Source organism: Nocardia sp. NPDC004151 (assembly GCF_042874235.1).
In the GTDB taxonomy this organism is placed as follows: domain Bacteria; phylum Actinomycetota; class Actinomycetes; order Mycobacteriales; family Mycobacteriaceae; genus Nocardia.
Genome location: NZ_JBIAMR010000023.1, coordinates 1 through 57,373 on the forward strand (window position 1 = coordinate 1; position 57,373 = coordinate 57,373).

A 57,373-nucleotide genomic window follows, 5' to 3' on the forward strand; every position below is an offset into this window, starting at 1 on the left:
CACCTCCACCGGCAGCATCACCGCTCACCGGCCGAGGATCAACCCGCCACCCCGGACAACGGTTCCAGCATCAACCTTCCCGGACACGGCACTAGCCGCCGACCGCCAACGCGGTGCGCTTGCGGCAAAAGACACCGCGATCACCTCCGGCACGTCGTGGCAGGCTGCCTGCCTGCCTCAATGTCGGGCGGCTTGAAGTTCGCGGTTCTGTAGCAGGTGGATCGCCTTGACGAGTCGTCCGGCTTATCGGGGCAGCACCGGAGTTTCCGCAGTACTCGCCAGGTTTTGAGCTGGGCGTTCGCTCGTTCGCCGCGGCCACGCAGCTTCGCATGAGCACGGTCGGCGACCTTCTGCGATTTCGTCGAGGCGGATAACCATCTTCGGGTCGACGTGCAGCATCGGGCAGCGGATACAGGCCTCTCTCATGCTGTTCCCCGGAAACTTGCTGTGTCGCCCGTAGTCGTGTTGCGCGACGTTGAAGGCCCAGTTGTCCTGGGCATCGCCAGGAGACCCGGGTCAGTCGCACGGTTGCGGCGTAGGCGGAGCTGTGTCAAGCAACTGGGAACCAATCTCCGATGCCCCCGGCAAGTAGATCGAAGGCGCGTTCTGCCTCGGCGACTGCCACTGGATGCCACTGGGCTGCGCTCTGGCCGTTGACCAGTGCGGTCGCCGACCGGGCAGACGCTGTTCACCGCCGACGATGTCAAACACGGCCAGAAGATTTTCCTGGCGCGGGTCTCATGCAGTAGAGGTCGATACTCGGGCACGGTGCATGGCTGGGACCGGATTCCCGGCGAGGTGGCGCTTACTCCCGGGCAACGATCCACCCGATGGTATTTCGCGATCATGGTGATCCTGTTCGGCGCGCAGAGCCTGATCGGCGCCGCTACCGAAGAGGTGGCCACTGCCCTCGGCAAGACCCTGCGCTGCATCGCCGGCCGACTGACCTGCCCGAGAGGTACCCAGGCAGGTCTATCGGCCGTGAAATCCAGCTGCATTACAACATATTTCGACACCAGCGCCGGATTCCGAGCGGTTGCGCCACCCCCCGGGTAGGGCCAAAGTCGGTTCGACCCCTCCGCCGGCACGGTCGCTGGAAAGCACGCGTCAACCTCCACGAGCGGACGCTCTACCCGGCGGTCGGCCGGATCACCGAGCGCCCGGTCCTGGCCGAGAGCCGGGACCGGGTCGCCGATTACTAGCCGGTGTAGGCGTGTTCTGGTGTCTGCCGAGTGGATTGGTCGTACCACTCGGCATCGTCGGGCTCGTCACCGTCCGGGCGGCCGGTGCGGCCCGGCCACCAGGCGCGGCGGCCCAACAGGGCGGTCAGGGCTGGAGTGAAGAACATGGCCATGACGAACGCCGCGATGGCGATGCCCACCGAGATGGCGAATCCCATCTGGGACAGGACGGTGCTGCCCGCGAGCATCATCGAGGCGAAGGTGCCCGCGAGGATGACACCGGCGGCGGCAATGGTGGGGCCGGTGTGGCGGACGCTGAGCGCTGCCGCGGTGCGGGGGTCGTGGCCCTGCTGGGATTCCTCGCGCAGGCGGGCGACCATGAGGATGTTGTAGTCCGTGCCCAGGGCCACGACGAACATGTACATGATCACCGGTAGCGAGAAGATCAGGCCCGAATTGCCCTGGGCCCGCTGGAATACGAGCACCGCTGCGCCGAGGGTGGCGGCGAAGCCGAGGCCGACCGACGCCATCAGATACCAGGGTGCGACCAAGCTGCGCAGCAGCAGCGCGAGCACCACTGCGATGAGGATGGCGGCTACCGGGAAGACCACCTTGTAGTCGTGCTCCATGGCGGCCTTGAAATCGACGAAGACCGAAGTCAAACCGCCGACATACGCGACGGTACCGGGCGGGGCGGCGCTGTGCGCGGTGGCGCGGAGCGGACCCCGGACCGTGGCGAGGGCCGCGTCGGATTCGGGCTGATCGGTGAGCGTCACCTGGAATTCGGCCACTTCGCCGCCGGTGGTCAGGCGTGGTTCCCCGACCTGGCCCACACCGGGGGTAGCGGCCAGCGCGGTGCGGTAAGCGCCCAGTTGCGCCTCGCTCAGCCGGGCGTCCGAGCGCAGGTAGACCAGCGACGGCTGGGTCGCACCGGCGGGCATGCCTTTGAGCAATTCCTTGCTGTAGAACGAGGATTCGGCCGTATCGGAGGTTGAGCCGGAGCTCAGGTCGAAGGTCGGATTGAATCCGAGAGCAGCGACGCTCAGCGCCACCAGGACGGCGCCCGAGGCGAGGGCGACGAGGCCGGGCCGACGGCCGAGCCCGCGGCCCAGCGCGGCGAACAGCACGCCCTTGGGTTCGCGCTGCCAGGACTTGGACGGCCAGAACACCTTGGTGCCCAGCTTGGAAACAATGGCGGGGACCAGGGTCAGCCCCGCCAGCATGGCGACCGCGACGGCGATGGCCAGCGCCGGGCCCAGGGCGCGGAACATGCCGAGGGTGGACAGGGTCAGCGCCATGAACGCGATGATCACCGCGCCGGCGGCGGAGGTGATGGCCTCGCCGACCCGGGTGACCGCGCTGATCATGGCCGTCTTGGGATCCTCACCGGCGCGCAGACGCTCCCGGTAGCGGAACATCAGGAACAGGATGTAATCGGTTCCGACGCCGAACAATACGACGGTCAGCAGCGAGTTGACCGAGCTGTCCACCTTCAGGTCGAACGCTTTGGCGACCATGGCGATCAGGCCGCCGACGGTGCCGGAGACGGCGCCGATGGTGATGATGGGCAGCAGCGCGATCACCGGGCTGCGGAAGATGATCAGCAGCAGCACCAGAATCAGCAGGACCGTGGCCACACCGATGATGGCCATGCCCTTGTCGGCCGATTCGGTCTGATCCAGGGTCTGGGCCGCGATGCCGGTGACACCGGCCTTCAGTTCGGTGCCCTCGACCCGCTTCTCCAGTTCGTCCCGCAGCTTCTTCACCGCGTCGGACTGGGTCTTGTCATTGGGGTCGGTCACCTTGGTCATCTGCACCGAGATGACCTGGATCAGGCGGTTCTCCGACGGGGGAGTGACCTGAATTCCGGTGACGCCATTGACGCCGAGGCCGGTCAGGTCACCCGCGACGGCGACGGTCGCGGCCGTGTCGGTCGCGGTGAGCGGGGCGCCGTCGCTGCGCTCCACCACGATCAGCGCGGCCGGTGTCGAATCGTTGGGGAAGGCCTGCTGCTGCAGGTTCATTGCCTGAACGGATTCGTAATGCGAAGGCAGGAAGGCGGATTGATCAGTGGTCGGGGTGAGTTTCGGTGCGAGTCCCACCACCGCGACGGCGGCGAATAGCCACAGGGCTATCACCTTCCACGGGTGGTTGACCGCAATGCGCCCGAGTAGAGCGAACATCGAGAGAGTTCCCTTTCGTAATCAGTACGTGTTGCCTGCGGGGACGGGGATCTGCTCGGCCGGGGCATCGGCCGTGTCCGCTGCGGGCTCGGGCGCCGGACCGCGGCCGCGCAGCGCTATGAGCGCGAGGATCGCCGCCGCCAGCACGCCCAGCGCGCTCACCCCGAAGCTGACCGACATACCTCCGGCGAAGGCCTCGCGAGCGGTGCGCACCAGGCCGTTGTCGCCGGTCCGTGCCGCCTCGGCGAGCGCGTCACCGATCGACTTGTGAGCCGTGGCCGACGTCGAATCCGGCATCTTGTGCGCGTAGACGGTGGTGAGCACGCTGCCCAGCGCCGCGACGCCGAGCGCCACGCCTGCCTGCTGAATGGTGTCGTTGAGCGCCGAGCCGACACCGGCCTGCTCCGGCGGCACCGAGCCCAGAATGGCGGTGACGGCCGCGGGAGTGGCCAGCCCACCGCCGAGGCCGAGTGCCACCAGTCCGACGGAGATCATTCCGATGCCGCTGTCCGCCGTCAGACTGGACAGCATCAGCGCGCCGACCGCCATGACGAGCATGCCGACGACCGCCAGCGTGCGGCAGCCGAGCTTGGGGCACAGGCCGGCGCCCGCGCCATTGCCCACCAGGGCCGAGATGGCCATGGGCAGGAACGCGACTCCGGCCTTCAGCGGCGAGTAGCCGAGCCCGAACTGCAGGTACTGGCTGAGCACCAGCAGCAGGCCGCCATTGCCGATCTGCACCAGGGTGAGGGCGACGCTGCCGCCGGCGAAGTCGCGGTCCCGGAACAACCGCAGCGGAACCATCGGGTGTTCGATCCGCGACTCCCACACTAGGAACGCGATCAGGCTGGCGACCGTGATGATCAGCCCGGCCACCGTGCCGCCGTGATGCAGTCCACCCTTGGGTAGCTCGATGATCGTCCAGACCAGGGCGACCATGCCGATCACCGACAGGATCGCGCCGACCGGGTCGGGCCGCAGCCACGGCCCCCGGGATTCGGGCACCATCACCAGCGTGGCGACCAACGCGATGGCCACGATCGGGATATTGATGAGAAAGACCGCGCCCCACCAGAACTGATCGATGAGCAGGCCGCCGATCACCGGGCTGCCGACGAGTCCGAGCATGGCTACGGCACCGCCCGCGGACATGGCCTTGTGGCGCTCCTCGTCGTCGAAGAGGTTGAGCATGATCGACAGCGCGGCGGGCATGATCAGCGCGCCGCCGATGCCCATCACCACGCGGGCCGCGATGAGTTCGCCCGGATTGGCGGCAACGGTCGCGACCACCGAGGCCGCGCCGAACAGGGTCAGGCCGATGACCATGATTCGCTTGCGCCCGAACCGATCCGAGAGGCTGCCGGAGGTGAGCAGCAGACCGGCGAATACCAGCATGTAGGAGTCCAGGATCCACTGGATCTGCTGAGCGCTGGCGTGCAGGTCTTCGGCGAGGGCGGGCACGGCCACCGAAAGCGCCAAATTGTCGATGACGAGGATGAGGGTGGTCAGGCACAGCACCACCAGAATCCACCACCGTGTGGGATTGCGTGCCGGAGTGGCCACATCGTGTACTTGCATCGAATTCTCTTCTCCAAAAATGGGTTTCAATTAGGCACCGGAGGGTGGGGTCCACTGGGTGAGCTGGATTTCGACCCCGTTCGGGTCCCGCATGGTCAGCAGCCACAGCCCGCCGGGCGCGCGATGCGGGTGCTCGGTGAGCGGTGCGCCCTCTTCCAGCAGCCGTTGATGTTCGACGGCGATGTCAGCGACCGTGAGTGACAGTGTCACTCCCGCGGGTGCGGGGATCAGTGGTGGCGGCGACTCCGGATCCCGCTGCAGCAGTACGATTTCCAGGTCGGTGTCGTCGCGTTCGAGGCAGAGGAAGTCCTCGCCCGTCACCGTTTCGCGGAAGCCGAGATGGGTGCAGAAGATCTTGCTGGAGGCGGCGGGGTCTCTGACGGTCAGCACTATCGCCGTGCCGAGGATTCTCATGCCATCGTGCCCTCCTGTGTGGACTGTGGGTGGGAACAACTGCCGCGAGTGAGTCCGGCGGCTTTCCAAGCATTTGCGTTTCCAGAGGTAGGAACAATGCGAAAGATCGCAACGCCGGTTAACCCAGAGGTTTACGAACGGATTTCGGTGTTCATCGCGCCTGCTCTGCACAGATGCGCACGCTGTGCGCTCCGGTGTATCGAGCGGTCTCCGAACGCCTCGCGGGAGGTGCGGGTATCGCCGCGACGTCGTCGCGGCACTTCCGAAGAGGAAGTGCTGGCCGAACTGTGCCCGGTGCTCGAGCGGGTCATCACCGCCCATCCGCGGATCGCGGAATCGATCATGGCTCCGGGGAAACCGAAATCCATGTGGCTCGTGACGCCGGGTTCCGGTATGCCCTCGATCGCATTCCGGAGGGCTTGGGCCAGCGGCCGCGTGCTGTCGGGTCGTCGGTCTAGTTCATGGCTGGCAACCATGTGATCGGGCTCTGTGGAGCCGGTCACACAGAAAGAACTGGACGGTCGTATAGATTGGCTGTCGTGTTGTACGGGCGTCAGACGGAACTCCGTTGGATCGATACCCTGCTCCGCAGTGCCGAAGATGGCCGGAGCGGCACTCTCGCGCTGATCGGAGAGCCGGGGGAGGGCAAGACCGCACTGCTCGACCACGCCGCCGACGCGGTCGGCGCCGGCTGGCAGATCATGCGGTGCGCCGGGGTGGAGACCGAATCGGAACTGCTGTTCGCGGGACTGCAATTCCTGCTCGGGTCGGTGCCGGGCGGCATTGCCGGGCTGCCGATCGGCGACTTGCCGGCAACTCAGGCCGCGGCCCTGCACGGTGCGATCGGCCTCTCGCCGGCGACCGCGCCGGTGGATCGATTTCAGGTCGGTCTCGCCCTGCTGTCCCTGCTCTCCGAGCTGTCCGCGGCCGGGCCCGTGCTATGCCTGATCGACGACGCGCAATGGCTGGACCAGGCCACGACCGACGCGCTGTGCTTCGCGGCCCGCAGGCTCGGCGCCGAGGGCGTCGCCATGATCTTTGCCGCGCGTTCCGGATTCACCGTGTCCGGAGTCCGCACCCTGCATCCCGCGCCACTGTCCGACGCCGCCGCGCGGTCGCTACTGCGGGACCACTGGCCGGAGCTGGAAACCGATGCGCTGGATCGCGTGCTCGGCGAGGCCCTGGGAAACCCCCTGGCGCTGCTCGAACTTCCGCGCATGGCCCCCGACGCCGTGCGGGTGGGCCCGATTCCGCTGCCGGACCGGCTGCGAGCCGGATACGAGCACCGCATTGCCGAGCTGCCCGACACCGTGCGGACCACCCTGCTCGTGGTCGCCGCGGAGGAGACCGGCGATCTCGGCCTGGTGCTGCGCACGCTCACCGAACTGGACCTCACCGAACAGGCGCTCGCGCAGGCGGAGTCCTCCGGCATGGTGGTCATCGATCACACGGGCGTCCGCTTCCGGCATCCGCTGCAGCGCGCGGCCACGTATTACAGCGCCGGCTTCACCCAACGGCGCGCGGTGCACACCGCACTCGGCGAGGCCCTGCGCTCCGAACCCGACCGCCGCGCCTGGCATCTCGCCGCCATCGCCACCGGACCCGATGAAACCACCGCTGCCGCATTGGAAACCGCGGCCGTGCACGCGCGCGATCGGGCCGGGTACTCTGCCGCCTCGGCGGCGATGGAGCGGGCGGCCCAGCTCACACCCGACCTGGAGGGACGCGGTTCACGGTTGGTCCTCGCCGTCGAATGGGCGGCCGAAGGTGGCCGGACCGAGCGGGCGCTGCGGCTGGCCCAGACCGCCGAACAGCTGCCCCTGGCATCTGTCTGCCGGGCCCGGCTCGACGGTACCCGGGCGCTGATCGCGTTCGATGACGGCGCGCTGGGCCGAGCCTACGACCTGTGGATGGAAGCCGCGGCCGGGGTCGGTGAACTCGAACCCGAGCGGGCGGCTCGAATGCTGATCGAGGCGGGGCGGGCGTCGTACACCAAGGGCGACCTACACGGAGTGCGGCGCGCGCGAGCACAACTGGGCGAGTTGCCACTTCCCGAGGACGTCCGGATACGGCTGTACGGCACCCTGGACGGCCCCCTGTCACTGCAGACGGGTAACCGCGACACCGGCATCGCGATGATCCGCGCGAACGTGGCGGTCAGCCACACGATGGGCGTGGACACGCCGTCGCTGCTGCTGACCCTGGCCGGTCAGGCGCTGCTCATCGGCGACTTGGCCGACGCCCGTGAGATCACTTTCCGGTTGGTGGAAGAGCTTCGGGCCCGCGGCATGATCGGCTGGTTCCCAGCCGCCACGGTGTTTCTCGGCACTGCCGAGCTCATGCTGGGGCGACTGCGGGAGGCCGAGGCAGCGCTGAAAGAGGCTTCGCGCATTGCCCGGGACATCGATCAGCAGAGCCAGATCGCCCACGCGGAGGCCCTGCTCGCCCTGGTCGCCGCCATTCGCGGCGATGAGCACAACTGCCGTGAACTCGTCGAACGCGGATTGCATTCCGCCCCTGGTGAATTCAACTTCGTCGATGCGACGCATTTCGAGTGGGCGCTGGGACTGCTGGATCTCGGGCTCGGGCGGTACGAGACCGCGCTGGACCGGCTCGAGGCGCTGCACCAAACCCCGGATCGGGCGCGCGGTCACTGGATCCACCTGCTGCGGGACCTGGTCGAGGCCGCCGCGCGCCTGCGCCGCCCCGAACGCGCCGCCGCCGCGATGGCCGAGATCGAAGAGTGGTCGCGGGACCTGGGCACGCCATTCGCCGAAGCCATCCTGCTGCGCGGCCGGGCCGCCCTGGACGGCGACAGTGACGCCTATGAGCGCGCATTGAAACTGCAAGCGGCCGAGGCATTGTGGTACGACTACGCGCGCACCGCCCTGCTCTACGGCGAATGGCTGCGGCGCGAGCGGCGGCGCGCCGATGCGCGCGTGCACCTGCGCCGCGCGGTCGAGGTCTTCGACCGGCTGGGCGCGACAGTGTGGGCCGACCGCGCCCGCACCGAACTCCGCGCCACCGGCGAGGGCGCGGCGCCCGCGGCCGACAGCGACCGGGCTGCCGCCCTGACCCCGCAGGAACTGCAGGTGGTCCGGTTGGCGGCGGGTGGCGCGACCAATAAGGAGATCGCCGCCCGCCTGTTTCTGAGCCCCAAAACCGTTGGGCACCACCTCTATCGCGCCTTTCCCAAACTCGGTGTCACCAGTCGTGTGGAACTGGCCCGTCTCGGCCTGGCGTGACGCCCCGGTGTGGGCGACCCGGCGGTGTTACCAGGTCGCCGGGCCGAGTTCGGTGATGACGTCGGCGAGGGCACGCAGCCGTTCGTCGTCGGAATCACTGCGCCACACCAGGACCCATGCGAGCGGTGCGACGTCGACGATAGGGATGTAAACGACATCCGGACGGGCGTGGTACCGCGCCGCGTAGGCGGCGACGCCGTGAATGGCCTCGTCCTGGCTGACAGCGGTGAAGATGTCATCAGCGGTCTGCACCGAGATCACCTTGTCGACCGGGCGGCCCTTGGGGGTGTGGAACGGGATGAATTCGTGCTCGGACGCCTCCGGCAGGGTTCCGTTCACGGTCAGGGCTGGGAAGTCGCCGAAGACCTCGAGCGAGACCGTTTTCTCCTCGGCCAGCCGATTTTTCGTCGAGACCGCGAGCATCTTCGGCTCGGTGTACACCACCGGTCCGACGGTGAGGTCCGGCTCATCGACCGGCAGGAACCACACCAGGGCATCGATGTCACCATTGCGCAGCGGTACGAACGGATCCACGAAGCCATTGGACTGAATGCGCAATCCCCACTGCGGATTCCGAGAGCGGAATGCCTCCCAGAACGGCCGTAGGTCATGTGCGTTCATTGCCATCATGCCGACCCTCAGCACGCTCGTCTTGCCCTGCGCTCTGAGCCGCGCCCGCGTTATGCTCTCGTGCAGGCCGCGAAAGACCGGTCGCAGATCGTCACGCAGCTGTTCGCCGACGAGTGTCAATCGCACACTGCGGCTGGTGCGGGTGAACAGGTCCGCGCCGACCGTGCGTTCCTGCTTCTTGATGGCCTGACTGATCCGGGCCGGTGAGACGTGCAGGCGTTCGGCGGTGCGGCCGAAATGCAGTTCGTCGGCGAGTGTCAGAAAGATCTCGATATCCCTGAATTCCATTGTGCTGGCCGCCCTCAGAGCTCGATCGGACCGACGTCGCGGATGACCTGGGCCAGCGCCTGGACGCGTTCGTCCTCGCCGTCGGAACGCCAGACCAAACCCCAGCGCAATATCGGCAGGTCGGTCAGGGGGACGTAGACCAGATCGGGTCGGTTCATGAAGCGGCGGCCGTGCATGGGCAGCGCGTGAATCATGTTCCCCTCGGCGATTTCGGCCATGATCTGCTCGGAGGTGGTCACGGTGACGACCTTGTCGAGCCGGTGTCCGCCCGGGGTGTAGAACGGGGTGATCTCGTTCTCCCAGTACTCGGGCACGAGTTCGCCCGCGGTGGCGGCCGGGTTGTCGGCTAGCATTTCGAAGGAGGCCGTACTCCCCTGCGCCAGTTCGTGTCCGACCGGAAGCACCAGGTTGCGTCCCTCGGTGAACAGTACGGGGCCGGCGGTGAGATCGGGCTCCTCGACGGGCAGCCAGGTCACCAGCCCGTCGACATCTCCGCTGCGCAACCCCGCGAACGGTTGCACGAATTCTGCATGCCGAAGCTGTAATCCCCACTGCGGATGACGTTTCCGGAACTCCTCCCAGATCGCTCGCAGCTCATAGTTATTGGCGTTGATCGTGCCGATCCGGAGCATGCTGGTCCTGCCCTGAGCCGACCGCCGCGCCATGGCGATGCTCTCATGCAGCCCCTGGAAAGCCGGGCGCAGGTTGTCATAGAGCTCGGTCCCGACCCGCGTCAACCGCACACTGCGACTGGTGCGTTCGAACAACTCCGTTCCAATGGCCCGCTCCTGCTTCTTGATCGCCTGACTGACCCGAGCAGCCGAGACGTGCAGCCGATCCGCGGTCCGGCCGAAATGCAGTTCTTCCGCGAGAATCAGGAAGATCTCGATATCCCGCAGCTCCACGTGATCCTTTACTCCACTTCGGTGAGGAACCGCTCCACGCGGTCCGCATTCTTTTCTGGAAACTCGCCGTTGATGACATTCAACGTGCGCGGCAACACTTCGCCCCGCCCGTCCCGCAGTACTTTTCGGGCCCGGCGCGTCCTGAATTCGACATCGGGCACGACGCTGTGCCCGACGAAGATCGCCGGCACCGGGGATGTCGATATCCGCCGGCTGTGGCTCCGAGGGCGTGCCGTCATCGGCAGCTCGGTATGAAGTTCGCTGCCGGCGAGGATCAGGAATATCCCGGCATCACACAGCTCCACCGGACCCTCTCTTCTCGGTCGACAACAGGCATGACGGGGCAATGGGTTTCGACGGTAGTCAGCCGGCGGGCTGAGCGATATCGGGTGAGTTCCTTACATCGCGGTGGGACGGCCCACGGGAATCGACTGCCCGGCAACCAGAGCAGCGAGGGTGACCATGAAGCCGACGAGGGCTGTGACCAGGGGAAGGTGAGCAGCCCCGACGAACTACGGGTGGACCTCGGCGTCATCTGGGGCCACCTCCACGGCCTGCTCTCCCCGGAGATCCGCGGCAGCCTGGGCGCCCGGACCGCCAAACCCGAAAAGCTCTACCGCAACGAGGTGAACGCCCTGATCTGCTCCTTCGGCCTCACCCCCGCGCTGACCTGTGTGTACGTGTTTCCGCACATGCGCGCGCTGTGCGCTACTCTCGTCCGCGTTCTGTACGGGTGAAGAGGAAGTCGACGGTGGAGTTACGGGATATCGAGATCTTCCTGACTCTGGCTGAGGAACTGCATTTCGGACGTGCCGCCGAACGCCTGCACGTATCCCCGGCGCGCATTTCTCAGGCGATCAAAAAGCAGGAGCGCCACGTCGGGGCGGATCTGTTCGAGCGCACCAGCCGGACAGTGAAATTGACCGCTGTCGGCGAGCAGTTGCGCGATGATCTGCGGCCCGCCTATAGCAGCCTGCACCAGGGCATCGCCCGTGCCCGTAGCGCGGCTCAGGGCAAGACGTCGGTGCTGCGGATCGGCATGGTGTCGTTGAACGCCTATGAGCTGCGCCCGTTCTGGACGGCCTTCAGGACTCGGAATCCACAGTGGAGCTTGCAAATTCGGCACAACAATTTCATCGATCCGTTCGGGCCACTGCGTCGCGGCGAAATCGACGCCCTGGTTGCCTGGTTCCCCATCGAGGAACCGGATCTGACCGCTGGTCCCGTGCTGTTCAGCGAACGCCGGGTCCTGCAGATGTCGGTCGATCACCCACTGGCCGAGGAGGATTGGGTCTCCGGCGAGGCCATCGGTGACTATCCGACGACCGTGGCTGTCGGCTTTGTTCCCGAATACTGGGAGCACGCATACCAACCCGACCGCACTCCATCCGGCCGACGGGTGGACAGGGCCGTCCCGATCGCCAATATGGACGATATCCTCACCGCCGTCGGCACCGGAGATGTCGTGCACCCCATCGGCATGCACGTCACACGCTTCGCCGTTCGCCCCGACATCGCCCGCGTCCCGATCGACGATGGTTCGCTCCTGCACTGGGGCCTGGTCTGGCGCTCGGAGTCCGAGGACGCACGGATCCGGGCCCTGGCGAGCACGATTCGCGAATTGGGCGCCATGCGGCTGTGAGCATCATCGATCCCCCGAAATCGGACGATTCCGTGCACGTCCTGGGAGCAGGAAATACCCGCCTACCGCGGCCTTCGCCGCATCGTCAATCTCGGTGAGGCCGTGACCCCCATCATCGTCAACGGGCAATTCGTTTACCGTGACGGGCAATTCGCCCCCGGCTCACTGCTTCAGTTCCCTGCGGAACTCACGACCGGCCGCGCTCTGATCCGTACCGGAATACCCGCTGAGTAGTTGACAGCTCCATCTGGTCGAGTAGCGCCTGACCGAACGCGAAGGCCCGCAGGAGATCCTGCGGGCCTTCGTCGTGTCGGCGAGCCGATAACCAGTGGTCACCACGGCCCGCCGTGAACCACGGCGGACTGTGATCCAGGACGGGGCCGTTGGTGGCGGTCAGGACACCGTGCGGGTGAGGAATTCCCGGATCAGCGCGGCGATCTCGGGGCCGTGGGTTTCCAGGGCGAAGTGGCCCGCGTCGAGCAGGTGCAGTTCGGCGTCGGGCAGGTCGCGCAGATAGGCGCGGGCGCCGTCGGCCCCGAAGATCTCGTCGTGTTCGCCCCAGGTGATCAGCACCGGCGGACGGTGCTCGGCGAAGTACTTCTGGAAGGCCGGGTAGCTGTCGAGGTTGAACTGGTAGTCCCAGAACAGCTGGAGCTGAATCTCCTTGTTGCCCGGGCGATCCAGATAGGCCTGATCGATGGTCCAGCTGTCGGGGCTGACCAGGTCCTGCCGATCGGCCGGGACACCGTGCAGGTACTGCCACCGTGTCGCATCGGCTTCGAGCAGTGTCCGCACGCCCGGCTCGTTGGCGGCGCGGTCCTTGGCGTGCGCGAAGAGGATGTCCCAGAACGGGGTGAAGCCCTCGAGGTAGGCATTGCCGCTCTGGGTGATGATCGCGGTGACGCGCTCGGGATGGGCGGAGGCGATGCGCAGGCCGATCGGCGCGCCGTAGTCGTGGATGTAGAGGGCGAATCGGTCGAGGCCGAGCGCGTCGAGCAGGCCCTCGGTGATCTCGGTGAGTTTGTCGAAGCTGTAGTCGAATTCGCGCGCCTGCGGCATGGCCGAGCGGCCGAAGCCGATGTGGTCGGGCGCGATCAGGTGGAAGTCGTCGCCCAGGTCGCGCATCAGGGTGCGGAACATGGCCGAGCTGCTGGGGAATCCGTGCAGCAGTACGAGGGTGGGCTTGGAGGAGTCGCCCGCCTCGCGGTAGAAGACGGGCAGGCCCTGGATCTCGATGGTGTGGTGGCGCACGGCGGTCATGTTCTCGGCCTTCCGGTTTCGTACCGATCAGTCTTTCTAACCGGGTATCGATAGATAGAAGGTTAGAGACTCGGGGTATGTTCCGCCGCGCGCCGAATTCGCTGCGTGATCGCCGTCACACTCCGGCGATTTACCCCCTGACCTGCGACCACAGCCGCAGATAGACCTCCGCGCCGTGGAAGACGTCGGTCATGATCTCCGGTCCGCCGAGCACCCGGACCGCCTCGAGCCAGTCCGCGTAGGTGCCGTAGGTCGCGGTGCCGTCGGTAGCGATGTCGAAAGTCCGCTCGCCCCAGCGTTCCCGGTCGAAGGTCACCGCGCCGTCGTGGGAGGTGAACGGGTACTGGATCACGCCCGCGCCCAGCGGCGCGCCCTGGCCGCCGAGTCCGTTCATGTCCGAGCCGAAGCCGAATCCGAAATCACCGGTGGGACGCCGCATCGCCCGGGCCTCCCTCCAGGCCTTGACGAATCCCGCGGGCCCGCCCGCGTACGGGGTGGCGAATCCGCCTACGGCGTAGACGCGTTGGGTGGTGCGCTCGGAATCCCAGCCGTGCGAGGACAGCACGCCGGGATAGTGCCGCGCCTCGATGATCGACATGACCTCGTCGGCGGTGGCCTCGCTCAGGTGATCGATCTCGATCAGGAAACCCTGGTCGATCATCTTGTTGATCAGGTATCGGCCCAGCTCGGTCAGTCCGCGTGCGTTGCAATGCGTTCCGGACGGGTACAGGGGCAGGGGAGCGCCGCCGAGCAGCGGGCCGGTGAGCTTGGCCAGCAGCTGATTGATATCACCGGCGATCGGCACCGAGGGTTGCGGACTGTCGTGGCCGGGGCCGGTGCAGGGCTGCACATTCCAGAAGGTGCCGGTCTGCAGGAAGTTGCCGGCGTTGACCAGCAGGCCGGTGGTATTGCTGTCCATCTTGGTGCCGCCGAAGGCGTTGTCGAACTTGTGGACCGGGAAGAAGCTGCTGACGCCGAGCCCGCGCAGTTCGCCCAGCCAGCGGTCGACATCGGCGGTGCCGCACTTGGGTTGGCCGAGGAAGACGCCGCAGCCCATCGGGTCGGACAGTTCCATGCCGAGGATCACCGCGAGCTTGCCCGACGCCGCCACCTGACGCGCCTGCGCGGGATCGGTGACGATGCGGAAGAAGCCCTGACCGGGGCCGCCCGCCTGGGCGTCGATGTAGTCCTGGAGGGCGCGCATGTCCGCGGCCTGGGTGCGCACGGAAGTCATGTCGTCGCACGGGTTCCGGCGGTCGGTCATGATCGTGCACAGCGATTCGTTGTCGACCAGGTCCACGGTCATCACCCGCAGGCCCGCCTTCCAGCTGCGCTGGATACTGGTCCAGTAGGTGCCCTCGGTGCTGAGTTTGGAGGGTTTGGGCCAGTCCCGGAAGGTGGGCCACCCGGCCGTGTCGGAGGCGCGGGGGCCGCCGTAATCGAGGAAATCGGCGACCAGGCCATTGGTTCCGGTGCGATCGGACGCGCAGTCGGGCAGCGCGTAGGTCACCCCGTAGGGATGCCACGGGCGGCCGCAATGGAAGTCGCCGCCCAGGAACTCGTAGGCCGAGACGTGCACGTGCGCGTCGATGGTGCCGATGATCGAACCGTCCGCGCCGACGCTCGGGCCGGGCGTGCCGGTGGCGTTGTCCTGGGCTTCGGGGAAGTCCGCGCAGCCGGTGTCGGGGACGAACGTGGCCGGCGTGCTGGTCTTGGTCGCGGCGTTCGAGAGCGTGAATCCGGTTGCGCCGGAACCGTCCACCTTCCAGACCGCGGTGACCGACGGATTCTTCGCGGCGTGGATCGAGCCCGCCGAGGCGTCGACGACCTCCTTGGTCCGTCCGTAGAGCAGGTACTCGCCGAGCGTGGTCGCGCGCATCCGGAACGGTCCCGCGGCCCGTGCCACGGGTCCGCTCGGGGTGTCGATGCGGTAGCAGCCGTTGACCAGGGAGTAGCGGGTCTGCGATGGATCGTTGGTGGGGTCAGCGGTCGCGAAACCGGTGCCGGTGCCGAGGGTTCCCGCGGCCAGCAGAACCGTGGCGAGGGCTGGTAGGTACTTCACGCGGACGAAAATACTATGCAGCATAGTTTTTCGCGGGTGAATCTCAGATCATGATCACGTAGGCGACCGCGGCGCTCAGGCCGATGGCGACGATCGACGCCGCGGGCGCCAGCAGGATCGTGCCGATGACCATGAGCAACGCCCGGCGGCGCCCGGCCGCACGGGATTCCGGTGGGGCGGACAGGCATCGCAGTCGCAGCTCCAGCGACGTGTCGACCAGGTCCAGCGCGGTCGTCGTGCGGGCGGCGACCGTCCGCAACGCGGCCGCGAGGGCCTGCGGGCCGGCCTCGGCCGCGGCCGCGCGATCGGCGGCGAGTTCGATCAGGGTGGTCATGGCCGCCGGTGCGGCGGCGAACAATGGGATCCACGGGAACGCGCGGGCGAAAACCTGGCAGACGCCGAGGATCCGGTGATGGAATCCGCGTAGATGCGCGTGCTCGTGGGCGAGCACCGCCCGCCACTGCGCCTCGGTCAGGCACTGCGCGAGACCGTCGGTGACCACGACATACCCGCCGCGGCCCGCGACACTGTAGGCCAGCGGCACCGGATGCTCGAGCCACACCAGGTCCGCCCGGGCGGCATCGGCGCGGCCCAGCACCTCGACCAGCTCATTGTGCTTGCGGCGCAGGGCCGCTCCGCGTTCCCGATGCCCGAGGGCGATCCGCGCCAGCCGGCCGGTCGGAGCGGTGAAGCCGATCGCGGTCACCGGCGCGATCAGCCCCGCAGTCCAGGTGACGACGATCGGCTCGAACGCACCCAGGCACGCCAGCGCACTGCCCGCGAAGGTCTCACCCGGCGGATAGCCCGGCCACGCCAGCGCGATCAACGCCAGTGCCACGTACCCGAGTGCGGCGGCGAACGCGCCCAGCCAAGCCGCCATCCCGATAGCGGGGGCGGCGCTGAAATCGATGCGGGACAGCGCCGCCGGTGCGGCCACCACGACCGCGACGGCTGCCACCAGCAGGGCCGCGATCAGGATCACCGGCGGTGCTCGTCGCCGGACAGGCCCCGCCGCAGCGCCTCGACCTCGCGAGCGCTGGCGGTGCGGGCCAGATGCAGGAGCACCGCGGGCGCGTCGGGGCTGGCGTCGAGGATTTCGCGCAGCAGATCGGTGGTCGCCTCGGCGCGCGTGCGGCTGGGGCGATAGCGGTAGGAGCGCCCGACCTTCTCGCGCAGCAGCCACTGCTTTTCCCACAGGTGGGTCAATACCGTCAATACCGTGGTGTACGCCGGAACTCGCTGGTCGTCGCTGAGCCGATCGACCACGTCGTGAACCGACAGCGCCTCGGAACTGTCCCACAGCACGGCCATCACCCGGCTCTCGAGTGCGCCCAGTCCTTTCATCACCCTCCTCGGTTCGCCCGCCAATCTACTATTCGCCATAGTTTCCCGAGGGGTGATACCGATCCTCTATCGGAAGGCCACGGAAACCGCTCTCCGACAGGTACTCTCGATGCGGTGGGACAACGTGTGCTGTTCTCGCTCGTCTGTATCGTTCTGGCGGCCTGGGGTGTGGTCGTCACGCCCGGAAAGGCCACCGCCGATTCGTGGTTACCACCGGTGGGCGGGAATTTCCTCTGGGGCGTGTCCAGTTCCGGATTCCAGAGCGAAGGCTTTGCGCCGGACAGCAATTGGAGCCGGTATGCCGGATCCGGCCGCGCCGAGGGATACGGGGACTCCGTCGACTTCCTGCATCGATACGGCGAGGATATTCGGAATGCGGCCGACCTGGGTGTCGGCGTCTATCGCGTGAGCGTGGAATGGGCGCGCGTGCAGCCCAGTCCGGGCGAATGGGATTTCTCCTTCTACGACAGCATGATTGCGCGGATTCGCGGCGCCGGAATGCGACCGATGATCACCCTCGACCATTGGGTGTTCCCGGGCTGGGCGGTCGATCGCGGAGGCTGGCGCAATCCGGGGATGGTCGAGGACTGGCTCACCAATGCTCGTGCGGTGGTGGACCGTTACGCGAGCGCCGACCCACTGTGGGTCACCTTCAACGAGCCGCTCGCCTATGTCGGCAAAGAGCAGGAGATCGGCGATATCGGCGCGGGCGACGTGGTGCCCATGATCGATCGGATGGTCGCGGCGCACCGCGCGATCTACGACCACATCCACGCCCGGCAGGGCGGCGCGATGGTCACCAGCAATATCGCCTTCACCTCGGTCGGCGCGGACCAGGCCGACGCCTCCTTCATCGACCGGATCGCGGACAAGATCGACTATGTCGGGGTCGACTACTACTACGGTGGATCGCTGAGCAACCCGCCGAATGTGCTCGCGCAGATCACCAATCAGCCCTCGCCCCTCATTCTGGAGCCCGACGGCATCTACTACGCGCTGCGCCGCTACGCCCACCGATTCCCGGGCCGCCCCCTCTACATCGTCGAGAACGGCATGCCCACCTACGGCGGATCGGCCACCACCGACGGCATGACCCGCGCCGACAATCTGCGCGACACCGTCTACTGGGTACAACGCGCGAAGGCCGACGGCATGAACGTCATCGGCTACAACTACTGGAGCATCACCGACAATTACGAGTGGGGCAGTTACGCACCGCGTTTCGGCCTGTACACCGTGGACGTGACCAGCGACCCCGGCCTGTCCCGCCGCCCCACGCCCGCGGTTCCGGCGTTCCGGGATATCGCCCTGTCGGGCGGCGTCCCCGCGGGCTATGTGCCCACCCGGGCCCCGGCCCTGTGCTCCCTCCAGGACCTGCCCTCCAGCTGCGTCAACCCCGTCACCGCGCCGGGTCGCTGACCCAGTCCCCGTCGTGGGCGTTCAACTCGTGCCGCATCGTTTGGCGGAGCCGATCCAGGGCCCGGAGGAAGGGCTCGTGGACCGCGTGCCACTCCGGTGAACCAGCGGGCCGTCGCCCGACGGTCATGCTGGTCTCGATCAGAGCCTCGCGGATATCGCGCAGCTTCCGATACGCCTCCGCGGCGTCCTCCCGGACCGCCCTGGCCGCCACCAGATCCAGCTCGTACCCCACCGCCACCAAAGCGAAGGACCGGAAGGCCGCGGTCACGGCCTCCCGGTCCAAGGGTGTCGGCTCGTGCAATCCCAACGCCTGCATGGCGGTATCGGTCTGCACGAGTGTGGTCAGGTACTTCACGTAGATCTCACGCTTGGTGTCACCGAACCGCTGGGACTTCTCCCGGCGTGCCCGCGTCGTATCGATCGCGAGCGTGGTGGCGGCCCCGACGACCGCCCCTCCCAGCGTCCCGACGACCGCCAACCATTCCAATGCCACAACTGCCCCCGGTCGCCTGGAATCGTGCCGGATCTCGGCCCGGCACCCTCTCCCGAAGGAGTCTAGGCCCTGGTGGGGGTACGGAGCAGATCGTCGAGATTCAGTGCGGCCGTTGCGTAGTCCATGCGTCGGTGCAGATGGCGTTCGGAGATCCGTTCCACCAGCAGGGGAATGAACTCGCGGACACGGTGGCCCTCGAAATCGCGATGGACCCCGTGCACGACCTCACCGATGAACCGCACCGTCAAATCCGGAAAACGAGTGGCCAACCGCGCGACGAGTTCACTGATCTGCTGCTCTTCGATCTGCTGCTCTTCGTCGGAATGCGTCATGCCTCCAGCCCTCCTGCATCGCGGTGTTCGAGCCGGCACCCGTACCGCCCTGCGGGTGACCGGCGAAGTGGACAACGGCCCGGAGCCCTGCAGCTCCGGACCGTGCCCCTCGATTGTTACGGCACCCAAACGAGCATTTCCTCCGCAAATCACTATTTGGCACTGGTTGTCAGCGACTAGGCACAGTGAAAGGAGCAAATGTAAGTACATCTGCAACAGTGACTTTCACGCACACTTCGCGTGGAATGTGGAATTTTCTCCGTAATGTCAGAAAAGGGCTGGTTAACGGCTGGTTCCTAGGACCGCCCGGGGTGGTTGGGGCCGATGGTGGGTGAGATTTTCCGCCATTCCTCGGCCCAGTCGGCGCTGTGCCGCCGTGCCAGGAACCGGTCGGCGCACCAGGCGAGAAGTGCCGCGCCACAGGCGGACGCGAGGACGAAGAGGACCCCCGTGCTGATGCCCTGGGCCACGGCGTCGGAGTCCGACCGGGGCGGGGTGGTGTCCTGCCCGGTGACGTCGATCCAATGCACGACCTTGTCGCCCCGCTCGGCGGTCCCCGGCACGTCGACGAGCGCGATATTGGTCTGGCCGTGGGCATTCCACTGCACCATGGCCTGCGGCGGACCGGGCGCCACACTCTGGCCCGCCGCGCGGGGGAGCCGGATCGGATCGGAGACGACGGTGGCCGTGACCGAGGTCTTGGTCGCGTTGGCGGCGTGGATGCGGGCGGCGGCGCTATCGGCGGTCCTGATCCCGGCGGTGATCGCGACCGGCAGGCTCGCCGCGATCAGCAGCGCGGCGAGCATGCGCCACGCCGCCTGGAATCGATCGGACCGTCGCATCAGCCGGTTCCGGCTCCAGGGAGCCGTCCGGCAGATGCGCCGCACGAGCTTCCGCACGTAGGCGCGTTACCCCGTGGGAGCCGTCCGAAACGGTCGTGCCGGGGTCAATCCTGGGCGCGGCGGCGTTCGGCTTCCTGGCGGCGGGCCTCGGCGCGCTGCTGTTCGGCGCGCTCGCGCAGGCCACGTAGGAAGGCCTCGTCGGCGGCGGGATCCGCGGGGACGTAGCGGCCCGGCCGGTCGTATTCGGAGTAGTGGGTGGTGGGCCGGCGCGGCGCCTCGTGGAGCGGGCGGCCGAGGATCAGCCACAGCAGACCGCCGAGGGTGGGGACCAGGAGGACGATCAACAGCCAGCCGCCCTTGGGCAGATGCCGGACCCCGGTCTCCGGGCAGGTGATGATGTCGATCAGGCAGTAGACCCACAGGGCCAGCGTGATGAGTCCGACGGCCGCGTACGGCATTGATCTTCTCCTCGAGAATCCCCCCGCAAGAACATGCGGCTCCGGGATCGTAGCCGGTGAACTCAGAAGCTGCCCAAGGGGTCCTGGTTGTCGAAGATGTATTTGTCGCCGTTGTACCAGGTGACGATGACCGAGGAAGCCTCCTCGGGCTCCTGACGGCAATAGGAGACGCCGGGGAAGGGCAGGGACGAGGATTCTCCGCATTGGTAGGCGTAATCGTCGGCGAGTTTCTGCGTCTCGAACCGCTGTCCGAGGCCGCCGTAGCTGCCGGGGACCCAAATGGAGTCGGGTCCGGTGAACACCCACAAGATGCTGCCGAACAGCCAGGCGTAGAAGAGGTACGTGGCGGCGACCGCGCCCGCGCAGAGCACCATGAACCGCCTGGCGCGGCGGCGGCGAGTTTTCTGTTCCCGGAACGGGTAGGAGCCTGAATCGGAACTGTCCATCATGTGGTCCTCCTCAGTCGGAGAGATGACATGTTCAGGCGTGTTGATCAAATCTACCGTGATCGAGTTCGAGAGTCTCTAGCGAATTCGGTTCGGCTGCACGCGAGAGTATTTCGAACGGCGGTCGTCCGGTATTTATTCGGACGACCGATTTATTCGATAATCGCCGCCGGATCGGCCGGCCGCCCTATTGCCGCCGAAAACCGCTGAGCGGCAAGGCGGCCGGTCCGCTGCTGCCCGCCGACCCAAGATCGAGGTGGTTGAGCAGGTTCTGGATGACGACGTACGGGTTCATCGGCTGATCCTTCTTCCGGAGATCCGCGGCAGGTGGTTGTGACTGCCGTCACGGTGTGGTCTCATCAAGATACACAGATACGCGAATTGTGTCTGTGTATCAGGCCCGATCGAAGAGGATTCACGGCTATGGATGCACACCGTCTGAGCAGGCGCGACGCATTGAGGACAGGAAGCGGCCTCCTGGGGGTCGTCGGCGCCATGGCGCTGACACCGCGCACCGTGCGCGCGGAGCCCTGGAAGTGGTCGCCCGCCGATTCGGTGGTCGGCGTCGGCGGCGGCGCGGACCCGATGACCGTCTACGACCCCGACGCCGACTCCGTGCTGGCCGACATCATCGACCACGCCGACGTACCGCAGATCAACCGGCTGCTGGCGACCTGGATCTACAACGATCAGCCCCTGCCCGCCGGACTGCCGAAGTCCTTGGCGGACTTCATCGAGGACGCGCGGCAGCTGCCGTCCTGGACCGACCAGGGCAAGCTGGCCAGCTCGTTCGAATTCACCAAGAAGCGGGGGACCTACCTGGGCGTGCTGTACGCGTTCGCCAGCGGCATGATGTCGACGGTCATTCCGCACGAGGCGCGGGCGGTGTACTACTCGCGCGGCGGGTCGCACCTCAAGGAGCGCATCGCCAAGACCGCGAAGTTCGGATACGACATCGGCACGGTGAACGCCTATGGCCAGGGCGGTGAAATGGTCGTCACCTGCGTGAAGACCCGGATCATCCACGCGTCGGTGCGGCATCTGCTGCCGCAGTCGCCACACTGGCCATCGGATGTCACGCCGATCAGCCAGGAAGACATGATGGTCACCTGGCACAGTCTCGCCACCACCATCATGCGCACCCTGACCGCGTGGAAGCTGCCCATCCCGGCCGCGGAATCGGCTGGCTACCTGCACAGTTGGCAGTTGGCGGCGCATCTGCTCGGCATCCGCGACGAGTACATCCCGGCAACCTGGGACCAGGCCGACGCGCAGGCCGCGCAGCAACTCGACCCGATCCTCGCCCCGACCGCCGAAGGCACCGATCTGGCGCATCAGCTGCTCGATCTGGGCGCGGATCTCGACCTGACGCTGCTCAGTCACGGCATTCTGGGCGCGTTCACCCGATTCATCATGGGGGACAAGGTCGCCGACTGGCTCGCCATTCCGCGGGAGCCGGTGTGGAGTCCGCTGCTCGAGGTCGCGTGGGGTCCGTATGTCGCGGTCCGGGAGGGCGTGTTGTCGGTGGCTCCGGTGGTCGACGCGCCCTACTGGATGTTCGACGAGTTCCTGCGGCAGTTCGTGCTCTGGTACATGGCCGAGCTGCGGATGCCGTTGAGTATCGAAATCCCGCTGACCAACCGGTGATTCGCCTGCCGGTCCGGGGCGGCGCGCACTGACGGCGACGGCGGGCCGCGGCTCGCCGTCGCCCACGAGCCTCCGGATTCAAGGAAACAGCTAACGTATCGCTGTATCGGCAACGATGTGGAGACGTGAAACGCGATCAGGAGGACGCCGTGGAACCCGCGCCGCGCGCGAAGGAACTCCCACTCGGCCAGTCCTTGATTGAACGCGCCTACCTGCAAGCGGTCGAACAGGTCGACGACATCGACAGTATGCGCACCCGCATTCTCGACGCGGCCGACGAGCAGTTCCGCCGCTGGGGTGTGCAGCGGTCGACGATGGAGGATGTCGCGCGGACCGCGGGGGTTTCGCGAATCACCGTCTACCGGCGCTTCAGCACCAAGGAAGAACTGGTGGAGCGCGTCATCCTGCGCGAATTCCGCCGGTACTTCGACACCTTCCTGGTCGATATCGCGGCGGCGGCCGATGTCGGGGAGCGGGTGGTCGTCGGGTTCGTGAGCTCGCTGCGCGCACTGCGCGGCAATCCGCTGATCGGTGCCCTGATCACCGCCGAACCCGACTATTTCGTGAGTTCCCTGGTCGGCGACGGCGGCCGGGCGGTGGCCATGGTGCGGGAATTCGTGGCCCGCCAACTCCGGCAGGAGCAGCGGGCGGGCACCATCTCCCCGGACCTGCGGGTCGAGGTGGTCGCCGAACTGATGGTCCGAATCTGCGCTTCCTTCTTGGCGATTCCGAGTCAGGTCGTCGACATCGACGACGACGAGCAACTCGCGGCGATCGCCCGCCAATTCCTCCTTCCCATGCTCGACCCGCCGGGTCGGTAGCCCCGTACCGATCGATAGGGACGACCCGTATGGACCCGCGCGATATCGAACTGCGCGACATCGAGATCTTCTTGACGCTGTCCGAGGAACTGCATTTCGGTCGCACCGCCGAGCGGCTGTACCTCTCGCAGGCCCGCGTCAGCCAGGTGATCCGGAAACTCGAAAGCCGGATCGGCGGAAAGCTTTTCGACCGCTCCAGCCGCACCGTCTCGCTGACCCCGATCGGCCGCCGCCTCTTCGAGGACTTGCAGGTCAACTACCGCGACCTGTGCGCCAGCCTGGGCCGCGCCGAACGCTCGGCGCGCTACGGTGACGACGGTCTGCTCCGTATCGGCGTGACCAGCAGCAGCCTCGAGGAAGTGCGACCGCTGCTGGATATCTTCCGGGCCCGCCACCCGAATACGAGTGTGCACATCGAACACGTCCATTTCGGCAATCCCTTCGGCGCGCTGCGCGCCGACGAGATCGACATTCTGATCAGCTGGCTCCCCATCGAGGAACCCGATCTGATTGTCGGCCCGATTCTCTACGAGGAACCGTTCATGCTCCTCGTCGGCGCGAATCACCCCCTGGCAGAACGGGATTCGGCCACGTACGAAGATCTCGCCGACTACGGCGTCTTCGGCGCGGGCACCGACGCCGCCAATCAGCCTCCCGACTACTGGCAAAGCGCCATCACCCCCTTCACCACCGCCTCCGGCCGCACCATCTCCCGCGTCGCGTACGTCGACAACTTCCAGGACATGATCCTCCAGTTGGCCGCGGGTAAGGCCATCACACCGGTTCACGCCCACGCCAGTCGCCACTACGCCCGCCCCGACGTCATCTACATCCCCATGCCCGACGCCCCACCCGCCCGCTGGGCCCTGGTCTGGCGACGAGGCGCGGAATCCGACCTGACCCGCAGCCTCGCCGCCATCGCCACCGACTTCGTGAAAGACCGAGCGGCAGACCGCTGACTCAGCGATGCCCGCCCGAGTGGTCGTGCGAGCAGGTGTCGGTACGCCGGCCGTCAAGGCTGGTGGCCGCTTGCCCCGCACCATGACCCTCGAGCGCCGCGAACGGCCCGCACTGGTTCGCGGTGATCCACACATGAACCATCGGATTGCCCGCACCGGGATTGATCGAGGCGGGCGGGCAATTGCCCTGTGCATCGGTGACTCCGGCGACCTGCGGGCCACCGTCGCCGGCCTTCCAGCAAAGGTTGTCGTGAACATGCCACTGCATCAACGCCCCGCCGTAGTTCACCAGATCCGGGTCGTCGATCTTCTTGCCCTTCGCGATGTACATCGCCGACACCAGGGTCCGATTGTCGCCGTCGACCCGATAGACCAGCGACTCCGGATGTTCGGCATCGAGGAACAGGTCATCGCGAATGTAGGCCGTATTGATGAAGTGCTCGTACCCGGTGATCGAATCGCCGATGGACCGGTAGCCCAGCGCGCCGATGGAATGGACGTCGGCGAACGCGGGCAGATCGTCCAGCGTGCTGCGAATCAACGCGGTCGCCCGCTGCTCCTGCGCGGCGGTCACCCCCGGCACCCCGGACACATCGATCGGCTTCGCCGGATCCCACGGCCGCGGCCAAGCATTCCCGGTCCCATGGTCGTGAGCGGTGTGGTCGCCGTCCGCATGGGAGTGATCCCCGGTGCCGTGACTGTGCACATGCCCGGCCCCGCCGAGCATCGCCGCGACAGCGAGAACTCCCGACAGCCCAGCGGCTGTCGCCGCCTGCGGCACGCCCAGTTTCGCCTCGGGCCGCACCAACGCGACCGCGGCCCCGACGATCGAGACCGCCCCCAGCGCCGCACAGGTGCTGTCGAGGAACTGCGGCGCCTCGGCCACGTCGAGCCCGTCGGGCCACGGCAACCCCGCCACCCGCGTGTACGCCCAGACCGCCACGGCCACGACGTTGACCCCGATCACCATGACCGGCACAGCTTTCCGGGCACTCACCATCGCCACGAGCCCCACCGCGCATTGCGCCGCCGCCAGCACGACCATCAACCGCGCCAACGTCGCATGCTCGGTATGCAACCCCGCCGCGAACAGATGCAACGCCCCGGCCCCCACCGCCGCCACTCCTCCGAGCAGAAGAAACCCATTACGCACACCGGCCATATCCCGGGTCTCCCTTCATCCCGCGTGCACACTACGGGGCGGAGACCGGCCCTTGAACCCTCCGACTCGTGAGGAATCTCTGTGGAAACACCCGCGAACCCAGACGGCCCCCTGACCGAGCTGGTCCGCTGAGCGCGCCACCATCGGCCATACGATCAGGAGGCGGCGGCGCAGCCTCGGGCGGGCGGGCCGGAGGCGAAGCGGTCGCCGAGGTAGCGCAGGGCGCCCACGGCTTCGACAATGGCGGCGCCGCTGTGGCCCGGGATGTTCGAGAAGTGTTGTGTGAGAGTCGATCCCATGGAGCAGTAGCGGTTGATGAGGGCGTGGACGCCGGGGGCGGGGATCATCTCATCGGCGTTGCTGTGGTACAGGTACAGCGGGACGTCCGGGGTGATGGCGCCCAGCTCCTGACGTTGGGCGGCTGCCACGACCGTCGGGTGCGCGAAGAGGTCGGCTGCGACGGAGTAGTCGCGGAGGTGTGTTCCCGAATAGGTCTGTAGTAGACCGGCTCCGCAGCGTTTGCCGACGTCGGCGAGCATGGCGGTGCTGCGGTTGTTGAGCAGGACCTCGATCTTGGCCCTGGGCTCGTTGCGGATCAGGGCCGCCGTGATCAGTAGGGCGAGGGCCGCTTTCGGGCCGCCGTCGGCCGCGCGGGCGATGGCGGGGATGTCGGCGGGGATGCCGCCCGCGGCGATGCCGGTCAGCGGCAGTTCCGGAGCGTAGGTGGCGCGTAGTTGCCCCGCCCACAGCGCCGCGTAGGCGCCGCCGGAATAACCCCAGATCCCGGTCGGGCTGTCGGCCAGTCCGGTGGACGGGAAGCGGCGCGCGGCGCGGATCCCGTCGAGCAGGGCGTGGCCGGACATCACGCCGTCGAGGAATCTGGACTGCGGGCCCTCGTAATCGGGGATTACCAGCGCATAGCCGAGAAGCAGCGGACCCACGAGAAACGGCAGGTCCAAGGTGGTTTGGCTGCCGATGTTGATGGGTGCGCGCAGAGTGGCGGAGGGAGCGCAGGCGGTGGTGAGAGCGTCTTCGGCGCTGGCGAAGGCCACCAGCGGCCGGGAACCGGGGCCCCGCCAGGGCGCGGTCGGTTCGATGACGGTGGCGATCGTGGTGATGGGCTTGTTCTCGGAATCCGTTGTCAGGTATTGGATTTGCCACGCCGTTATGGGCAGCGGCGTCGACAACCCGAACAGCTTCACGCTGCGCCAGGCCAGCGGGTCGCCACTCTTGTGGGCACCCAGGTCGGCGGGTGTGCTGTAGAAGGGATCGGCTTCGGGCACGGGCGCGGGCGCGGCCACCGCGGAGGAGATTGCGGTAGTGAACGCGAGAACGAGCGCGCCGAGGAACAGGGCGTGCCGGGCGGTCTTCTGCACAATGCCGCATGACGTGCGGCGCCTCATGGTCTTCCGCATCGCAAGCACAGTATCCGCTGTCTTGGCTGGTCAAGCGGTGCGGAAGCGGTGTGTCGCGCCTGGATTGTCCGGCGTGGGAGAGCTGCCCGGTCAGCCGCCGGTGTCAGTCCAAATCAATCCGAACGGTCATCAGATCAGTACCGACCACCCGCACCGCCGTGCTGTTCGCCCTCGGCAACGACCGCAGCCGAGCCACCGGATCGTCCTCCGGCATCAGGTGCGCGGTACCGGTGAACCACCGCCCGCGAATCCGCAGCCGAACCCGATTGTCGGCTTCGATGTTCCGGATGTACTGCGACCGCCGCCCGAACTCGGACACGAACCAGAACGCGCCGCCGCTGCGCCGCCCACCGATCGGCGTGATCCGCGGCTGCCCGCTCACCCGCCCGGTCGTCTCCAACAGCGTCTGGATCGGCAATCGCCTCAGAATCGGATTTCCCACTCTCCGTTGGAATCCCGTCACCACAGCATGCTGGATCTCGCGCCGGTCGGCCATGCCCCGACGTTAGCACCGCCGGAGCAGCCTGCGGCGGTGGCCGCAGGCTGGTGTCCGCGATCCGAGCTACCGGACGGGCAGGTGCGCCCCGTCGGCATCCGGAACCATGATCGGCGAGGTAGCCGGTTGACGCCGTCCGGCCGGCCGGGAGCGCGCGACCGATACCGCCCGGGCGGCAGCCGCCGGCTGCGGTTCGCGACCGCACTTGCGGATGAGGTCGTAGAGGTCGCCGTCGAATTTGTCGACGCAGCAGGTGTGCTGATTGCCGACCACCCCGTCGGAGGCGAATTGCAGAATGGTGGGCTTGCGACCGGACATCACGTTCCAGCCCGCGGCATGGTCACCGACGCCCTGGTATTGCTCCTTGAACGGGCGGGGCGCGCCGGAGCCGTTGTAATTGCTGGCCCAGATGTCGTAATCCCCGGTGAGCGAATCGCCGTACATCCAGAACGGGGTGTACCCGATGACGTACCCGGGAGCTCCCCGGTCGGCGAGCCGCTGCTTGGTGAGTTCCACCGCCCGCAGCACCTCATCGGCGCTGGGCGGGCGCGGGGCATTCGTCGACTGTTCCGCGTCGACCTGCCAGATCCACGGCCTTTCCTTCCACCACGGCGTCTGCTCATCGACACAGCTCACCCAGAAATCGACCTGCTCCGCGATGTCTCCCGGCCACAGGAAGTGGTAGCTGCCGAGCACCGGGATCCCGGCGTCGCGCGCCCTTTCGAGCACCTCCTGGTAGTGCTGGGACCGCCAGTCACTGCCTTCGCTGGTCTTGTAGATGAAGAACGAGATCCCGTCGGTGTGGGCGGCGACCATGTTCATGGGACCGCGGGCGAAGTCGTAGTCGGAGGCGTCCCAGCCCCAGACCGGTGCGGTATTGGCGACGGTAGCGGTGACGGAGGCGACGGGCGTCCCGGTGATCTCGGGATGGACCCGGTCGGGCGCGGACCCGCCGGCGAGCTGTTCCAGCTGCGTCATCAGGTCGGCCGAGGTCGCCCAGTGGATGTGGTCGAAGTGGCCGATCGACGAGGGTGGGCCGTAGGGTCCGCCGCCGGGGAACTTCTGCTGATTCTTGACGTAGAACCCGTCATCGTCGGCGAACGGCGTCGAATGGATGAGCTCGACGGTGTAGTTCCAATACCTGTCGTACATCCACTTGGCGAAGTCCCGCATCTTGACGTCGTCACGATCGCAGCCGATATCGATGGCCGCCGTCGGCGAGCCGTCGTAAGACAACCCGTAATGGTGCGATTGCAGGCCGTGATCGCCGTCCATGCCGCTGGTGATCCGCAGCTCGTCGGCTCTCGGATAGGTCTCGAGAAACTTCACCATCCTCTTACCCAGAGGGCCGAGCACAACGCCCGGAAACTGTTGTATGGCCATGACTCTCTCCTCGGTACGGATGGTGTGAAAGACCACGGAAATCAGGGCGATTTCCGCCGCTCACGGCGACCGATGTGCTGTGAGAATCAAAGAATTGCACCGGGATTCAGCACTGTAACGAGTGTTCTACTACGTGCCTTCCAGCCGATCCGGGCCGAAACCCCGGGCGACCCACTAGCGAGTCCCCGCCGCCTCAAACCGCGACACCAGACACGCTGACGTCAGAGCAAGTAGTCCGCTACCTGCACCTGATGTCCTGTTCGATCCTGCCCACGACCACGGCGAGCACGATCCCCGCGCCGCTGAGGGCCGCGGTGGTTTTGTGCACCCGCTCGGAGGCGATGAGCACGTAGGCGACGACGAACACCGCGATCGCGACAGCAGTCACTGGGCCCACTATCGAGTCGTAGCGGCGGTAACCGAGCGCGGCGCGAGTGCACCGCCCGGAGAAAGTCCCGCACGTTGCGGGCTCCAGGCCGAGAACCATGTGCCAATGTTGCTCGATCCGGATCGAGGCATGTTAGGCTCGTGCTCGCCAGATCGTTGAACCTTGTTCTGACCGATTTCCCTGGGTGGTAGTGGATTTCGCGACTTGATCGGCATTCCCTCCTGTGGTCGGTGACCGCATAGCAGCATGCCGTTCGGGAACGCGGCTCGAAAGCTGTACGCCGGGTATGTTGTGAGCCCGCGTTCTTTGCCAGATGTTGGAAATATCCGACTCTTCAGGCTTTGAGATACCAAGAAACGTTGACGTACGGGTGCGGGGGCGTTGTCGCACTGCGGCGCGGAGTCCGAGTTGGATTCCAGAGGCCGACCAGTGAAGGGGTCCAGATGAATCTGAGGTCAACCGAACCTGCTGACCGCCAGGCGGAATTGATTCCGCTATCGAGGGCGCAATACGGGATGTGGCTGGCGGACAACCTGCCCGGCGGGCAGGCGATGAACATCGCACAGTACGTCGAGATCGAGGGCCCGATCGACGTCGAAGCCTTCATCGAGGCGGTGAACGTTGCCGGCCACGAATCCGAATCCCTGGTCGTCCGGGTGGTCGAGTTCGACGGCGTTCCCTATCAATTCGTCGATCGCAATATGACTTACGACGAGTCTGTGCTGGACGTCAGCGGGGAGAGTGATCCGTTCGCGGCGGCAATGCAATGGATGCGGCGCGATTTCGAAGCCAGAGCCGAGGATATGAGCCGTGACCGGCTCGCCGAGACACGGTTGATCCGAATCGCCGAAGATCGGTATCTGTGGTACGCGCGTGCCCATCATCTCGTCATCGATGGCTACGGTGCATTCAACGTGTTGACCCGGCTGGCCGAGCACTACAACGCATTGCTCGAGGGCCGGCCGCCGGCGCCTCGGGAAGCGGACGCGTTGCGCGACATCATCGAGGCGGAGCAAGCGTATCGGGCGAGCTCTCGGTTCGAGAACGACAGGCAATACTGGCTCGGCAGGATTGCCGACCTTCCGACGCCGACGAGTCTGTCCGGTCGCACCGCCCGCCCGAGCAAGGTCGATCGTGTTTCCGGCATCGAGCTTCCGCCGCAGTTGTCCGACCTGCTCGACCGTTTCTCCGGCAACCTGCAAGCATCGCCTGCGCAGGTCGTCGTGGCGGCCTTCGCCGCATTCCTCGCACGGATGACCGGTGGCAACGATGTGGTGTTGTCGATGCCGGTGAGCGGGCGCGTGACGAAGGGCTTGCGCAATGCTGCCGCGATGTTGGCGAACATGGTGCCGATCCGATTCACGATGGATAGAACGACCACCGTGGAGGAACTGGTCCATGCGTCGGTGTCCGAACTCGTCTCCGCGATGCGGCATCAGCTCTACCGGTTCGAGGACCTGCGCCGCGATTCGAATGCATTGGATGCGTCTGCGAACTCGTTCGGTCCGATCGTCAATATCCTCTTCTTCGACTCCGAAATTCGCCTCGGGTCTGCTGTCGGCCGCTATCGCGCGCTGACCTCGGGCACATTGGACGATCTCCAGCTGAATCTCTACCGTTCCGGGGTAGACGCGCCACTGTTGATCGAACTGCACGGCAACGCGAATCTCTATGGCCAGGATGAACTCGATGCGCACGCCCACCGATTGATCGCCTTTCTGCAACGACTGATCGAAGCGCCCGTCGAAACAGCCCTGATCGCTGTTCCGCTCGTTGACCCTGCTGAAGAGGCACAGATCGCCGGGGAGCTGGCCGGCCGCGACGGGGCAACGAGTACGGCAACACTCGTGGATTTGCTGACGCGACAGGCCGATGCGACTCCATCGGCAGTTGCCGTCACATCGGAGGGGGCCCCTCTCACCTATCGGGAGCTGGACGAGCGTTCCAATCGGTTCGCACGCACCCTCATCGCGCTCGGAGCGGGCCCGGACTCGCTGGTGGCGATCGCGATGCCACGGGATGCCGATCTCATCATCGTCACGCTGGCCGTGCTGAAGTCAGGCGCCGGATACCTGCCGCTGGATATCGCGCATCCGGCCGATCGGCTGGAATACGTGCTGAACGACGCCGATCCGATCGCCGTAGTCACGACCGGCGACATGCGCGAGCTTGTGCTCGGAGACCCGGGCCGCGTGGTGCTGTTCGACGAGGTCGCCGCCGACGAGGCTGCGACACCTGTCACCGACGCCGACCGGACCAGCCCGCTGCGCCCCGACAACATCGCCTACGTCATCTACACCTCGGGGTCGACCGGTCGGCCCAAGGGCGTGGCCATTGCCCATCGCGCCGTGGCGACGTACCTGGTGAACGCGTGCGCCGAGATCGGCGTGCAGCCCGGCGACGTGTGGATGTTGTTCCACTCCTTCGCGTTCGACTACTCGGTGTGGGAGATCTTCGGCGCGTTGGCCAGTGGCGGCCGCCTGGTAGTCGTGGACACCCCCACCACCCGGTCACCAGACGATGTCGTGCGTTTGGCGGCACGCGAGAAGGTGACCGTCTTCAACCAGACACCATTCGCGTTCCAGCAGTTCGGTGCCGCGTACCGGCGGTACATAGATGCGGGTGAGCCTGACGGTGAGCTTTCGCTGCGGCTGGTCATACTCTCGGGCGAACGACTCGATCCGGCTGTGCTGGCGGACTGGTATGAGCACAACCCGGAGCTCCCGGTGCTGGCGAACAGCTATGGCATCACCGAAACCACGGTGTTCGTAACCTATTTCGGCCTGACACCGAGCAACGCGACGGCGGACGCCCCGAGCACGATCGGTCCAGCACTGCCTGGTCTGCGCACCTATGTTCTCGATGAACAATTGCGGCCGGCGCCGTTGGGCGCCTGGGGCGAGATCTACGTTGCCGGAACGCAACTCGCCCGCGGTTATCTCAACCGCTCATCGCTGACTTCCGCCCGATTTGTTGCCAGCCCGTTCGGCCGACCAGGCGAGCGGCTCTATCGCAGCGGCGATGTGGCACGCTGGAATCACCAGGGTGAGCTGGAATACCGTGGCCGTGCCGATCAGCAGGTGCAACTGCGTGGGTTTCGCATAGAGTTGGATGAAATTCGCACCGCTTTGTCGACCCATAGCGCGGTCTCGGCGGCGGTTGTCATTGTCCATCGCCCTGGCACGGCGGCGGCCAAGGTCGTGGCCTATGTCGTTCCGACCGGTGAAGATGCCTGTACAGCCGACATTCTCCGCACGCATGTCGCGACGCTACTGCCGGAGTACATGGTGCCGGCCGTCGTCGTGGTGGTGCCCGAGCTGCCGCTGACGGTGAACGGCAAGGTGGACTATCGGGCGCTGCCGGAGCCGATCTTCGATTCGTCAGCGGCCTATGTGGCGCCGAGTTCGGCGGTCGAGGAGGCGATCGCGGCCATCTTCGCCGAGGTGCTGGACCTCGAGCGAATAGGCGTGCTGGACCACTTCTTCGAACTGGGCGGCAATTCGCTCACCGCGACCAATGCCGCCGCGAGAATCGCCGAGCTGACCGGATCCGCTGTGTCGGTCCGCGATCTGTTCAGCAAGCCGACCGTCGCCGAACTCGCCGCGCATATCGACATCGAACACCACCACAGAGCGCTCGTGCTGCGCGCGGAACCGCGCGTCGAGCCGATTCCGTTGTCGCCGGCGCAGAACCGGATGTGGCTGATCAATCAGGCCGACCCGGCCTCCACGGCATACAACATTCCGCTGGTGGTGCAGCTGACCGGCCGACTCGATGTCACTGCGTTGCACCTGGCTCTGATGGATGTGATCGATCGGCACGAATCCCTGCGGACCGTCTATCCGGACACGAAAGGGGAAGGGAGGCAGGTTGTTCTGGCACCCGGGCACGGTGTCGGCCTGATACCGGAGAAGATCGATTGCGCCGACATCGCGCATCGCATCGGTGAGCTGACTTCGACCGGTTTCGACGTCCGAACAAGTCCACCGATCCGAGTCGCGCTGCTCGAGTCCAGCGAACGGCGTCGGCACGTCCTGGTCGTGGTTCTGCACCATATTTGCTGTGACGGTTCGTCGCTTCCACCGCTCGCGGTCGATATCGCGACGGCCTATGAAGCAAGGTCGCAGGGAAGAACCCCGGACTGGCAGCCCCTGACCGTGCAATACGCCGATTACAGCATCTGGCGCCGCGAGATGCTCGGCGACGAGGACGATCACGAGTCGTTGGCGGCACGCCAGTTGCGTTACTGGGTGACACAGCTGGCGGGAATGCCGCCGTTGCTAGAGCTGCCCGCGGACCGTCCGCGTCCTGCTCGCCAATCCATGCGCGGCGACATCGCCGAGAGCGTGATCCCAGCCGAAACCTTTGCCGCGATCCAGTATCTGGCCCGCACGTCCGGCGTCACCACCTTCATGGTCATCCATGCCGCGCTGGCGGTGCTGCTGGCCCGGCTGTCGGGCTCGGGGGATATCACCATCGGGACACCGGTCGCGGGCCGAGGGGAGCGTGCGCTGGAACCGCTCGTCGGCATGTTCGTCAATACGGTGCCGCTACGTACCGAAGTGCGTTCCGACGAATCGCTCCTCGAGTTTCTGTGGCGGGTCAAGGACATCGACGTCGATGCGTTTGCCAACAGCGACCTTCCGTACGAACGGATTGTCGATGAAATAGATCCCGGGCGATCGGTCGCGCACGCACCGCTGTGCCAGGTGTACCTCGTTTTCGAGAACATGGACCGTCCACGGCTGGAGCTGCCCGAACTCACGGTCGAGATCCTGGATCCGGGGCCGCAACCGGCGAAGGTGGACGTTATCGTCACCGTCGCCGAAAACGCTTCTGCGGGAGGCGATGTCTCCCTCCGGATCAACTACGCCACAGATCTGTTCGATCGGGAGACGGTCGAGGAATGGGCCGTGCGGCTGAATCGGGTCCTCGATGCGGTGGTGTCGAGTCCCGACCTGCCGGTGGGTCGCGTGAATGTGCTGTCGGGGAGCGAGCAGGCCGGGTTGGTGCCCGCGTCGGGGGGCCGTGCCGTGGCGCCGCGGGTCTTGGCGGAGTTGTTGTCGGTCGCGGATCCCGATGCGGTGGCTGTGGTTTCGGGTGAGCACACGATGTCGTACGGAGAGCTCGATGAGCAGTCGAATCGTGTTGCCCGGCAATTGATCGCATGGGGTGTCGGCCCGGGCGACCAGGTCGCGTTGGCGATGGCCCGGTCGGTGGAGTTCGTGGTCGGGATGTGGGCGGTGACCAAGGCGGGCGCGGCGTTCGTGCCGGTGGATCCGCGCAATCCGGTCGACCGCGTCGCCCTCATGGTGGCCGATGCCGACGTGCGGGTGGGTCTCACCGTCGAGGTGTTACAGGACCTGCTGCCGGACCGGGTTCAGCGGCTGGTGCTCGATGCACCTGACGCACAGGCGCACATCGCGGCTCGGTCCTCGGCCGTGGTGACGGATGCAGACCGGCTGCGGTCCTGCCGTGTCTCGGACGTGGCCTATGTGCTCTACACCTCGGGGTCGACGGGGGCGCCGAAGGGTGTCGCGGTCACGCACTCGGGACTGGCGAATTTCGCTGCCGAGCAGCGGCATCGCTATCGGGTCGACAGTTCGTCGCGGGTGTTGCAGTTGGCAGCACCGGGTTTCGACGCGGTTGTGCTGGAGTTGCTGATGGCTCATGCGAGCGGCGCGGCGTTGGTGGTATCGCCTCCCGACGTGTTCGCGGGCCGTGAGTTGGCGGAATTGATCGGGAAGCAGCGGGTATCGCATGCCTTCCTGACCCCGAGTGTCCTGGCGACAATGTCGCCGGCCGGTCTGGATTCGCTGCGGGTGCTGGTCGCCGGTGGGGAGGCGGTGTCGGCGGAGACGGTCGCGGTATGGGCACCGGGCCGACAGCTGTTCAACGGTTACGGACCCACCGAGACCACGATCATGGTGGCGATCAGCGACCCGCTGTGCGCCGGGGACCGCGTCACCATCGGCGGCCCGATTCGTGGCGTCGAGGCCGTGGTACTGGACGCGGGCCTGCAGCCGGTGCCTGTCGGAGTATCGGGACAGCTGTATGTCTCCGGAGTGCAGCTGGCCCGCGGATACCTGAAGCGACCGGCCGCGACAGCCACCACCTTCGTGGCCGATCCGTACGGTTCCCCGGGCACCCGCATGTACCGCACCGGTGATCTGGTCCGGTGGACATCCGAGGAAACCCTCGAATATCTCGGTCGCACCGACTTCCAGGTCAAGATCCGGGGACAGCGCATCGAACTCGGCGAGATCGAGGCCGTTCTCGCCGCGCACCCCGCCGTGGCGGCAGCGGTGACGGTGGGTGCAGCGACCGCCGGCGGGTCGCGACTGGTGGCCTACGTCGTGTCGGCCAACGGCGCCGTCGACACCGCGGATCTGCTCGGTTACGCCGAGCGGCGCCTGCCGTCCCACATGGTCCCGGACACGGTGATGGTGCTCGACACGCTGCCGTTGTCGGCAGTGGGCAAGATCGACCGTCTGGCGTTGCCCGAGCCGGTTTTCGCCACCGGCACAACCGAATACGTCGCACCGCGCGACGCGGCCGAGCAGCTGGTCGCCGATGTGTGTGCCGCCGTGCTGGGAATCGAGCGGGTCGGTGTGTTCGACAGCTTCTTCGATCTGGGCGGCAACTCGCTGTCCGCGACCAGGGCAGCAGCGCAGCTGAGCGCCGCGTTCGACACCGATGTCTCGTTGCGCACGCTCTTCGAAGCGCCGACCGTCGCCGCGCTGGCGGAGAGCATTCGGACCAGCGACGCGGCCGGACGGGAACCGCTGGGCCCGCAAGAGCGCCCGGACCGGATCCCGCTCTCGCCCGCGCAGACGCGCATGTGGTTCCTCAATCAGTTCGATACCGCCTCGCCGATGTACAACGTTCCGATGGTCGTCCACATGTCGGGCAACCTCGACGTGGCCGCCATGCACGCGGCGATCGCCGATGTGATCGACCGGCACGAATCTCTGCGAACCATCTACCCGGACAGCGACAGTGGACCGCATCAGGTGATTGTGCCGGTGGCGACGGCACGGCCTTCGTTGGAGCCGGTGCCGGTTCCGGAAAGCGAGGTCGAGGCGCGCATCGGCGCGGAGGTGACCGCCGGGTTCGATGTCACCTCCGAGGTTCCGTTTCGGATCACCCTGCTGCGCAGTGCACCCGACGAGCACACTCTGATTCTCGTCGTCCACCACATCAGCTTCGACGGGTCGTCGCTGGCGCCGCTGGCCACAGACCTCGCGACCGCCTACCAGGCCCGCGTCGGACACCAGTCCCCGCAGTGGACGCCGTTGCCCGTGCAATACGCGGATTACGCTGTGTGGCAACAACACCTACTCGGTATCGAAAATGACCCGAACAGCCTGACCGCCGCCCAGCTCGAGTATTGGCGCGCGACCCTCGCCGACCTGCCTGAGGTGCTCGACCTGCCGGCCGATCGTCCACGACCGGCCAAACAGTCGTTCCGGGGTGCGGCCATATCGACGGTGGTTCCCGCAGATCTCCATCGTGATGTGATCGCGTTGGCCCGGCGACTCGACGCGACGGTCTTCATGGTGATGCATGCGGCGTACGCCACGCTGCTGGCGAGGCTTTCGGGAACCGGCGACATCGCGATGGGCACACCGATCGCCGGCCGCGGCGAGCCCGGACTGGACAATCTGATCGGAATGTTCGTCAATACACTGGTATTGCGGACCCGCATCGACCCTGGCTCGTCGTTTCTGAACATTCTCGATCAGGTCCGGTCCGCCGATCTGGGCGCATTCGAGACCGCCGACATTCCGTTCGAACGGCTTGTCGAGGTGCTGAATCCGCCTCGCTCGACCGCACATTCGCCTTTGACTCAGGTTGGATTCTCGTTCCAGAACATCGAGATCCCGACCGTGGAGTTCGCGGACCTGACGGTTTCGGCCCGGATGGTCGATCCGAGCGTGGCCAAGTACGACCTGCATCTGAACCTTGTCGACTCACCGGCGTCGGATGGCGACCCGGGCGACATGGCGGTCGAATTCAGTTATGCGACAGATCTTTTCGATGAGGAGACGGTCGCTGCGATGTTCGACCGCTACCTGCTGTTGCTGCAGGCGATCGTGGCCGAGCCCACCTGTGTCGTGGGCGATATCGAGCTGCTGACCGCGAACGAGGCGCGCGAGCTGGCGGCGTGGTCGAGCGGTGAGTTGACGAGCCCCCCGTCCGAGACGATCGCGTCCCTGTTCGCCGCGCAGGCTGCCGCGAACCCGAACAGGATCGCGATTGTCGACGCCGAGAGTGGCGGCCGGCTCGGCTACGGGGAATTCGCGGCGCGGGTGAATTCGCTGGCCCGGGTGCTGATCGGACGCGGAGTCGGCCCGGGAACCGTCGTCGCTGTCGCGATGCGCCGCTGTGTCGATCTGCTGACCACGCTGTACGCAATTCATGCGGCCGGCGCGGCCTACCTGCCGCTGGATCCGGATCATCCAGTCGACCGGGTGCGTGCGGTCGTCACCGACGCGAGGCCGAGTGCCGTCATCACCCGGCCGGTCGACCGGGCGAATGTGCCCGAAAACGTACCGGTGTGGGCATTCGAGCAGCTCGATGGCGAGCGCGCGGATACGTCGACGCTGACAGACGCCGATCGGCCCCGGTCGCTGCGCCCGGATGATCTGGCGTATGTCATCTACACCTCCGGCTCGACCGGCGTGCCCAAGGGGGTGGCCGTACCGCATGCCGCGGTGGTCAACCAACTTCGCTGGCTGCGGGATCACTACGGGCTCGGGGCCGAGGACATCATGCTGTTGCGGACGCCGACCACGTTCGATCTCTCGGTCTGGGAGCTGTTTTCCGCACTCACCTGCGGCGCGTCGGTGGTTGTCGCCGGTCGCGACGCGCACCTCGACCCCGGAACCGCAGCCGGGCTGCTCGCCGAACACCGGATTACGACCGTGGACTTCGTGCCGTCCTCGCTGTCGGCATTCCTCGATGCGGCCGGCGCGCGGAAGTTCCCTGATCTGCGGCGGGTGCTGTGCATCGGTGAGGCACTGCCGGCCGAGACCGTCCGTCGTTTCCGGCAACTCAGCCCAGCGCGCATCGACAACCTGTACGGGCCGACGGAGGCGGCGGTGAGCGTCACCGCTCACCGCATCGACGCGCTCGACGACGTCACCGTGCCTATCGGCATCCCCGAGGCGAATGTGGTTGTGCGCGTGCTCGATTCGCGACTTCGTCAGGTTCCTGTCGGGGTGACCGGAGAGCTGTACCTGGGGGGAATCCAGCCGGCTCGCGGCTATCACGAACGCCCTGGCCTGACGGCAGCGAGCTTCACCGCCGACCCCTTCGGCAGCACAAGCGGTGCCCGGCTGTACCGCACGGGTGACCTGGTTCGCTGGGGCTCGGATGGCAACCTGCGTTATGTCGGCCGTGCCGACACCCAGGTGAAGGTGCGCGGTCTCCGCATCGAACTCGGTGACATCGAAGCCGCGTTGGTCGCGCACGAGCAGGTTGCCGCGGCCGTCGTGCAGATGCGCACCGAGCGCGGCGAACAGCGCCTGGTCGCGTACCTGGTTGCCGCGGAGGCACTGGACCTCCGGCAGGTCCGGGCGTTCCTGATGCAGCGGCTGCCGGCGTACATGGTGCCGTCCTCGATGGTCCGAATCGATGCTGTCCCGCTCACCGTCAATGGCAAGGTCGACTACCGGGCATTGCCGGCACCGGATGTGAGAGGCTACGAAGCGGGATACCGTGCGCCGCAAGGCCTCATCGAGCAGACCGTCGCCGGGGTAGTCGGCGAACTGCTCGACCTTCCAGAGGTCGGCGTGGACGACAACTTCTTCGACCTCGGCGGAAACTCGCTTCTCGCAACGCGTGCGCTGAGCCGGATAGGCGACATCGCAGGCGTCACCGTGCCGGTGCGGGTGATCTTCGAAGCACCCACTGTCGCAGAGCTGTCCGAACGAATCGGGCAGCTGCGCGCGGTGCCGAACCTGCCCGCGCCAACTCGCACCCCGCGCCCGGATCGTATCCCGTTGTCACTGGCGCAGGCCCGGATGTGGTTCCTCAACCAGTTCGATCCGAGTTCGCCCGGATATGTTGTGCCGCTGGCGATGCGGCTCGACGGTAGCGTCGATCTCGATGCGCTCGCAGCGGCGGTCGGTGACGTCATCGAGCGGCACGAGAGTCTGCGCACCATGTATCCAGCGGTCGATGGCACGCCGACGCAGGTCGCGCTCGACGTGGCCGACGTCGTCGGAAACTGGGATCTCGGGCCGCAACCGGTCGGTGAGCACGAGTTGCCGGCCCGATTGACCGAGTTCTTCGGCACCGGATTCGATGTGTCGAAGGGCGTGCCGCTGCGCGTTGCCCTGTATCGACTGTCCGACGAGACCTGGGTGGTCGCGCTGGCAGTCCACCACATCAGTTGCGACGGTTCGTCGGTTGCACCGCTGGCCGCCGACATCGTCACGGCCTACCGTGCACGGTCCGGCGGCAATCCGCCGGACTGGGCACCGCTGTCCGTACAGTTCGCTGATTACGCCCTCTGGCAGCGCGAGGTGCTCGGCTCGGCGGAGGACCCGAACTCGTACCTGGCCCACGACCTCGCCTACTGGAGAGCACAACTCGCGGGTATCCCCGATGTGATCGAAGTGCCGACCGACCGGCCACGGCCGCTCGTGCAGACACAACGCGGCGCGGTCGTCCATGCCACGATCCCGAGCGAGCTGCACGCCCGGTTGGAGGCGCTGGCGCGGCACGCCGGGGCGACGACATTCATGGTCGTGCACACCGCTTTGGCGGTGTTGCTGTCGAGACTTTCCGGCAGTGACGACATCACTATCGGTGTGCCACATGCCGGCCGCGGCCATCGATCGCTGGACAACCTGATCGGGATGTTCGTCAACACCCTGGTGATGCGCAGCCGGTGCAGGCGGGATCAATCGTTCACCAGTCTGCTGAACCAGGTGCGGCGCACGGCCACCGAGGCTTTCGACCATGCCACCGTCCCGTTCGAGCAGTTGGTGGAGGCACTGAACCCGGCGCGATCGACGTCGCATACGCCGTTGTTCCAGGTCATGCTCGCCTATCAGAACATGGCACAGGCGCGGGTCGAATTTCCGGGTCTCACCGTGGAGAGCCTCGATCCGGAGGACAGCGCCGCGATCTACGACCTGCTGCTGATGATCACGGAGGGACACGGCGCTCACCGTGAGCCGACCGGCATGACGTTGCGGTTGACGTATGCCACTGACCTTTTCGACGATGACTCAGCGCTGCGCTTCGCGGAACAATTCGTGCGTGTGCTCGACGCCGCCGCGACCGATGCCGATACGGCGATCGGCGGTATCGAGTTGCTCGATGCCGCGGAGCGCCACCTGGTGCTGCAACGATGGAACGACACCGCCGGCCCCGCGGCGACCGGCCGGACGCTGGTCGACGCTGTCGACGAACAGGTCGCCCGAACCCCGGATGCTCCGGCGATCTGTCTTCCGAGCGGCATCGGGATGACCTACCGGGAGTTCGACACCCGCGTCAATCGTCTGGCCCGTTGGCTCATCGCCCGTGGTGCCGGGCCGGAAATTGTTGTCGCGGTGGGCATCCGGCGATCGATCGACCTCATCACCGCGCTGTACGCGGTAGTCAAGGCGGGCGCCGCGTTCCTGCCGATCGATCCGGATCATCCGACCGCCCGCATCGCTGATGTGCTGAACGCGGCGCAGCCGCTGCTGGTACTCACCACCTCAGCGGATGGCGACGCACTGCCGCGTGGGTTCGAGATCTCGTGCATCGATCGAGTCGACGTGGCCGGTCTTCCGGATGTCCCGATCACCGACGCCGAGCGTCGTACGCCGCTGCGGCCGGACAATGTCGCCTACATCCTGTTCACCTCCGGCTCCACGGGAGTCCCCAAGGGCGTCGCGCTGACCCACGCCGCGACCGTGAGCCAATTGGCGTGGGCACAGCGGCAATGGCCGCACGACGCGTCCGACACCGTGCTGTACAAGACCCCGATCACCTTCGACATCGCCGTATGGGAGCTGTTCTGGCCGTTGCAGACCGGTGCGCAGATCGTGGTCGCCGAACCCGATGGGCATCGCGATCCCGGATACATCGCAACCATCATTGCGAACCATCAGGTCAGCACCGTGCACTTCGTGCCATCGATGCTCGAGGTTCTCGTCGAAACCACCGCGGGTACACCACTGCCGTCGATACGACGGGTCTTCGTCGCCGGTGAGGCGCTGGCGCAGCGCACCGTCGACGCCGCCTCGCGGGTATTCGCGCATGCCGAGGTGGTGAACTGGTACGGCCCGGCCGAGGCGGAAGTCGTGACGGCTGCGCGTTGCCTGCCGGGGATAGCGAACCGTTCGATGGCCCCCCTCGGTACGCCGGTGGCCGGCATGCGGGTCTACGTCCTGGACCCAGGGCTGCGACCGGTGCCGATCGGTGTCGTCGGCGACCTCTACGTGTCGGGTGTCCAGCTGGCGCGCGGTTACCACGCCCGTCGCGACCTCACCTGCGGCGCCTTTGTCGCGCACCCCTTCGGCATGCCCGGTGAGCGACTGTACCGAACCGGCGACCTCGTCCGATGGGTGAAAACCGGCGAGCTGGAATACCTGGGCCGCAGCGATCTCCAGGTCAAGGTCCGCGGCCAGCGGGTCGAGCCGGGTGACGTCGAAGCGGCGCTGTCCGCGCTCCCGGACGTCGCACGCGCTGTGGCCGTAGCCACGACGGATCGAATCGTCGCATACGTGACACTCGCTCCCGGTGCGCGCACCGATGGGCGCTCGATTCGCGACCGGCTCACCCACGCATTGCCGTCCTACCTGATTCCGGCCGCCGTTCAAGTCCTCGAGGCGATCCCGTCGACACCGAACGGCAAGCTCGACCGAGCTGCCTTGCCGCAGCCGGTGTTCGACGACACCGAGGAATTCGTGCCACCCCGCACCGAACGCGAAGCGGCCCTTGCGGCAATCGTCGCGGAGATCACCGATCGCGATCGGGTGACCGTGACGGCCAACCTCTTCGAGATCGGGGTCAACTCACTCTCGGCCGCCCGCATCGCAGCCCGGGCCACCGCGGAGCTCGGCATCGAGGTCGGCATTCGCGACATCTTCACCGAACCGACGATTGCCGGATTGGCCGAGCGCCTGCGCACGAGAGCCGGACACGCGGTGGTTCCGCTCACCGCCAGGCCGCGCCCGGCAGCGGTCCCGTTGGCGGCGGCACAACGGCGGATGTGGTTCCTCAATCAATTCGACACCGCCTCGGCGGCATACAACATCTGCTTTGCGGCCCGGCTGACAGGCCGGCTGGATCTCGAGGCGCTACAGGCGGCGCTACTCGACGTCGTGGAGCGGCACGAGCCACTGCGCACGGTGTATCCCGCCGTCGACGGCGAACCGTGCCAGGTAGTGCGTCAGGTCGCGGCCGCGGCCGCGGAGCTGACGCTGGATCCGGAGTCTGTCGCCGACGAGGCGGAGCTGGCCGACCGGATCCGGCAGGTCGTCGAAACAGGTTTCGATGTCGTGGATTCGGTGCCGGTGCGAGCACGGGTATACCGCACAGGGAACGACGAGCATGTGATCGTGCTCGTGGTCCATCACATCGCGGCCGACGGTTCCTCGATGGCACCGCTGGGCCGCGATATCTTCGCCGCCTACGCCGCGCGCGTGAACGGCGAAGCGCCGCAGTGGGAACCGCTCGGGGTCCAGTACGCGGACTACGCGCTGTGGCAGGCCGAAACGCTCGGTGCCGAGGGCGATCCGGAGTCGCCGATCGCGCGGCAGATCGCACATTGGAGCGAGGTCCTCGACGATGCTCCGGAGCTGCTGGACCTGCCGACGGACCGACCCCGGCCCGCCACCATGTCGATGGCCGGCGGCAGTGTTCGCTTCGCGCTCTCGGCGCAGCTGCACGACGAGATAGCGCGGCTGTCCCAACGCGAGGGTGTCACGGTGTTCGTCGTGCTGCATGCCGCACTGGCGATCCTGTTGGCGCGCACCGCGCACAGCGCGGACATCTCGATCGGTTCTCCGGTTGCCGGCCGAGGCAGCCGGGAACTGGACGATATGGTCGGCATGTTCGTCAACACCGTCGTGCTGCGCACGCGAGTCCGGGACGATCTGTCGTTCCGCGAACTCCTGGCCGAAGTACGCGACGTCGACCTGGAAGCGCTCGCCCACGCCGATGTGCCCTACGAGCGGCTCGTCGACATCCTCGACCGTGCCCGATCCACCGCGTACACACCGCTCTATCAAGTGATGTTCGGTCTGCAGAACATGCGTGCGGCCCGGTTCGAGCTCCCCGGCGTGGATGTCGAACTGCTCGACCCCGGTATCGCGCAGGCGAAAACCGATATCACCGTGCTGATGACCGAACGCGGCGACGGCGGCCGGCCGGCCGGAATCGACGGCGAGATCATCTACGCCACAGATCTTTTCGTGGCGTCCACGGCCGAATCGCTCGCGGAGCGATTCCTCCGGGTCCTGGAGTCGGTCGTGTCCGACCCGGCCCGGACGGTGGGCGGCATCGATCTGCTCGACACATCGGAGGCCGAGCGACTGGTCCCGGCGCGAGGTGGCGAGAGCCCGGCGCCGTGTCTGCTGCCCGATCTACTCGCCGCGGCGGTGGCAGCGGATCCGACCGCGACCGCCGTGATCGGCGAAACCGAAACCCTCACCTACGCCGAACTCGACCGCCGGTCCAATCAGCTCAGCGCATACCTGCTCGCCCGAGGAGCCGGGCCGGGCACGCTCACCGCACTGGCCGTGCCGCGTTCGGTCGACTACCACGTCGCCATGTGGGCGATCGCGAAGACCGGCGCCACGTTCGTACCGGTGGATCTGCGCTATCCCGCGGAGCGGATCGCGCACATGGTGAACGATTCCGGTGTCACCGTGGGGATCACGGTCGCGTCCGCGCGCGCGTCGCTTCCCGACGATGTCCGATGGCTGGTGCTCGACGAACCGGAAGCAGCCGCCGAGATCGCCGCGCAGACCGGCCGGGCCATCACGGATGCGGCTCGTGGCCGGGCCGTGCGGATTCGGGAGGCCGCGTATGTGATCTACACGTCGGGGTCGACCGGAACACCGAAGGGTGTGGTGGTCAGCCACGAGGGATTGGCCGGCTTCGCGGCCGAGCAGCGGGTCCGCTATCGGGTGGACGCCACGTCGCGTGTCCTGCAAGTGGCGGCGCCTGCCTTCGACGCGGTGCTGCTCGAGGCGTTCATGGCGTGCGCGGCCGGCGCTTGCCTGGTCGTGTCGCCACCGGAGGTTTTCGGCGGCCCTGATCTGGCCGCACTGATCCGCACCCATCAGGTGACCCACGCGTTCCTGACACCCAGTGTGCTGGCGACGATGTCGCCCGAGGACTTCGCATCGGTGCGGGAACTGGCGGTCGGCGGCGAGATGGTGTCCGCGGACCTGATCGCCACCTGGGCGCCGGGGCGGCAATTGCACAACATCTACGGTCCGACCGAGACGACGATCGTGGTCACGATCAGCGATCCGGTCCAGCCGTCCGACCCGATCAATATCGGTGGTCCGATCCGCGGCGTCGAGGCGGTGGTGCTGGACGCCCGGCTGCGTCCGGTGCCCGTCGGTGTGCCCGGGGAGTTGTACTTTTCCGGCGGTGCATTGGCGCGTGGCTACCTGAACCGCCGCGCTACGACCGCCGGTGCGTTCGTGGCGAACCCCTACGGTGCGCCGGGATCGAGGATGTATCGCACCGGCGACATCGTCCGCTGGACCGCGAGTGGTGTGCTGGAGTACATCGGCCGCGTCGACTTCCAGGTCAAGATTCGTGGCCAGCGCATCGAGCTCGGGGAGATCGATGCTGTGCTGCAGGCACACCCGCAGGTTGCCACCGCCGTCACCGTGAGCCGCTCGGGACCCGGCGGGCAGCCCGTGCTCGCCGCGTACGTCGTGGCCGAGCCCTCGGGGGCCGTTGAACCCGATGCCGTGCTCGACCACCTCGCTGCGGTGCTGCCCGCCCACATGGTGCCGTCGACGATCACCGTGCTCGACCACATGCCGCTCGCCTCGACGGGCAAGGTGGATCGAAAACTGTTGCCCGAACCAGTTTTCGACACCGGCGGCGACAAGGACGTGGTCGCGGCAAACGAGTTGGAGCGCACGATCGCCGCCGCTTTCGTGGATGTGCTCGGCGTCGCGTCGGTCGGTGTGACGACCTCGTTCTTCACGCTCGGCGGTGACTCCATCATGTCGATCCAGCTGGTCTCGCGGCTGAAGACGGCGGGTGTGGTCGTGACCGCGCGGGATGTCTTCGAGCACAAGACCGTTCGCGGGCTGGCGCAGGTGGCCGTGGCTGCGGACCGGGTGTTCCTCGCGGAGCTGCCGGGCGGTGGCGTGGGAGACATTCCCTTCACGCCGATCGTGGCCTGGTTCGTCGACCGGGTCGGGACAGCCGATCGGTTCGCACAGTCGATGCTGGTTCGTCTGCCGCGGGACGCGCGCGTCGACGAGGTGATCGCGACCGTGCGGGCAGTGCTCGAACAGCACGACATGTTGCGGTCGCGGATGCGCGAACAGTGCATGGAAGCGCTGCCCGCTCACGCCGCCGATGCGACCGGCGCGGTATTCGTGCGAACCTTCCGGGCGCACGAGGCGCCGGGCAGCGACGGTTTCACGGCTGTGGTGGAAGCGGCGCTGACCGAGGCGTCGGATCGTCTCGATCCCGCGGCGGGCCGGATGATGCAGGTCGCGTGCCTGTTTCCGGAATCGGGCGTCGAGGCCGATGCCCGGGCCCTCATCGTGATTCACCACCTGGCTGTCGACGGGGTGTCGTGGCGAATCCTGTTGCCCGACTTCGTCACCGCGTGGCAGCAGATCGGGCAGGGGCGCACGGTCGAGTTGCCGGCACCGGGTACGTCGATGCGGCGATGGGCACACGCGCTGACCGCTGCCGCAGCCGGCCGGGGCAGCGAGTTCGAGCTGTGGCAGCGGATGAGTACCGCCGCCGATCCGCTGCTCGGGACGGCGGAATTCGATCCCGCCGTCGATACCCACGCGACGGTGCGGTACATGACAGCGTCCATTCCGGCCGCGGTGACCTCGGCATTGCTGGACTCGATACCGACGGCCGTGCGCGGCAACGTCGACGACGCGTTGCTGGCCGGGCTGACCGTGGCCCTGACCCGTTGGCGCGCACGGCGCGGCCTTCCGCACCCGGGCATGAAAGTCCTGCTGGAAGGACACGGCCGCGAGGAGCAGATCGCCCCGGGAGCGGATGTGTCACGCACCGTCGGCTGGTTCACCAGCGCGTACCCCGTGGCCCTCGACCTGAGCGGAATCGACGACGCGGACCTGCGTTCGGCAGTGAAGTCCGTCAAGGACCAGCTGCGCGAGATACCCGACAAGGGCATCGGATACGGCTTGCTGCGCTATCTGAACACCGACACCACCGACGTGCTCGCGAAGGCCCCCCAGCCGCAGATCAGTTTCAACAATCTCGGCCGGGCCGGCGTGGACCTCACCGCCCTGTCGGATCTCGCGTGGGTCCCGACCGATGAGCAGTTCGACCGGCGATCCGCCTTCGATCCGGATATGCCCGCCGCAGCGGTGATCACGATCGACGTCGATATCGTGGACACCGAGACCGGACCTGAACTGACCGCGCATGTCGGCTACGCGTCACGGCTGCTCGAGCACGACGATGTGGCCGAACTCGTCGCCGGATGGGTCGACGCCGTGACCGAGATCGCCACCCTCGCTCGCGCCGGCGAGCGGTGGGGATTGTCCCGGGCCGACGTTCCGCTGGTCGACGTCACGCAGCACGATCTGAACGGATTGGCAGACCGGTACGGTCCACTGAGCGACGTATGGTCATTGGCGCCGCTGCAGGAGGGTCTGCTGTTCCACACCGAACTCGCGGCGGGCGAATTCGACGTGTACACCGCGCAGTCGGTCCTGACCCTCGCGGGCACGGTCGACGAGAACCGGCTCGAATGTGCTGTACGAGCGCTGCTCGAACGCTATCCCAACCTGCGGGCCGCCTTCACCCGGACCGTCGATGGCGTTCCGGCGCAGGTCGTTCCGGCAAGCACCACCGTGCCCTGGCGCAGGGTCGATCTCTCCGGCGACATCAGCGCAGTAGCGGCGCTGATCGAAACCGAGCGGGCCGTCGTTTTCGATCCCGCCGACCCGCCGCTGCTGCGGTTCCTGCTGATCGCCCTCGGACAGAACGAGTTCCGGCTGGTGCTGACGGCGCACCATCTGCTCCTGGACGGCTGGTCGTTGCCGCTGCTGTGGCGCGAGCTCATCGGTTTGTATGCTGTTGCCGCCCAGCCGGAGTCGCTTCCGCCCGCGGCCTCGTATCAGCGGTACTTGGAGTGGCTGGACCGACGTGATCGCGACGCGAGTATCGAGGTGTGGCGGGACGCGCTCCGGGATATCGGTGAACCGACGCTGGTCGCCGATCCACGCACGCCGGCGGCGGCGGACATTCCGATCGATGTGCCGATCGTTGTAGATCGTTCCGCTACAGTGGAATTGGTGACATTCGCGCGGGCGCGGGGCGTGACGATGGCGACGATCGTGCAGTTCGCCTGGGCCGTGGTGCTGGGCAATCTGCTCGGTGTCGAACGCGTGGCATTCGGCAGCACAGTATCCGGCCGCCCCGCCGAACTGCCCGATGTCGAGTCGATGATCGGCCTGTTCATCAATACGATTCCGGTCGTCGCCGAGGTGCGGCGAGATCTGACCATCGAGGACGCGCTGCGTCGACTGCAAGCGGACAACACCCGTCTGCTCGACCACCATTACCTCGAACTGTCGCAGGTCATGGCGGCTACCGGTAACAGCCAATTGTTCGATACCCTGGTCGTTTTCGAGTCGTATCCGGTCGACAGCAGTGGCCTGGGCGATGTGGACATCGATGGAATGCGAGTGGTCTCGGCGGACGGCCGCGACGCGGCGCATTACCCCATCACCGTGCAAGCGCACCAGACCGACGAGTTGCACGTCCGAGTCCGCTACCAACGAGCCCGCGTCGACGAGGTGATGGCGGCCGGTCTCGCCGGCCGTCTGGAAACCGCGCTACGGACGCTGGCCGGCGATCCGGATACGGTGCTCGGTGCGATCGATCTGCTGACCGAGGACGAGCGGCGCACGCTGGTGCCCGCATCGGGCGGAGGGGCCGTGGCACCCAGCGTGATGCCGGAGTTGCTGGTAGCGGGCGTGACGGCGAATCCCGATGCGGCAGCGATAGTGTCCGGTCAGGACACGTTGTCCTACGCGGAGCTGGATGCCCGGTCCAACCAGCTGGCTCGGCAGTTGATCGCATGGGGCACAGGACCGGGTGATCACGTCGCGCTGGCGATGCCGCGGTCGGTCGAATTCGTGATCGGCCTGTGGGCGGTGACCAAAGCGGGCGCGGCGTTCGTGCCCGTTGATACCCGGAATCCGGCCGAGCGCATCGCGCTCATGGTGGCGGATGCCGGCATTCAGCTGGCGGTCACGGTCGAGGAGACGCGAGATCTGTTGCCCGGCACGGTATTCCCGTTGGTACTGGACGATCCGGACATCGAGCGATCGGTCATCGCGCAATCGCCCGCCCGCGTCACAGCTGGAGAACTCGTGCGGATGCCGCACATCCAGGATGTGGCATACGTTCTCTACACCTCGGGCTCGACCGGAATTCCGAAGGGTGTCGCGGTCACCCATGAGGGGCTCGCGAATTTCGCTGCCGCGCAGCGGGATCGGTTCGGTGTCGACACCGGATCGCGAGTGCTGCAGGTCGCTGCTCCCGGCTTCGATGCCATGGTCCTCGAGGTGCTGCTGGCTCACACCAGCGGTGCTGTCCTGGTGGCTGCGCCCCCAGCAGTGTTCGCTGGGCACGAGTTGATGGAACTGGTTCGCGCACAGCAGATCTCGCATGCCTTCCTCACTCCCAGCGTGTTGGCGACGATGTCGCCGGCCGGGATGGATTCGCTGCGGGTGCTGGTGGCGGGGGGCGAGGCGGTGACGCCGGAAGCGGTCGAAATATGGGCGCCGGGCCGAACTCTGCTGAACGGTTACGGCCCGACCGAAACGACGATTCTCGCCGCCATCAGCGCTGCGCTGCACCCGGGTGACGCGGTGACCATCGGCGGGCCGATCCGTGGTGTCGAGGCTGTCGTGCTCGATGCGTGGTTGCGGCCGGTGCCCGTCGGGGTGGTGGGAGAGTTGTACCTCGCGGGGGTGCAATTGGCGCGTGGCTATGCGGGCCGAGCCTCGGCCACCGCGGGCGCGTTCGTGGCGAATCCGATCGGTGCGGCAGGTTCGCGCATGTACCGCACCGGCGACCTGGTTCGCTGGACACCGGAGCACACTCTGGAATATCTCGGACGCCGCGATTTCCAGGTCAAGATCCGTGGCCAGCGCATCGAACTCGGTGAAATCGAAACTGTTCTGGCCGGGCATCCCGGGATCTCCCAAGCGGTAGTTCTGCAGCGGAAGGATCACCTCGGCATCGACCGACTCGTCGGCTATCTCGTCACTGACGAGGAGCTGGATCCGGATGATGTTCGTGCCGCTACGCGGTTGCGGCTGCCCGCGCACATGGTGCCCGAGGCGTTCGCGGTGCTGGCCGAACTTCCTCTCACCGCGACTGGCAAACTCGACCGCTCGGAGCTTCCCACTCCGGAATTCGCGGTCGGCCGAGAACGGGTCGCTCCCCGCACCGACGCCGAACGACGTGTCGCCGCCGTGTTCGAGAACGTGCTGGGCGTCAACGGTGCCGGGGCGACGGACAGCTTCTTCGACCTGGGCGGCGATTCGCTGTCGGCCACGCGGGTGGCTGCACAGTTGAGTACGGCGGCAGGAGTGCGCCTGGGGATCCGCGACCTGTTCCAGGCGCCGGTGGTAGCCGAACTCGCCGCTCGGCTGGCGACTCTCGACCGCGACTCCCGGGTGCCGTTGACGGCGCGCCCCCGGCCTGCGCAGGTACTGCTGTCACCGGCGCAGCAGCGAATGTGGTTCCTCAACCAGTTCGACACCGCCGTCGGCAGGTACAACATCCCGCTGGTGATCCGGCTGCGCGGAGAACTCGACATCGATGCGCTGCGGCACGCGTGTGAACTGGTCGTCGAACGGCACGAATCGCTGCGTACGAAGTTCCCGATGGTCCATGGCCGGCCCTGTCAGGTTGCCGTCGCTGTCGATGAGGTCGTGCCCGCGCTGGTTCCGGTTCAGGTCGGCGAACATCAGGTGATGGATCGCGTGATCGCCGTGGTGTCGGCGGGTTTCGATGTGACGCAAGCGCCCCCGTTGCGGATGGAATTGCTCGCTGTCGACGACCAGGACCACGTTCTGGTCATCTGTGTGCACCATATCTGCACGGATGGCCAGTCGATCATCCCGCTTGCGCGGGATGTGGCGATGGCGTACGAGGCGAGCAGCCATGGGAAAGAGCCCACGTGGCCGGTACTTCCGGTCCAGTACGTCGACTATGCGCTGTGGCAGCACGAGATGCTCGGGTCGGCGGACGACCCGGACTCGGTCATCTCCCAGCAGTTGCGATTCTGGAAGGACACCCTTGCCGGGCTGCCCGAGCTGCTCGAGCTGCCGACCGACTTTCCACGGCCGCCGGTCGCGTCGATGGATGGGTGCGCGATCGAGTTCGAACTTTCCGCCGATCTGCACGAGCGAATCGCCGGCCTGGCACGCGAGGCGAACGCGACGGTCTTCATGGTCCTGCAGGCCGCGCTGGCCGTGCTGCTGTCGAGGCTGGCCGGCGTCGATGATATCGCGATCGGCGCCCCGATAGCCGGACGTGGAGAGCGGGACCTCGACGATCTGATCGGTATGTTCGTCAATACCCTTGTGCTGCGGTCACGGGTGTCGATGCGGCAGCCGTTCGCCGAACTGCTCGCCTCGACCCGTGAGACGGATCTGGCGGCGTTCGCGCATGCGGATGTGCCATTCGAACAAGTCGTGGAAGCGCTGAATCCGCCCCGGTCGACCGCGCATCTTCCGCTGTATCAGGTAACGCTCGATGTCCAGAACCTGGGCAAGGCCGCATTGGAGCTGCCGGAGCTCGGTATCGAGCTGATGGACAACGGTTTCGAACAGGCGCAGGCCGACCTGAATGTGAAGTTGGCCGAGCGATCAGGTCAGGGAGGCCGTCCAGACGGCATGGTGGGACGACTCACCTTCGCTACCGATCTCTTCGTGAACGAGACGATGACTCGGTTCGCGCACGCTTACATCCGGATTCTGGAGTACGTCACCGCGAATGCCGCGGTGCCTGTCGGCGATATCGACATCGTCGATCCGATGCAGCGGCGCGAATTGCTGGACGCGGCAGGGGAAGACGGCGCCGTGGTCGCAGATGCCACACTCGCAGACTTGTTCGCTGCCCGAGCCCTGGACCAACCGGATGCTGTCGCGGTCACCGATGGCGTCTCGCAGCTGACCTACGCGGAACTGGATCATCGGTCCGCCCAGGTCGCGGCCCGGCTGATCGAACAGGGTGTGGAGCCGGAATCGCTTGTGGCCGTAGCATTGCCGCGTTCGGTCGAACTGGTCGTGGGCCTGCTCGCAGTGATTCGGGCAGGCGCCGGGTATCTGCCACTCGACGTGGCGTATCCGTACGACCGATTGCGGTTCGTGCTCGATGACGCGCGTCCAGCGGCGGTGCTGACCTCCGTCGAAACGGCTACGGCCCTGCCTGAGTACGCGGCACCGATGGTGCTGGTCGAGGATTGTGCGGACGCAGCGGACACCGCCGACACGGCGATGCCGAAGTTGCGGCGGGACAATGTCGCGTACGTGATCTACACCTCCGGATCGACGGGCCGTCCCAAGGGAGTGCCGATCAGTCACCGCGAAGCGGTCACGTTGTTCACCAGCACGGCCGAACGTTTCGATGTCGGCCCAGACGACGTGTGGACGCTGTTCCATTCGTACGCATTCGATTTCGCGGTATGGGAAATGTGGGGTGCGCTGCTGTCCGGTGGCAGGCTGGTTGTGGTCGACTACGACACATCCAGGTCGCCGAAGGAGTTCGTCGATCTCGTGGCGCGCGAGCGTGTGACGGTCTTGAGCCAGACTCCGTCGGCGTTTTACGGATTCGCCGAAGCAGAGCGCGTATATCGCGAATCCGGTTGCACCGCAGGTCAACTCGCTCTGCGTTACGTCGTATTCGGTGGCGAGCCGCTGGATGTATCCCGCTTGACCAATTGGTTCGCGGATCACGATCGAAAATCACCGTGCTTGGTCAACATGTACGGGATCACCGAGACGACGGTGCACGTCACGTTCCGCACGATCGAGGGCATGGAGGTGGCCGGGATCGGATCACCGCTGCCAGGGTTGCGGGTGTATGTGCTCGACGACCGGTTGCGGCCGGTGCCGATCGGCGTCACCGGGGAGATCTATGTGGCCGGCGGGCAACTGTCGCGAGGCTACCTGCGCGCCCCGGCTTTGACCGCAGGACGATTCGTCGCGGATCCCTTCGACTCGCATGGTTCGCGGTTGTATCGATCCGGAGATCTCGGCCGGTGGAGCAAGTCCGCGCGCGGGCTCGAGTTGACCTACACCGGTCGAGCGGATGCGCAGGTACAGCTGCGCGGTTACCGCATCGAACTGGGTGAGGTGGAATCCGCATTGCTCCGGCATCCGCATGTGGTACGCGCCGCCGCCGCGGTGCATCGCCACGTGCACGGCGTCGATCAGCTGATCGGCTACGTTGTGGGGGCCGACGGCCAGCAGATCGATCCGGGCGAGGTCCGGGAGGCTGCCGCCCGTGTACTGACCACGTACATGGTCCCCTCGGCGATAATGGTGCTGCCAGGTCTGCCATTGACGGTCAATGGCAAACTCGATCGAAAGGCTCTGCCCGCTCCCGATTTCGATGCATCGGTGACCGAGTTCGTCACGCCGCGAACTCATTCCGAGAAGATGATCGCCGACGTCTACGCACAGGTCCTGGGCCTGCAGCGGGTCGGGGTGTCGGATGGGTTCTTCGATCTGGGCGGCAATTCGCTGCTGGCCACGATGGCGGTGGCCGAGTTGAGCGCTCGTGGCGTGACGATCGCCTTGCCCTGGATGTTCGACGATGCGACACCGAAAGCGTTGGCGCGCAGGGCCGACGAAGCCGCGGGCGGCTCCGGTCTGGAGGTGTTGCTTCCGCTTCGTGCGAGCGGATCGAAGCCTGCGATATTCGCCGTACACCCCGCCGGCGGATTGGCGTGGTTCTACGGCGGCTTGGTCGAGCATGTGGACAAGGAACGACCGGTGTACGGCCTGCAGGATCCACATGTGGTCGCGGGCGAACCAGGCGCGAAATCGGTGGATGAGTTGGCAGAGCGGTATGTGGCCGAGATTCGCGGAGTGCAGCCGCACGGTCCGTATCACTTGCTCGGATGGTCGCTGGGCGGGCAAATCGCGCACGCGATCGCGGTCAGGTTGCAGCGCGACGGTGAACTCGTCGGAACCCTGACCCTGTTGGATTCCGCACCAGATATGTCCGCTGATTCGATGATCGCCGCTGGGGACGAGTCCGCGCCAGGACACCTGATGGCGGACCTCCTCGGCGGCTGGCGGGAATTGTTCGACCTCGGCGATGTGGTACAGGCGCACACCCATGAGCAAGCATGGGCGGTCATCCGCAGCCAAGTGGTCGGAACCGGGCTGTTCACCGCCGAACAGACGGGTCGGGTGATGGAGAGTTTCGCGACCGCGAGCGACCTGGCAGCCGGTTACCGGCCCGCAGTTTTCGACGGAGATCTGCTCTTCTTCACTGCCGGCAAAGACCGCACGGAAGAGGACGCTCTCGTGCAGGCGTGGCGCCCGTACGTGACCGGCAAGATACACAACACGGTTGTCGACGCACGTCACCTCGAGTTCAGTCATCCGCACGCAATGGCCGTTGTCGGCTCGGTCCTGGAAAGGTTCGTGAACCTATGTTGACTACTCCTCAGCAGTTTCGACTCGACGATGACAGAACCGTGACCTGCACGAGTCCGGCCGAGGCGCGCATGTTGTGGCGCGAGACGATGGCGGCGGACGGCCTCTACCAGCACGCCGCCGCCCGCCTGCGACCCGAGGAGATCGTCTTGGACATCGGCGCGAACATCGGACTCGCCACGATGATGTTCGCGGAGAAGTGCCCCGGAATCGGGGTCATCGCCGCCGAGCCGGTACCGATGATCTTTCACTGCCTCCAGCGCAACATGGCCGCTCATGTGCCGCACGGGGTGTCGTTGCGGGTTGCGGTCGGTGCCGTGCCCAGGACTTTGCCGTTCACCTGGTACCCGCAGGCGTCGGCCAATTCCAGTCTGTATGCCGACCGCGAACGAGACGATGAGAACACCAGGATGTTTCTGCGCAACAGCGGCCTGGACGATGAATCAATCGGATACATCACTGCCGGGCTGCACGATGGCGAGCAGATCGACGTGGACGTGACCACGGTGTCGGCGGTGCTGGCCGAACACGCCCCCGACGCTCAGATCGGGCTGCTCAAAGTGGATGTGGAGCGGGCAGAATTGGACGTCTTGCGCGGCATTTCCGAAACGGATTGGCCCCGTATTCGTGCCGTCGTGGCCGAGGTACACGACACCGACGGCCGTTTGGCCCAGTTTTGCGAGTTGCTGAGCCGGCACGGACTGTCCCCGCACAACAGGCAAGACCCCTCCTTGGCCGGGACCGAACTGCACGAGGTCTACGCCGCCCGGCCCGCGGACTACTGACTCGATACAGACGCCGCCCGGCCGCGACCCGCTCGGCGACCAGGACGACGTGGTGGACCTGCGCGCGCTGGTCGCCGCCGAATCGGTACTGCGGGACCGTGAACCGGTCGTGGTCGTCGTAGTGTCCGTCGTGACTCGCGTGGCGATGTCCGGCGTGGATGTAGTCAACGTGATCGCCGTGGGAGACCGCGATGTGCCCGCAGCCGTCGCCGTGAACGTGGGCGGCGTCCCCAGCCGCCGGGCGGGCAGCTTCTCGGCCATGGCCTGCCAGCGCTGTTCCTTGTCGTCCCACGGCATCCAGCCGCTCGTGGATCGCAGCCTCCAACTGCAACGCCTCCGGCCGGCAATCAGCACCGTGGCGGGTCCACGCGGGTGGCGCTGGACAATGTGATGGGCGAGGTCACCGAGCATCTGGGCATCGACCTACCGGGGTTGCTCGCACACGTCGCGATCGGACCCGCGGTGAACGAACCCCAGGCCCGGCAGCCGGGATAGGCCGCCGGTTGCGTCGTTCGTGGCAGAACCTCGAATCCGCCCACAATTCGGCGAGTTCTACAGCAACCCCTATCTATCGCGACGCGGCTGGACCGTTGGTGGGCCATGGCCCACCAACGGTCCAGCCGCACTCGCTCTCAGATGTAGGTGAAGGCGACGCCGTTGCTGGTACCACCCCCGGTCGTGGCGGTGATCTGTACTGTTCCGGCTGCCTCTGCCGGGGCCACGGCGGTGATCTGGATTGCGGAATCAACCGTGAACGAGGTCGCCGGTGTCCCACCGAAACTCACGGCCGTGGTCCCGGTCAGGTCCGTCCCGGCGAGCACGACCGTCGTCCCGCCGGTGATCGGTCCTACGTTCGGCACCGCCGCGATCAGGGTAGGAACCGCGACATAGGTGAAGGAGACACCGTCGACCGTTCCTCCTGCGGTGGTGACGGTGACGAGCACGGTCCCCGCCGATCCGGCAGGGGTCACTGCCGTGATCTGGGTGGCGGAGTCGACCGTGAACGAGGTCGCCGGTGTCCCACCGAAACTCACCGCCGTCGCGCCGGTCAGGTCCGTTCCGGCGAGCACGACCGTCGTCCCGCCGGTGATCGGTCCTACGTTCGGCACCGCCGTGATCAGAGTAGGAACCGCGACGTAGGTGTAGGCGACACCGTTGCTGGTTCCGCCGGCGGTGGTGGCGGTGACCAGCACGGTTCCCGCCGTCCCGAGCGGGACAACCGCGGTGATCTGAGTCGCGGAGTCGACAGCGAACGAGGCCGGCACACCTCCGAAACTGACCCCGGTGGCTCCTGCCAGGCCCGTTCCGGTCAGGGTGACGGTGGATCCGCCGGTCACCGGCCCGACGTTGGGCACCACCGTCGTCAGTGTCGGCACTGCTGCGTAGGTGAAGGAGACACCGTCGACCGTTCCTCCTGCAGTGGTGACGGTAACGAGCACGGTCCCCGCTGATCCGGCAGGGGTCACTGCCGTGATCTGGGTGGCGGAGTCGACCGTGAACGAGGTCGCCGGTGTACCACCGAAATCCACCGCGGTGGCGCCGGTGAGGGCTGTGCCGGTGAGCACGACGGTCGTCCCACCTGCGACCGGCCCTGAACTGGGAACGATGGCGGTCAGGGCCGGCGCGGCGATATAGGTGTAGGAGACGCCGTTGCTCGTACCGCCCGCGGTCGTGACGGTCACCAGGACCGCCCCGGCTGCCTCCGCCGGGGCGACCACGGTGATCTGGGTAGCGGAATCGACCGTGAACGAAGTCGCCGGTGTCCCACCGAAACTCACCGCCGTCGCACCGGTCAGGTTCGTCCCGGTGAGCACGACCGTCGTCCCGCCCGCCACCGGTCCCACGGTCGGCACCACAGTGGTCAACGTGGGTACCGCGACATAGATGTAGGAAACGCCGTTGCTTGTACCGCCGACGGTGGTGACGGTGACCTGCACCGTCCCGGCCGAACCCGCGGGGGTCACTGCCGTGATCTGGATAGCGGAGTCCACGGTGAACGAGGTCGCTGGTGTCCCACCGAAACTCACCGCAGTCGCACCGGTCAGAGCGGTGCCGGTTAGCACAACCGTGGTTCCGCCGGCCACCGAACCGGCATTCGGTACCACCGTGGTCAGCGTGGGTACCGCGACGTAGGTGTAGGCGACACCGTTGCTGGTTCCGCCGACCGTGGTGACGGTGACCTGTACCGTCCCGACCGCGTGGGCGGGGGCGACGGCGGTGATCTGGGTAGCGGAATCAACGGTGAACGAAGTCGTCGGTGTCCCAACGAAACTCACCGAGGTAGCGCCGGTCAGGTTCGTCCCGGTGAGCACGACCGTCGTTCCGCCGGCCACCGGTCCCATGGTCGGTACCACCGTGGTCAGCGTGGGTACCGCGACGTAGGTGTACGAGACGCCGTTGCTGGTTCCGCCCGCGGTGGTGACGGTGACCTGTACCGTCCCGGCCGAACCCGCGGGGGCGACGGCGGTGATCTGGGTGGCGGAATCAACGGTGAACGAGGTCGCTGGTGTCCCACCGAAACTCACCGCCGTCGCGCCGGTCAGGTTCGTGCCGGTCAGCACGACCGTCGTCCCGCCCGTCACCGAACCGGCACTCGGCACCACCGTGGTCAACGTGGGTACCGCGACGTAGGTGTACGAGACGCCGTTGCTGGTTCCGCCCGCGGTGGTGACGGTGACCTGTACCGTCCCGGCCGAACCCGCGGGGGC

At 66.6% G+C, this 57,373-nt stretch carries 33 protein-coding genes and 1 pseudogene; 12 read left to right on the plus strand and 22 right to left on the minus strand.

The window, feature by feature from the left end:
• Positions 1–177 precede the first annotated feature (177 nt).
• Positions 178–359, minus strand: a pseudogene (locus tag ACFYTS_RS33985) (IS5/IS1182 family transposase); the annotation flags it as partial.
• 301 nt (positions 360–660) lie between these two features.
• Here ACFYTS_RS33985 and ACFYTS_RS33990 point away from each other — a divergent pair.
• A complete protein-coding gene (locus ACFYTS_RS33990) occupies positions 661–1,056 on the plus strand; it encodes a hypothetical protein (protein ID WP_387309401.1) in 396 nt (131 codons plus the stop codon).
• Between the two features lie 142 nt (positions 1,057–1,198).
• Here ACFYTS_RS33990 and ACFYTS_RS33995 read toward each other — a convergent pair whose 3' ends face one another.
• Genes ACFYTS_RS33995 through ACFYTS_RS34005 form a run of 3 tightly spaced genes read right to left on the minus strand, consistent with a single transcriptional unit; the run spans position 1,199 to position 5,356 of the window.
• The gene (locus tag ACFYTS_RS33995; RefSeq protein ID WP_387309402.1) at positions 1,199–3,364 is read right to left on the minus strand and encodes an MMPL family transporter; all 2,166 of its coding nucleotides are present in this window, start codon (positions 3,362–3,364) and stop codon (positions 1,199–1,201) included.
• Positions 3,365–3,385: 21 nt separating this feature from the next.
• Complete coding sequence (locus tag ACFYTS_RS34000; RefSeq protein WP_387309403.1) at positions 3,386–4,942, minus strand: MFS transporter; 1,557 nt, start codon at positions 4,940–4,942, stop codon at positions 3,386–3,388.
• Positions 4,943–4,972: 30 nt separating this feature from the next.
• Positions 4,973–5,356 carry a VOC family protein gene (locus tag ACFYTS_RS34005; RefSeq protein WP_387309404.1) on the minus strand — a complete coding sequence of 128 codons (384 nt, stop codon included), beginning with the start codon at positions 5,354–5,356 and terminating at the stop codon, positions 4,973–4,975.
• 96 nt (positions 5,357–5,452) lie between these two features.
• Between ACFYTS_RS34005 and ACFYTS_RS34010 the strand changes: the two genes are divergently transcribed.
• Positions 5,453–5,836: a hypothetical protein gene (locus tag ACFYTS_RS34010; protein WP_387309405.1), complete on the plus strand. Its 384-nt coding sequence runs from the start codon at positions 5,453–5,455 to the stop codon at positions 5,834–5,836.
• A 59-nt stretch (positions 5,837–5,895) separates the two neighbouring features.
• Positions 5,896–8,601 (plus strand): AAA family ATPase, encoded by a 2,706-nt coding sequence (locus ACFYTS_RS34015; protein WP_387309406.1) that lies wholly within the window; start codon positions 5,896–5,898, stop codon positions 8,599–8,601.
• Between the two features lie 27 nt (positions 8,602–8,628).
• Here the strand turns inward: ACFYTS_RS34015 and ACFYTS_RS34020 are convergent, their stop codons facing one another.
• From ACFYTS_RS34020 to ACFYTS_RS34030, 3 genes are read right to left on the minus strand one after another with little or no spacing between them, the layout of a single operon-like run.
• The gene (locus tag ACFYTS_RS34020) at positions 8,629–9,519 is read right to left on the minus strand and encodes a LysR family transcriptional regulator (protein ID WP_387309407.1); all 891 of its coding nucleotides are present in this window, start codon (positions 9,517–9,519) and stop codon (positions 8,629–8,631) included.
• Positions 9,520–9,533: 14 nt separating this feature from the next.
• Positions 9,534–10,424 (minus strand): LysR family transcriptional regulator, encoded by an 891-nt coding sequence (locus ACFYTS_RS34025; RefSeq protein ID WP_387309408.1) that lies wholly within the window; start codon positions 10,422–10,424, stop codon positions 9,534–9,536.
• Positions 10,425–10,432: 8 nt separating this feature from the next.
• Positions 10,433–10,729 (minus strand): hypothetical protein, encoded by a 297-nt coding sequence (locus ACFYTS_RS34030; RefSeq protein ID WP_387309409.1) that lies wholly within the window; start codon positions 10,727–10,729, stop codon positions 10,433–10,435.
• 84 nt (positions 10,730–10,813) lie between these two features.
• Here ACFYTS_RS34030 and ACFYTS_RS34035 point away from each other — a divergent pair, with 84 nt between their 5' ends.
• Positions 10,814–11,161 carry a hypothetical protein gene (locus ACFYTS_RS34035; RefSeq protein WP_387309410.1) on the plus strand — a complete coding sequence of 116 codons (348 nt, stop codon included), beginning with the start codon at positions 10,814–10,816 and terminating at the stop codon, positions 11,159–11,161.
• Positions 11,128–12,066: a LysR family transcriptional regulator gene (locus tag ACFYTS_RS34040; RefSeq protein ID WP_387309411.1), complete on the plus strand. Its 939-nt coding sequence runs from the start codon at positions 11,128–11,130 to the stop codon at positions 12,064–12,066. Before ACFYTS_RS34035 ends, ACFYTS_RS34040 begins: the two co-directional genes overlap by 34 nt.
• A 393-nt stretch (positions 12,067–12,459) precedes the next feature.
• Here ACFYTS_RS34040 and ACFYTS_RS34045 read toward each other — a convergent pair whose 3' ends face one another.
• The 4 genes from ACFYTS_RS34045 to ACFYTS_RS34060 form a co-directional block, all read right to left on the minus strand.
• Positions 12,460–13,326, minus strand: coding sequence for an alpha/beta fold hydrolase (locus ACFYTS_RS34045; RefSeq protein ID WP_387309412.1), 867 nt, complete (start codon positions 13,324–13,326; stop codon positions 12,460–12,462).
• 130 nt (positions 13,327–13,456) lie between these two features.
• Positions 13,457–15,388 (minus strand): peptidase, encoded by a 1,932-nt coding sequence (locus ACFYTS_RS34050; RefSeq protein WP_387309413.1) that lies wholly within the window; start codon positions 15,386–15,388, stop codon positions 13,457–13,459.
• A 43-nt stretch (positions 15,389–15,431) separates the two neighbouring features.
• Positions 15,432–16,370 (minus strand): M56 family metallopeptidase, encoded by a 939-nt coding sequence (locus tag ACFYTS_RS34055; RefSeq protein ID WP_387309414.1) that lies wholly within the window; start codon positions 16,368–16,370, stop codon positions 15,432–15,434.
• Positions 16,367–16,732 carry a BlaI/MecI/CopY family transcriptional regulator gene (locus tag ACFYTS_RS34060; protein WP_357287226.1) on the minus strand — a complete coding sequence of 122 codons (366 nt, stop codon included), beginning with the start codon at positions 16,730–16,732 and terminating at the stop codon, positions 16,367–16,369. Before ACFYTS_RS34060 ends, ACFYTS_RS34055 begins: the two co-directional genes overlap by 4 nt.
• Before the next feature lie 114 nt (positions 16,733–16,846).
• On the opposite strand from ACFYTS_RS34060, the gene ACFYTS_RS34065 reads away from it, so the two are divergent.
• Entirely contained in the window at positions 16,847–18,151 is a 1,305-nt protein-coding gene (locus ACFYTS_RS34065; protein ID WP_387309415.1) for a family 1 glycosylhydrolase, read from the plus strand.
• On the opposite strand, the gene ACFYTS_RS34070 is transcribed toward ACFYTS_RS34065, so the two are convergent.
• The 5 genes from ACFYTS_RS34070 to ACFYTS_RS34090 all read right to left on the minus strand — a co-directional run bounded on the left by ACFYTS_RS34070 (position 18,132) and on the right by ACFYTS_RS34090 (position 20,725).
• The gene (locus ACFYTS_RS34070) at positions 18,132–18,644 is read right to left on the minus strand and encodes a hypothetical protein (RefSeq protein ID WP_357287231.1); all 513 of its coding nucleotides are present in this window, start codon (positions 18,642–18,644) and stop codon (positions 18,132–18,134) included. The two genes, ACFYTS_RS34065 and ACFYTS_RS34070, sit on opposite strands and share 20 nt — an antisense overlap.
• A gap of 62 nt (positions 18,645–18,706) precedes the next feature.
• On the minus strand, positions 18,707–18,976 hold the full coding sequence (locus ACFYTS_RS34075; RefSeq protein ID WP_357287234.1) for a three-helix bundle dimerization domain-containing protein: 270 nt from the start codon (positions 18,974–18,976) through the stop codon (positions 18,707–18,709).
• A gap of 296 nt (positions 18,977–19,272) precedes the next feature.
• On the minus strand, positions 19,273–19,818 hold the full coding sequence (locus tag ACFYTS_RS34080) for a hypothetical protein (RefSeq protein ID WP_387309416.1): 546 nt from the start codon (positions 19,816–19,818) through the stop codon (positions 19,273–19,275).
• Positions 19,819–19,922: 104 nt separating this feature from the next.
• Positions 19,923–20,276: a PLDc N-terminal domain-containing protein gene (locus ACFYTS_RS34085; RefSeq protein ID WP_387309417.1), complete on the minus strand. Its 354-nt coding sequence runs from the start codon at positions 20,274–20,276 to the stop codon at positions 19,923–19,925.
• Positions 20,277–20,338: 62 nt separating this feature from the next.
• Complete coding sequence (locus ACFYTS_RS34090) at positions 20,339–20,725, minus strand: hypothetical protein (RefSeq protein ID WP_357289384.1); 387 nt, start codon at positions 20,723–20,725, stop codon at positions 20,339–20,341.
• Between the two features lie 420 nt (positions 20,726–21,145).
• Between ACFYTS_RS34090 and ACFYTS_RS34095 the strand changes: the two genes are divergently transcribed.
• From ACFYTS_RS34095 to ACFYTS_RS34105, 3 genes are all read left to right on the plus strand, one after another.
• Complete coding sequence (locus ACFYTS_RS34095; protein ID WP_387309418.1) at positions 21,146–22,369, plus strand: oxygenase MpaB family protein; 1,224 nt, start codon at positions 21,146–21,148, stop codon at positions 22,367–22,369.
• A 125-nt stretch (positions 22,370–22,494) separates the two neighbouring features.
• Positions 22,495–23,190 carry a TetR/AcrR family transcriptional regulator gene (locus tag ACFYTS_RS34100; protein WP_387309419.1) on the plus strand — a complete coding sequence of 232 codons (696 nt, stop codon included), beginning with the start codon at positions 22,495–22,497 and terminating at the stop codon, positions 23,188–23,190.
• A 29-nt stretch (positions 23,191–23,219) separates the two neighbouring features.
• Positions 23,220–24,149 carry a LysR family transcriptional regulator gene (locus tag ACFYTS_RS34105; RefSeq protein WP_357289378.1) on the plus strand — a complete coding sequence of 310 codons (930 nt, stop codon included), beginning with the start codon at positions 23,220–23,222 and terminating at the stop codon, positions 24,147–24,149.
• Between the two features lies 1 nt (position 24,150).
• On the opposite strand, the gene ACFYTS_RS34110 is transcribed toward ACFYTS_RS34105, so the two are convergent.
• The 5 genes from ACFYTS_RS34110 to ACFYTS_RS34130 form a co-directional block, all read right to left on the minus strand.
• Entirely contained in the window at positions 24,151–25,311 is a 1,161-nt protein-coding gene (locus ACFYTS_RS34110; protein WP_387309420.1) for a hypothetical protein, read from the minus strand.
• 155 nt (positions 25,312–25,466) lie between these two features.
• Positions 25,467–26,726 carry a lipase family protein gene (locus ACFYTS_RS34115; protein ID WP_387309421.1) on the minus strand — a complete coding sequence of 420 codons (1,260 nt, stop codon included), beginning with the start codon at positions 26,724–26,726 and terminating at the stop codon, positions 25,467–25,469.
• 103 nt (positions 26,727–26,829) lie between these two features.
• Positions 26,830–27,222 carry a nitroreductase/quinone reductase family protein gene (locus ACFYTS_RS34120; RefSeq protein ID WP_357289371.1) on the minus strand — a complete coding sequence of 131 codons (393 nt, stop codon included), beginning with the start codon at positions 27,220–27,222 and terminating at the stop codon, positions 26,830–26,832.
• A gap of 66 nt (positions 27,223–27,288) precedes the next feature.
• Positions 27,289–28,605: a GH25 family lysozyme gene (locus ACFYTS_RS34125; protein WP_387309422.1), complete on the minus strand. Its 1,317-nt coding sequence runs from the start codon at positions 28,603–28,605 to the stop codon at positions 27,289–27,291.
• Between the two features lie 238 nt (positions 28,606–28,843).
• On the minus strand, positions 28,844–28,993 hold the full coding sequence (locus ACFYTS_RS34130) for a hypothetical protein (protein WP_387309423.1): 150 nt from the start codon (positions 28,991–28,993) through the stop codon (positions 28,844–28,846).
• A gap of 443 nt (positions 28,994–29,436) precedes the next feature.
• Here ACFYTS_RS34130 and ACFYTS_RS34135 point away from each other — a divergent pair, with 443 nt between their 5' ends.
• From ACFYTS_RS34135 to ACFYTS_RS34145, 3 genes are all read left to right on the plus strand, one after another.
• Positions 29,437–53,883: a non-ribosomal peptide synthase/polyketide synthase gene (locus tag ACFYTS_RS34135; protein ID WP_387309424.1), complete on the plus strand. Its 24,447-nt coding sequence runs from the start codon at positions 29,437–29,439 to the stop codon at positions 53,881–53,883.
• 146 nt (positions 53,884–54,029) lie between these two features.
• Positions 54,030–54,665: an FkbM family methyltransferase gene (locus ACFYTS_RS34140; protein ID WP_387309425.1), complete on the plus strand. Its 636-nt coding sequence runs from the start codon at positions 54,030–54,032 to the stop codon at positions 54,663–54,665.
• A 52-nt stretch (positions 54,666–54,717) separates the two neighbouring features.
• Positions 54,718–55,056 (plus strand): hypothetical protein, encoded by a 339-nt coding sequence (locus ACFYTS_RS34145; protein WP_387309426.1) that lies wholly within the window; start codon positions 54,718–54,720, stop codon positions 55,054–55,056.
• A gap of 241 nt (positions 55,057–55,297) precedes the next feature.
• On the opposite strand, the gene ACFYTS_RS34150 is transcribed toward ACFYTS_RS34145, so the two are convergent.
• Positions 55,298–57,373: beta strand repeat-containing protein (locus ACFYTS_RS34150; RefSeq protein WP_387309427.1), on the minus strand; the 2,076-nt coding region annotated here is incomplete at its 5' end.

Bases quoted from the DNA above. Each gene is read 5' to 3' on its own strand.
- ACFYTS_RS34115 (WP_387309421.1), bottom strand. From the start codon at position 26,726: ATGCGGAAGACCATGAGGCGCCGCACGTCATGCGGCATTGTGCAGAAG.
- ACFYTS_RS34075 (WP_357287234.1), bottom strand. From the start codon at position 18,976: ATGACGCATTCCGACGAAGAGCAGCAGATCGAAGAGCAGCAGATCAGT.
- ACFYTS_RS34080 (WP_387309416.1), bottom strand. From the start codon at position 19,818: ATGCGACGGTCCGATCGATTCCAGGCGGCGTGGCGCATGCTCGCCGCG.
- ACFYTS_RS34000 (WP_387309403.1), bottom strand. From the start codon at position 4,942: ATGCAAGTACACGATGTGGCCACTCCGGCACGCAATCCCACACGGTGG.
- ACFYTS_RS34085 (WP_387309417.1), bottom strand. From the start codon at position 20,276: ATGCCGTACGCGGCCGTCGGACTCATCACGCTGGCCCTGTGGGTCTAC.
- ACFYTS_RS34135 (WP_387309424.1), top strand. From the start codon at position 29,437: ATGAATCTGAGGTCAACCGAACCTGCTGACCGCCAGGCGGAATTGATT.
- ACFYTS_RS34120 (WP_357289371.1), bottom strand. From the start codon at position 27,222: ATGGCCGACCGGCGCGAGATCCAGCATGCTGTGGTGACGGGATTCCAA.
- ACFYTS_RS34060 (WP_357287226.1), bottom strand. From the start codon at position 16,732: ATGAAAGGACTGGGCGCACTCGAGAGCCGGGTGATGGCCGTGCTGTGG.
- ACFYTS_RS34105 (WP_357289378.1), top strand. From the start codon at position 23,220: ATGGACCCGCGCGATATCGAACTGCGCGACATCGAGATCTTCTTGACG.
- ACFYTS_RS34045 (WP_387309412.1), bottom strand. From the start codon at position 13,326: ATGACCGCCGTGCGCCACCACACCATCGAGATCCAGGGCCTGCCCGTC.
- ACFYTS_RS34110 (WP_387309420.1), bottom strand. From the start codon at position 25,311: ATGGCCGGTGTGCGTAATGGGTTTCTTCTGCTCGGAGGAGTGGCGGCG.
- ACFYTS_RS34010 (WP_387309405.1), top strand. From the start codon at position 5,453: ATGCGAAAGATCGCAACGCCGGTTAACCCAGAGGTTTACGAACGGATT.
- ACFYTS_RS34020 (WP_387309407.1), bottom strand. From the start codon at position 9,519: ATGGAATTCAGGGATATCGAGATCTTTCTGACACTCGCCGACGAACTG.
- ACFYTS_RS34095 (WP_387309418.1), top strand. From the start codon at position 21,146: ATGGATGCACACCGTCTGAGCAGGCGCGACGCATTGAGGACAGGAAGC.
- ACFYTS_RS34090 (WP_357289384.1), bottom strand. From the start codon at position 20,725: ATGATGGACAGTTCCGATTCAGGCTCCTACCCGTTCCGGGAACAGAAA.
- ACFYTS_RS34005 (WP_387309404.1), bottom strand. From the start codon at position 5,356: ATGAGAATCCTCGGCACGGCGATAGTGCTGACCGTCAGAGACCCCGCC.
- ACFYTS_RS33995 (WP_387309402.1), bottom strand. From the start codon at position 3,364: ATGTTCGCTCTACTCGGGCGCATTGCGGTCAACCACCCGTGGAAGGTG.
- ACFYTS_RS34125 (WP_387309422.1), bottom strand. From the start codon at position 28,605: ATGGCCATACAACAGTTTCCGGGCGTTGTGCTCGGCCCTCTGGGTAAG.